Here is a 57,671-nt window from a genome sequence, read left to right on the forward strand (position 1 = left end):
AAACGGTAACTTGACTAAAGATTTGAACAAGAATATTAGTAATATTCGATATAATCTTATAAATTTGCCCAGTCAGATAACCTTTAGTGATGGTAATACCATTGATTATGAGTATGGATCGGATGGAAGAAAACTTCGTACTGTCCATCAAACAGGTAATACTATCTTAACGACTGATTATTGTGGTAATGCGATCTATGAGAACGGCTCTTTGAAGCTGCTTTTGACTGAGACAGGATATGTTAGTTTTCCTGATAAGAAGTTCCACTTTTATTTGAAGGACCATCAAGGTAATGTGCGTGTAGTTGCTGATAAGGATGGAAAGTTGGAGGAAACGAATGATTACTATCCTTTTGGTGGTACGTTTACAACATCTACGAGTGTTCAGTCTTATAAGTATAATGGTAAGGAATTGGATAGAGTGAGTGGATTAAACCTATATGACTACGGTGCGAGATATTACGATGCCACAATAGGAAGATGGTGTATGGTTGATTCGTTGTCTGAAAAGTATTATTCATTTAATTCTTATAATTATTGTGGGAATAATCCTGCTCGATACGTTGATCCTGATGGAAATGGGTGGAATGAAGCCTGGCCATTTTTGAAGAGTTCGCTTTCTTTTTCGTTTTCTATTGGCGGACAAGCAAATGCTAATGTTAAAATAATGGGAGTTAATGTTGGATTAGGAGTAAATGGTGGTAGTGTGAAAATTGGTGATGGTCCTTTGACCCTTGAAAAGGGAGTGTCCATTGGAGTGGGAATTTTTAATGCTGAAAATTATACAAGAGCTTATGAACTTGATTCTTGGACATCCGTTAGAGAAAGTGGTTACACTGTTGGAGTACCCGGTATAATAGAGGATCATAAGAAGACTGAAACTTTTGATTCTACTGGTAGATACTTTGAAAAAACGGGAGAATCAAATACAGTAGATACGGATTATACTCTTGGTGTTTCAGCCAGTATAATTTTGGGTGCTGAGATTTCAATTGATTTGTCAAAGATATTGAACTTTGTTAAAGAATTGTTTAAATAAAAAGTTAAGATGGAAGAAATGAAGAAAAAAAGATTCTATGCTATAACTATAGATTTTTTTATTGCTTGTTTTATGGCTTGGGTGGTAGACACTATCATTAGTTTGATTGTAACACCTTCTCCACCCTTCGTGATGTTTCCTACAGCATGTGCTATGCAACTTTTTATGTATTGGTTTTTTTGTAAGGATTGTTGTAAGGGAATGAGCCCGGGAAAACGTATTATGGGAATTCAGGTTATAAATCTTAAAACTCATAATATAGCAGGTCCTTTGAGATGTGTGGTACGTAATCTTTGTTATTGTATGAATTTTATCGAATTTATTATCTTTTTTGCTAGCCCTAAGGGAGAACGCATAGGTGATATTTTGACTTCTACGCGAGTAGTGGAAAAGGATTGTAATTTACGGCAAGAACTTAAATCGGTTGTTTTTACATTTATAGTCTTTTTATTTATTTGGATATTAGGAGTTGTAATTTCTTATGTAAAATTGAAATCTTTTGCTATGTAGTGGTGTAGATGTATTTTTTAGAACAATTCAAATTTGATATTTATGCCAACGAGTATGAAGGATATTCTGCATATTCGTTGGCTTTGGCTTTATTTGTTACGTGAAGATGCTGTTTATGATAATAATTTTGGTTTCTATGAAAATTAAGTTAAAGCATAAACTGGCTAAATGTTACTATATTATTATATATTAAACCTAGAGTTTATTTTATATTTCTAAAAACTTCCACCCATAATTCTCCTCTTTTTCTTTCTTTTTTCTCGTAGGAAAGAATATATTTGTATCCTAGTTTAAACGAAAACCAGTGTATGATATGATAACAACCCAGTTGCTTCGTCCCGAGAGTATAGTTGTAGTAGGGGCTTCGAATAATGTACATAAGCCGGGTGGCGCTATATTGAAGAATCTGATAAACGGAGGTTATCAGGGAGAACTCCGGGCTGTGAACCCGAAGGAGACAGAAGTGCAGGGAGTTCCTGCCTTTGCAGATGTAACAGAATTGCCTGATACCGATCTGGCTGTATTGGCTGTTCCGGCTGTGATGTGTCCGGATATAGTAGAGACACTGGCAAGCGAAAAGCAGACGCGGGCGTTTATCATACTCTCTGCCGGATTTGGTGAAGAGACGCGCGAAGGAGCACTGCTGGAAGAACGTATACTGGAAACTGTCAACAAATACGGTGCATCTTTGATTGGTCCGAACTGTATTGGGCTGATGAATACATGGCATCATAGCGTCTTCAGCCAACCTATTCCGAACTTGAACTCAAAAGGAGTCGATCTGATCTCCAGCTCCGGTGCCACGGCAGTCTTTATTCTTGAAAGTGCGGTGACAAAAGGATTGCAGTTCAATTCTGTCTGGTCGGTAGGAAATGCCAAGCAGATTGGTGTGGAAGATGTGTTGCAATTTATGGACGAGAACTTTGATCCGGAGAAAGATTCCCGTATCAAGCTACTCTATATTGAAAGTATTCATAATCCGGACAGATTGCTCTTCCATGCTTCTTCATTGATAAGGAAAGGCTGTAAGATTGCAGCGATAAAAGCAGGAAGTTCGGAAAGCGGAAGTCGGGCGGCTTCTTCACATACAGGAGCGATTGCCAGTTCCGATTCGGCTGTAGAAGCGCTGTTCCGTAAAGCCGGGATCGTGCGTTGCTTTTCGCGCGAAGAGCTGACTACCGTTGGTTGTATCTTCACCCTCCCCGAACTGAAAGGGAAAAACTTTGCTATCATTACTCATGCTGGAGGTCCGGGAGTAATGCTGACGGATGCTTTGAGTAAAGGCGGACTGAATGTCCCTAAGCTGGAAGGTGAACTAGCGGAAGAACTGAAAGCCCAACTCTTCCCCGGAGCTTCCGTAGGAAACCCGATTGACATCCTTGCCACCGGTACACCGGATCATTTGCGTATCTGCATCGATTATTGCGAAGAAAAATTAGACAATATAGATGCTATCCTGGCTATCTTCGGCACACCCGGACTGGTGACCATGTTTGAAATGTACGATGTCCTCCATGAAAAGATGCAGACCTGTCGCAAGCCTATATTCCCTGTTCTTCCCTCCATCAATACAGCAGGAGCGGAAGTGGCGGCATTCCTTGCCAAAGGACACGTGAACTTTTCCGACGAAGTGACTTTGGGAACTGCACTGTCCCGCATTGTCAACGCCCCGAAGCCGGCGGTGCCTGAGATTGAACTGTTCGGAGTCGATGTACCGAGAATCCGTCGTATCATTGATTCCATCCCGGAGAATGGATACATCGAACCTCATTATGTGCAGGCATTGCTGCACGCAGCCGGTATTTCATTGGTCGATGAATTTGTTTCCAATAAAAAGGAGGAAGTCGTGGATTTTGCCCGTCGATGTGGATTCCCGGTAGTAGCCAAAGTAGTAGGTCCTGTACATAAATCGGATGTCGGCGGCGTAGTACTGAACATTAAAGGGGAACAGCATCTGGCACTTGAATTTGACCGTATGATGCAGATTCCCGATGCAAAAGCGATCATGGTTCAACCTATGCTCAAAGGCACGGAACTTTTTATTGGTGCAAAATATGAAGAAAAGTTCGGGCACGTGGTACTTTGCGGTTTGGGGGGCATTTTTGTGGAAGTTTTGAAAGATGTATCTTCCGGTTTGGCGCCCCTTTCTTATGAAGAGGCTTATTCAATGATTCGCTCCTTGCGTGCCTATAAAATTATCCAGGGAACCCGTGGACAAAAAGGAGTAAACGAGGATAAATTTGCTGAGATTATCGTTCGTTTGTCTACCTTGCTCCGGTTTGCAACAGAAATTAAAGAAATGGATATAAACCCGCTCCTGGCCACTGAGAAGGCGGTTATAGCAGTAGATGCGCGCATCCGAATAGAAAAATAGGACTATTCTTTCATTCATTGAGACATATTTTCTATCTTTAGGCAGTAATTTTGCCTACATTTGATAACTCAAAACAAAAAGGTAGAAAATACGTATAGTATGAAGAAAGCTTTAGTACTCCTGGTAAGTTTTATATGCTATCAAATCGTCTGTCATGCACAAGTGATGGATGAGCATTATTATTTCAAAAACCTAAGTGTACAGAATGGATTATCCCAAAATACAGTAAACGCTATTTTGCAGGATAAACAGGGCTTTATGTGGTTTGGAACAAAGGACGGACTGAACCGGTATGATGGTTTGTCATTTCGTCAGTTCAAGCACGACGGTCGCAGTCAGAGAAGCATTGGCAATAATTTCATAACAGCGCTTTATGAGGATGCGGAAGGAAACATTTGGGTAGGTACGGATGTGGGACTCTATATCTATTATCCGGAGAATGACTCGTTCCGGCATTTTGAAGAACTGAGTGCGGAAGAAACCAAGATAGAACACACTGTGACAGCGATTGTGGGAGATGACCAGGGATGCGTCTGGATTGCGGTAGAGTCTCAGGGACTCTTTTGTTATGATTTGGAGAAAGAGAAACTTCAGAATTTTACCTTGAAAAACTTTCCTTTCATTTCCACTAATGTCCAGTCTTTTGTCTTTGATAACAGCGGAACTCTCTGGATAGGCTGCTATGGTGACGGACTCTTTTATTCAAAAGACCGTCTGAAAACACTTCAACCCTACATCTCTCCCGTCGACAATAAGGAAACTTTCGAGAACGATGTCGTAACTACTCTTGTAAAAGGTGCCTATAATTGTCTGTATATCGGCTCTTTGAGAGGTGGGGCAAAGGAGTTGAACCTAACTTCCAACAAATTACATGATTTGCTTTCCGTTGATGAAAATGAAGAACCGGTTCTTTGTCGTAACTTGCTGGTTGCTTCTGATAATGAATTATGGATAGGGGCGGAATCCGGAATTTATATTTATAACCTTCGAATGGGCAAATATGTCCATTTGCGCAGTTCAATCAATGATCCATATTCTCTCTCTGACAATGCGGTCTATTCACTATGTAAGGATCGTGAAGGAGGCATATGGATTGGTTCTTATTTCGGGGGAGTGAACTACTATCCCCGTTTCTATACTTACTTTGAAAAGTATTATCCGAAAGGGACAGATAATGGTTTGCATGGAAAAAGAGTACGTGAGTTCTGTCAGGACAATCAGGGGATCTTGTGGATCGGTACGGAAGATGGAGGATTGAACCGCTTTGATCCGAAAACAAAAACCTTCTCTTTCTTTACTCCAAGTAATGCGTTCACTAATGTTCATGGATTATGTCTGATTGGCGATCATCTTTGGGTAGGAACTTTTGCGAAAGGAGTGAAAGTTATTGATACACGTACGGGAGCGATTGTGAAAACATATCAGAAAACCGATTCGCCACGTTCATTGATAGATAATAGCGTTTTTTCTATTTGTCAGACAACAACGGGAGATATTTATTTGGGTACTTTGTTTGGTTTGCTGCGCTATAATAAGCAGACCGATGATTTTGACCGGATACCGGAACTGAACGGTAAGTTTGTATATGATATCAAAGAAGATTCCGGCAGTAATCTATGGCTGGCGACCTATGCTAATGGGGCCTATTGCTATAATGTCAATGAAAAGAAATGGACCAATTACTTGCACGATGAAAACAACCCTAGAAGTCTGCCGTATGATAAGGTATTGAGCATTTTCGAAGATTCTCACCGACAAATCTGGTTAACTACACAAGGTGGAGGTTTCTGCAAGTTTCATCCCGAAACAGAAACTTTTACTAGCTATGATTCCCGTAACGGATTGCCGAATGATGTTGTTTATCAGATTGTGGAAGATAAAGAAGGCCTTATGTGGCTGACAACCAATAATGGTCTGGTGTCTTTTCAGCCTGCCACGGGAGCGATGAAAGTATATACTACCGCCAACGGTCTGTTGGGCGAGCAGTTTAACTATCGTTCCAGCTTTGAGACGGAAGATGGAACGATTTATCTGGGCAGTATTGACGGCTTTGTCGCTTTTAATCCGAAAAACTTCTCTGAAAATAAGTCTCTTCCATCCATTGTGATTACGGACTTTTTGTTGTTCGGAAAAGAAGTATATCCTGGTGATCCTTCGTCTCCGCTGAAGAAAAGTATTAATTTCTTGGATGAGCTGGTTCTTCAGCCTGATCAGAATTCTTTTTCATTTCGTGTCGCTGCTTTGGATTTCCAGGCTCCGCGAATGAATCAGATCATGTATAAGTTGGATGGCTTTGATGATGAATGGCTGCCCGTTGGAGAGAGTCCTGTGGTATCCTATTCCAACTTGTGGTATGGCAATTATACCTTCCGTGTGAAAGCTTCTAACAGTGACGGAGTATGGAACGAAAATGAAGTATCTTTGATCGTTCGTATACTTCCTCCTTTTTATCTTACTATCTGGGCTTATTGCGTATATGTTTTGCTGATCATAGGCTGCTCCCTGTATGCTGTGTGGTATTTCAAGCAGCGAAGTAACTATAAGCATCGCAGGCAGATGGAGAAGTTCGAGCAGGAAAAGGAACGCGAGATCTATCATGCAAAGATCGACTTCTTTACGAATGTAGCTCACGAGATACGTACTCCGCTGACTTTGATTAAAGGTCCGCTAGAGAATATTATTCTTAAGAAAAAGGTTGATGCGGAGACGCGTGAGGATCTGAATATTATGAAGCAGAATACGGAACGTTTGCTGAATCTGACGAACCAATTACTAGACTTCCGCAAGACGGAAAGTCAGGGATTCCGTTTGAACTTTGCTAAATGCAACATCACGGAGGTGCTGAAAGAAACCCACCTGCGGTTTACTTCTCTTGCCAAACAGAAAGGACTGGAATTTACCCTGCAACTGCCCGAGACGGATTTTTATGCTCATGTCAATCAAGAGGCATTCACCAAGATTATCAGTAACTTGCTGAACAATGCCGTGAAATATTCGGAACATTATATACACGTATCTCTGGAGGTGACCGAGGGGGATGAAAGCAATGTATTCCGTATCCGTACGGTGAATGACGGAGTGATTATCCCTCGTGAGATGAGGGAAGAAATATTCCAGCCTTTTGTCCGTTTCAACGAGAGAGAAGACGGAAAAGTGACCACCGGAACGGGTATCGGACTGGCTCTTTCACGCTCATTGGCCGAACTGCATCAAGGAATGCTGGCTATGGGGGAAGAAGAAAATAGTAATACCTTCTGCCTGACATTGCCTATCGTTCAGGATATGACAATTACTTTGACTCCGGAAACAAAAGCGGAACCGGAACCTGTAAGTGAGGTTCCGGTGGAAGTGGCACAAGGAGAAAAAAAAGACAATCGCCCTACAGTACTGGTAGTGGAGGATAATCCGGATATGCGAGCCTTTGTTGTCCGCCAGTTGTCGAAAGAATATGCCGTACTGTCGGCAGTCAATGGGGCGGAAGCCTTGAAAATGCTGGATGGCAATTATGTGAATTTGGTAGTGAGTGATGTAGTCATGCCTGTGATGGATGGCTTTGAACTCTGTAAGACGATTAAATCGGACTTGAATTATAGTCATATCCCTGTTATTCTGCTGACTGCGAAACGAACATCCAGTCTAAGATAGAAGGCATGGAGCTGGGCGCAGATGCCTATATCGAGAAGCCTTTCTCTGTCGAATACTTACAAGCTTGTGCCTCTAACCTCATTCAGAACAGAGAAAAACTACGCCGGACTTTTGCGCAGTCACCTTTTGTGGCAGCCAACACCATGGCATTGACCAAGGCCGACGAAGACTTTATCAAGAGACTGAATGAAGTAATTTTGGCTAATCTTAATAATCCGGAGTTCAGCATGGATGATATAGCGGACAGTCTGAATATGAGTCGTTCTAACTTCTATCGTAAGATAAAGGGAGTACTGGATTTGAGCCCGAATGAGTATCTTCGTTTGGAACGCTTGAAAAAGGCTGCCCAGTTGCTGAAAGAAGGAGAAGGGCGAGTAACTGAAATCTGCTATATGGTAGGATTCAACTCTCCGTCCTATTTTGCCAAATGTTTTCAGAAGCAGTTTGGAGTGTTGCCGAAGGACTTTGTGGATTGAATAATCAGTTAGCCTTGATACGGAAACTGAAATAAAATACGAGAATTTAATAAATTAAATAATGAAAGATACACCTATTAGTAGACGAGATTTTCTGAAAAATATGGGAATAGCCGGGGCTGGAGCATTTCTTGCAGCGAGTCCCTGGCTTTCTGCATTTTCGGAGGTGACGAACACGTCTAGTGAAAAATGCCGTCTGGCAATTATCGGTCCCGGTTCGAGAGGACGATTTTTAATGAGTTTCCTTGTGAAAAATCCGAAGGTGGATATTGTAGCGTTGTGCGATATTTATCAGCCTTCGATTGATGAGGCTTTGAAACTTGCCCCTAAGGCAAAAGTATACGGTAACTATAAGGAGGTGTTGGAAGATAAGAATATAGATGCCGTCCTTGTGGCAACTCCTCTTAGTGCTCACTATAAAATAGTGATGGATGCTTTTGATGCCGGGAAACATGTATTCTGCGAAAAGTCAATCGGTTATACGATGGAAGAGTGTTACCATATATATCAAAAGCATCGCAGCACCGGAAAAATTTTCTTCACCGGACAGCAACGTCTCTTTGATCCGCGCTATATCAAGGCGATGGAAATGATCCATGCGGGTACGTTCGGCGAAATCAACGGAATTCATACTTTCTGGAACCGGAATGGCGACTGGAGACGTTCTGTTCCTTCACCAAGTTTGGAGCGTCTGATAAACTGGCGTCTCTATAAGGAATTCTCGAAGGGATTAATGACGGAACTTGCCTGCCATCAGCTTCAGATAGGTAGCTGGGCATTGCAAAAACTTCCTGAGAAGGTAATGGGGCACGGAGCCATCACTTATTGGAAGGACGGACGTGAAGTATATGATAATGTAAGTTGTATATATGTATTCGATGATGGCGTGAAGATGACATTCGATTCCATTATTTCCAATAAGTTCTATGGTCTGGAAGAGCAGATTATGGGTAATCTCGGAACGGTGGAACCGGAAAAGGGACGATACTACTTTGAAAGTGTGGCTCCTGCACCGGCATTCCTGCAGTTGGTCAATGACTGGGAGAACAAAATGTTTGATTCACTGCCTTTTGCAGGTACAAGCTGGGCACCGGAAACTGCCAATGCGAATACAGGAGAGTTTATTTTGGGCGAACGTCCGAAAGGTGACGGTACTTCCTTGTTGCTGGAAGCATTCGTAGAGGCTGTGATAACACAAAAACAACCGGAAAGAATTGCCGAAGAAGGCTACTATGCTAGTATGCTCTGTCTGTTGGGCCACCAGGCTATGGAGGAAGAAAAAACGCTTTACTTTCCTGATGAATACAAAATTGACTATCTGAACCATCAATCCAAAACACTCGAAACAGTATGAAAGATACAGTCCTGACCGCACGACGGAAGAAAATAGAAATAATCACTTTACTTGTATGTTTTGTGCTTGCCAATCTGGTGAATCTTTATGCAATCATCACATATCACAGATCCATGATGGAGATGATCACCTCTATTTTCTATATAATCATTTTTGCTTTTGTACTCTATGCCGCATGGGCGCTTCTGCGCCTCCTTTTCTATGGAGTGAAAGCGCTATTCACAAAGAAGAGAAACAGGCTGTGAGAACAGACCTGAACGAATATACTTAATCAATATCAATGAATAATTTATGACAACACGAAGAGATTTTCTAAAGACAATGTCACTGGCCTCTGCCGGATTAGCACTGGGATCCGGTGAACTGCTGAATGCTCAAACTATTTCATCGAAAAAAGGAAGAAATGAAAAGGTAAAAATAGCCTATATTGGCATTGGAAACCGTGGAGAGCAAATTATACAGGATTTTGCACGTACGGGTATGGTAGAGGTTGTGGCTCTGTGTGATGTAGACATGGGAGCTAAACATACACGAAAGGTGATGGGCATGTATCCTAAAGCGAAACAGTTCAGAGACTTCCGCCAGATGTTTGACAAGGCTGGTAACGAGTTTGATGCTGTAGCAATTGCTACTCCTGATCACTCTCACTTCCCTATCAGTATGCTGGCTCTGGCTTCCGGCAAACACGTGTATGTGGAAAAACCGCTGGCCCGTACTTTCTATGAGGCGGAACTGTTGATGCAGGCTGCCCTTAAACGTCCGAACCTGGCTACTCAGGTGGGAAATCAGGGACACTCGGAAGCAAATTACTTCCAATTTAAAGCTTGGATGGATGCAGGGATCATCAAGGATGTGACAGCTGTTACTGCTCACATGAATAATCCGCGTCGCTGGCATAAGTGGGATACGAACATTTATAAACTACCTTCAGGCCAGCAACTCCCGAAGGATTTGGATTGGAATACCTGGCTGGGAGCTGTTCCTTATCATGAATATTGCAATAAGTATGATCAGGGTGAATGGCGTTGCTGGTATGACTTCGGTATGGGAGCTTTGGGCGACTGGGGAGCACATATATTGGATACTGTTCACGAGTTTCTTGAACTAGGCTTGCCTTACGAAGTGACTCTGACACATCAGGAAGGACACAATGATTACTTTTTCCCATATTCTTCTACGATTCTTTTCCGTTTCCCGCAGCGCAAAGGAATGCCACCGGTAGATGTCACTTGGTATGACGGTCTGGATAATCTTCCTCCTATTCCTGCAGGTTACGGTGTTTCCGGACTGGATCCGAACATTCCCAAGACTAATCAGGGCGATGTTCCTCCTGCCAAACTGAATCCGGGAAAGATTATTTATTCAAAGGAACTGACTTTCAAGGGTGGTAGTCACGGAAGTACTTTGTCTATCATTCCAGAAGAAAAGGCAAAGGAAATGGCAGATAAGTTGCCGAAAGTGCCTAAAAGTCCGTCCAATCACTTCGAGAATTTCTTGCTGGCATGTAATGGCATTGAAAAGACGCGTTCACCGTTCGAGATTAACGGTGTCTTGAGCCAGGTATTCTCACTGGGAGTAATGGCGCAACGTCTCAATACCCAGTTATTCTTCGATCCCCGCACGAAGCAGATTACCAATAATGAATTTGCTAATTCAATGTTGGCCGGACTTCCGCCGCGTAAAGGCTGGGATGAGTTCTATAAGTTGTAAAGACCGGTAGGAAATATAAAACAGAATAAAGTTTGATTATAATAACAATATAAGTAATGAAGAAAAATATCGTATTGACTTTACTTTTGTTCTGTGCCGCTTCTTTGTCAGCACAGAATTGGGAACCGCTTTTCAATGGTAAAAACCTGAAAGGATGGAAAAAACTGAACGGCAAGGCTGAGTATAAAATCGTAGACGATGCCATTGTAGGTGTATCAAAAATGGGAACTCCTAATACCTTCCTGGCAACCACCAAGAATTACGGAGATTTTATCCTTGAGTTTGACTTTAAGATTGATGATGGCTTGAATTCAGGAGTACAGATTCGCAGTGAAAGCAAAAAAGAATATAACAAGGGCCGTGTACACGGTTATCAGTTCGAGATTGATCCCTCCAAACGTGCCTGGTCGGGTGGTATCTATGACGAAGCTCGCAGAAACTGGATTTATTCTTTGAACTGGAATCCTTCGGCACGTACGGCTTTCAAGAACAATGCATGGAATAAGGCCCGTATCGAAGCGATAGGCAACTCTATCCGTACATGGATCAACGGAGTGCCTTGTGCTAATATTTGGGACGATATGACTCCTGTCGGATTTATCGCTTTGCAGGTACACGCTATCGGCAACGCTGCTGACGAAGGCAAGACAGTAAGCTGGAAGAATATCCGTATCTGTACGACAGACGTAGAGCGTTATCAGACACCGGAGTCTCAGGCTGCACCGGAAAGAAATCTGATTCCTAACACACTGTCTCCGCGTGAGAAGAAAGATGGCTGGGCTTTGTTGTGGGATGGCAAGACTAATGAAGGCTGGAGAGGAGCGAAACTTTCTACTTTCCCTGCCAAAGGCTGGAAGATGGAAGACGGCATCCTTAAGGTAGTAAAAAGTGGCGGTGCAGAATCTGCCAACGGTGGTGACATCGTAACTACCCGTACCTATAAGGACTTTATCCTGACTGTAGATTTCAAGATCACTGAAGGTGCAAACAGCGGAATCAAGTATTTTGTTAATCCTGAAATGAATAAGGGTGCCGGTTCTGCTATCGGTTGCGAGTTTCAGATTCTGGACGATGACAAGCATCCGGATGCTAAACTTGGCGTGAAAGGCAACAGACAATTGGGTTCATTGTATGACCTGATTCCGGCTCCTAAGAATAAACCTTTCCATAAGAAAGAGTTCAATACTGCTATGATCATCGTCAAAGGCAACCATGTAGAGCACTGGCTGAATGGAGAGAAACTGATTGAGTATGACCGTAACAATGAAATGTGGAATGCACTGGTAGCTTATAGCAAGTATAAGAACTGGCCTAACTTTGGAAATATTATTGAAGGTAACATCCTTCTGCAAGACCACGGAGATGAAGTATGGTTCAAGAACGTGAAGATTAAAGAATTGAAATAAGAATATATTGTAGAAGAGGAGTTGTGCCGGAAATCTCATTTTGTTGATGAATGCTGCTTCGAGCACAGCTCCTTTCTTTTTTGATAGATGAAGACTGCCATTCAACATTTGTACAGACCATCCCATGAGGGCGATGGATTACTTTACGTCTGGTTCCCGTCTATGCATACACGCGTAGATATTCTTTTGTGCAGTCAGAAATCAGAAGAAGAACTGCTGTCTGTTGCTGAACGTATTCATGAAGCTTTAAGCTGCCTGGAGAAGACAGCCAACTATTATGATCCTGCCAGCGAACTGGCTGTCGTTAACCGGACCGCTTCTGTATCTCCGGTAGTTCTTAGCAGTCAACTTTATGCAATGGTTGATCTGTGTCTGGAATATCACGAGAAAACATCGGGATGCTTCGATGTGACAGTTCATTCGGAGAATTATAATCAGGATACTATTCATTCGGTATGTTTGTCGGCAGAAGAACAAAGTATTTTTTACCGGCAACCGGGGATAACGATCAACCTTTCAGGATTTCTGAAAGGATATGCCTTGGAGACAATCAGAGACATATTGCACTCCTGTTCTATAGAAAATGCGTTGATCAATATGGGAAACAGTTCTGTACTTGCTTTAGGCAACCATCCGGCCGGAACGGGATGGAAAGTTAACTTTGGCAACCAGTCGGAGACGGAAAAGACCGGGGAGTCTCAAAGTATACTCCTTTATAATGAATGCCTCACTACTTCCGGAAACGAGTCGGAGGGGCGCAGGCATATTATTTCTCCTCAAAATGGCAACTTTGTTGAAGGTCTCAGGCAGATAGCGGTTGTAACAAAGAACGGGGCTGTCGGAGAGATACTGTCTACCGCTCTGTTTGCCGCCGGTCCGGAACAGCGTGAAACGTTGCTTGCCAGTCTCCGCCCTTTACTTGTCAATCACTTCCTGATTGGTTATTAATCGACCGCATTATTTCTTCTTTCTGGCGATAAAACACGTCTGGAATGGTCTTTTGACCATATTATTCCATTTATCGGTCTATTTCTTTTATTACTTCTGTTGATTTTTGGTTTTCTTTGTAGCGTCGATTATCAATCTAACTTTTATATGAAAAATAAGATTTTATTAGTAGGGCTGTTTTGCTGTAGCCTTGTATCAACAGAAGCACAAGTATTATTGGATAAGAACGCTGGTAAAAACAGTTTTCCCATCGTTTCACCGGCTGCCAATGTCGTTGTTTGTTTTGATGGCAAGGATGAAACTGTCGTTCGTAAAAGTGTGACTTTATTTGCAGACGACGTTCGTCGTGTGACGGGACAGGACCTGAAAACACAAGCAAGTAATCCGGGTGATGTCTCGGCTCGTTATGCCATCATCGTGGGAACTGTCGGAAAAAGCGCATGGATCAATGCGTTGGTAGCCCAAAAGAAGATAGACACAACTCCCATCACCGGTGGATGGGAACGTTATATGATAGAAACGGTTGATAATCCTGCACCGGGTATTAAGAAAGCCATTGTCGTAGCTGGTAGTGACAGGCGTGGTACGGCTTACGGACTTCTCTCCATATCTAAAGCGATAGGTGTGTCTCCCTGGTACTGGTGGGCCGATGCTCCGATAAAACAACAGAAAAAACTGGCTGTCAACGTTCATAAATTCATTTCAAAAGAACCTGCTGTCAAGTTCAGAGGTATCTTTATCAATGACGAAGACTGGGGACTTTATCGCTGGTCAAAGAACAATTATGAGAAAGAACGTGGAAACTTCGGACCGAAAACATACGCGCAGATTTGTGAGTTACTGCTCCGTCTTCAGGCAAATTATCTGTGCCCGGCCATGCACGATGCGTCTATGGCATTTCATCGTATACCGGAGAATAGATTGGTAGCAGATAGTTTCGCCATCGTGATGGGGTCTTCTCACTGCGAACCGCTGTTGTTCAACACGGCAAGCGAGTGGAAACGTGACAAGATGGGCGAATGGGATTACATCAACAATAGAGCGGGAGTAGACAGTGTGCTGAGAGCACGTGCGAATGAATGTGCTCCTTTTGAGAATGTGTACACTCTGGCTCTGCGCGGATTGCATGACAGAGCGATGAATGCGAGCAATGATATGGCGGATAGAAAACAGATGCTCCAAGATGCATTGATGGCACAAAGAAAGATGCTGATTGATGCGACGGGTAAGCGTGGCGAAGATATTCCGCAAGCCTTTACTCCTTATAAAGAGGTGCTGGATGTATACGACGAGGGGCTGGAACTGCCGGATGATGTTACGATTATATGGCCGGACGACAACTATGGCTATATGAAGCGTCTGAGCAGTCCGAAAGAACAGAAGCGTTCGGGACGTTCGGGTGTTTATTATCATTCTTCCTATCTGGGCAAGCCTCACGATCATCTTTGGATGAACACCACTTCACCCACGCTGATGTACGAAGAACTTCGCAAGGCTTATGACATGACGGCAGACCGGATCTGGCTGCTCAATGCCGGTGATATCAAATCATGTGAGTTTGCTGTAGATTTCTTCCTGTCGATGGCTTATGATATCGATTCTTTCAATTTTGACGGAGCGGCTACTTATCGCACGGAATGGTTGTGTGGTATGCTGGGTGATGAATACCGCAATGAGTATCAGGATGTGATCAACTCATTCTACAAACTGGCTTTTGCCCGCAGACCGGAGTTTATGGGATGGGGCTATCAGTGGGCTACCGATAAGCATGGAAGAGAACGGAATACAGATACTGATTTCTCCTTGACGAATTACAGGGAAGTGGATTCACGCCTGAGTGAATACCGCCGGATCGGAAGCATTACAGAGAAGATTCTGAATAAGCTGCCGGAAGAGAAAAAGGCCTGCTTCTACCAGTCATTGTATTATCCGGTGAAAGGATGTGAGTTGCTGAACAGAATGATACTGGACGGACAGAGAAACCGTTGGTACTCCATTCAGCAAAGAGCGTCTACCGGCGAACTGGAGAAAAAAGTGAAGGCTTGTTATGATAGTCTACAAGTCATTACCAAAGGATATAATTCGCTGCTCGGTGGCAAATGGGATCATGTAATGACAATGAAACAGGGATTTGCTGCTGCTTACTTTGAACTTCCGGCATTAAGAAAGACTTCACTGGCATCTGATGCTACACTGGGCGTAATGGCAGAGGGAGAAGATGTGCTGAAAGGTCTGAAGAGTTTCCACTCCTTGCCTTGCTTCAATACTTACCTGCGTCAGTCATATTATGTGGATGTTTTCAATAAAGGGGCAAGCCCTTTGAAATGGAAGGCATCTGTTACGGAAAACTGGATTTTATTGAGCAAGAAGGCAGGCGAAACGGCTACGGAAGAACGTATTGAAGTATCGGTAGACTGGGCAAAAGTACCGGTTGGAGAGAAAGTTTTCGGGGTATTGGAAATTACTTCTGACCGGGGCGAGAAAGAGAATGTTTACATCTCTGTATTCAATCCTTCTTCTCCATCCCTTGCCGAAATGGATACTTTATTTGTGGAACATAACGGATATGTCTCTATCGATGCGGCAAGCTTCCACCGGAAAGTGGAAAATAAGGCGATCAAGATGAGAACCATTCCTAATCTGGGGATAGAGAATACGGCTATTCAGTTGGGTGATCCGACGGCTGCCCCGCAACGTACCGCAGGCCGTAGCACACCACGTTTGGAGTATGATTTCTATACTTTCGAGCAAGGTTCGGTTGATGTCTATACATATGTGTTGCCTACATTCGTGACAAGCAAGGACAGAGGCTATGCTGGACACGAAGCAACGAATATCGAAACCAAATATGGTGTATGTATTGACGAAGGGCCGGTTTTGAATCCGTCTACATCTTCTTTTGAATATGCGCAAATCTGGTATGAGAGTGTATTGAAGAACTGTAGAATCAATAAAACAACTTTGCATATCGACAAGCCGGGTAAGCATACCGTGAAAATAATCTGTGGAGATGCCGGAACTGTATTGCAAAAGATTGTATTGGACTTTGGAGGAATGAAACGTTCCTACTTTGGACCACAACCGACAAGAAAATAGAGTTGTTTGATGAATATGTAGTTAAAGATTGCCATGGTTGTATATGACCATGGGTGATAGGGTTAACCATGAAAAAACACTTTTTACTTTTAGTCTTCCTGTTCTTTGCTGCGATTGTTGAGGCTGCTAATCCGGTAAAGCAAATGTTGGAACGTCTTCAGGAAGGACTTTCCGACCGGTTTAAGATTGAGATCCGTTCTTCTTCTGATGAAGGCGACTACTTTGAACTGTATGGTGGCGGGCGCAAAGTCACAGTACGTGCCAACAATTATGTAAGTGCTGCCTTTGGCATTAACTGGTATTTGAAGTATTACTGTCATGCCCATGTCTCTTTCTGTGGAGACCAGTTACCTCAATTGCCTGTTGATCTGCCACAGGTGAAAGAACGTCATGCGACTAAACTATCCGATAATTTTTACATGAATTATTGCACATTTAGTTATACTACAGCCTTTTGGAACTGGAAACGTTGGGAACGTGAAATAGATCTGATGGCTTTGAGCGGTATCAATATGCCGATGGCTATGGTTGGGGTGGAGGCTGTATGGCGGAATACGTTGTTGAAATTCGGGTATACGCTTCCGGAAGTGAAGGAGTTCTTGTGTGGACCAGCTTATTTCGGTTGGTTGCTGATGGGTAATCTTGAGAATATCGGTGGCCCGTTGCCCGATGAATGGTTTAAGGAACAGATAGTCTTACAGAAGAAAATACTTGCCCGTATGCGTGAATATGGGATGAAGCCTGTTTTTCAGGGATTTTTTGGGATGGTTCCTTCCTTGTTGAAAGAAAAATATCCGGAAGCCCGCTTGGTGGAACAGGGACTGTGGAACTCGCTTCAACGTCCTCCTGTGCTCGATCCTGCCGATCCGTTGTTTGAAAGAATGGCAAAGGTGTGGTATGCTGAATATGAGAAGCTTTATGGGAAAGCGGACTTGTTTGGCGGTGATCTCTTTCACGAAGGTGGAAAGACCGGAGGCATTGACGTAACAGATGCCGCCCGTCGGGTACAGACAGCCATGAAACGATATAATCCGGATGCGACCTGGGTGATTCAGGCATGGTTGGGAAATCCGAAAAAGGAATTGCTGGCAGGACTCGACAGAAAGAATACGCTGATCGTTGATCTTGCTGCCGAGTTTTGGGATAACTGGCGGAAGCGCAAGGGCTTTGATGGCTTCCCGTGGTTATGGTCGCATATTTCCAATTATGGAGGTAACATTGGTCTGCACGGGCGTCTGGACGCTATAGCTACCGGTCCGGTAGATGGTCAGAAGGATTCGGCGGCATCACCGAGCATGAAAGGAACTAGTTCTACCCCGGAAGGCATCGAGGTGAATCCGGTAGTATTTGATTTGTTGAATGAAATGCGCTGGCGTTCGGAGCATTTGGATCTGGATGTCTGGTTGAAAGAGTATTCAGTGCGTCGTTATGGTGTGGAAGATGAAAATCTGAAAGAGGCGTGGACTATTTTCCACCGTACAGCTTATGGTACTTATACCGGTCATCGCCGTCCCTCAGAGTCGGTCTTTTGTGCCCCTCCCAGCTTGAAAAGAGATAAAATCACGGCTTCTGCCTGGAGTCAATGTCGGATTTTCTATGATCCGGAGCTCTTTGCCCAGGGAGTAGGATTATTCTTGCAAAGTGCAGACCGTCTGAAGCAGACGTCAACTTATCAGTATGATGCAGTCGATTTCGTCCGTCAGTATCTTGCGGATTTAGGACGGGAGACATATTACAATTTGGTGGATGCTTATCGGGCGAAAGATACGAAACAGTTTGATTACTGGTCGGAGAGGTTTCTACAGCTGATTAAGGATCAAAATGAGTTACTGTCCACCCACGAACGCTTCTTCGTGGGACGCTGGCTGGATATGGCCCGTTTGAAGTCAAAGCAGCCTGAATTGCAGGATTTGTATGAGCACAATGCCCGTATGCTGATCGGGACATGGACGGAGACACTTAGTCCGGTGCGCGACTATGCCCACAAGGAATGGGGCGGACTGTTGAAGGATTATTATCTGCCTCGCTGGACTAATTACATCGCTTATCTTAAAGGTACATTGGAAGGACGTTCACTTACTGTTCCGGACTCGTTTCAAGCGGAGAAGGCATGGGTGAATGCACATAATAAGTATGTACTTGAGGCTGGTGTTGATCCGGTGCAGACGGCTAAGAGAATGTATAGCAAATATCATATTTAATCATTACTCAAAAGATAAGACTATGAAAGGATTATTGAAAACAGCTGTATTGTTGGCTACTTTCTGCGCTACAGTCATGGCCTGTGGAGGTGGTGGAGAGGATACATTGGATCATAAGGGAGGTGATGGTGGCGGAACCGGCAATAAGGGCGATCAAGAAGAACCGGAACAACCATTTGTTGCTCATATTACTCCTGTCGACAAACTTAATCAAGGTGTCCCGGTGATTAATTCGCACGCTGATGTTACTTCGCGTTCGTCCTTGAAGATGAACTTTCGGACGTATTCACAACTAGGAGAGAGTGTACTAAAATCTGCCAAACCTAACTATGTACGGGTTAAGAAATTGGCTAATGATGGTTATATCATGTTCTATCACAACAATCAGATTGGTGCCAGTTGTTCTTATGCGGCCAGTACGGACTTTAAAACATGGAGTTATAAAGGCAAGGTGTTTACCAATTACAGTATTACCGACAGTAAAGGTGAAAAGAATGACCGGCGTTACTCGAATTGTGATGGGCTGGTACTTTCCAACGGAGATATTCTGACCGTAGCCTCCTATAGGGCTAATAATGGGTATAGAGACTTGCCTAAAGATGCAGGTATTGAAATGAGGCGTAGTACAGATAATGGCGTTACGTGGAGTGAACCGGTCTCAGTGTATCAAGGTGTCAACTGGGAGCCGTATTTGCTGGAATTGTCTTCGGGAGAAATCCATTGCTATTTCACGGACAGTAGCCGTACGGGTATTGAAGGCAAAGACACCGGAACTGCAATGGTCATATCCAGAGATGGCGGTCAAACGTGGACGCCTTCATTTGGAAGTATCCCTTACTATGTGATACGAATGAAGTGGGAACAAGACGGAAAAACATATTTCAATCATCAGATGCCGTCTGTTATTCAACTTAAAGGTAGCAATGAACTGGCGGCCGCTGTAGAGACTAATAACCGTGGAACATATTATATATCACTGGCTTATTCCGGCGAAGATGGTGAATGGGATCATCTTGATGTGGATCAGGAAGGGCCGGCTGATAGCGACAATCTGTCTTTTTTAGGTAGCGCTCCATATTTATCTCAGTTTCCATCGGGTGAGACTGTGCTTTCGTATAACAAATCTTCTACTTTCTATATGAAAATGGGGGATGCCAAAGCGCGTAATTTTGGAAGTGCTTATTCACCGTTTCCAGGTAAGGGGTATTGGGGAACGTTGAATTTGGTAAATTCGCATCAATTGGTAGGAGCGATGCCTGATACTTCTAATGGAACAATCATGTTATCACAATTTATTCTTAACCATCGTATCGATGCGGTACGCCGTAGCGTAAAGGTGGATGGCAACAATCAGGAATGGGCGAATACGGATCATGCGCTTTTTGTCGGAGAAAAATCGCAAGTACAGGGAACTCTCCGTTGTTCGTGTGATGACAAGAATGTATATTTTTTGGTAGAAGTACTTGACCGGAGCTTGCTGAGAGGTGATTATGCTACTGTTTATATTTCTCCGGATGATAGTAAAAGCTTAACGGACGGTGCTGCACGAATACAAGTGTCAATGGATGGATTGAAAAGTACCGAAACTTATGCCGGTAAATGGAACAATGCGGAGATGGGTGTAGAAGTGAAAACTTATGTATGCAATGACACCAATGAAGATCGTATTGATAACTATGGTTATATTGCCGAAATCTCTGTTCCCCGTTCCAGTCTGACTATTTCTTCGGGACAGGTATTGGTCAATTTCTCTATTACCGACAATAAAGAAGAGGAAGCAGTCAGTGATGTATCTTCTATAAGCTGCTGGATACCAGTGGCGGGATTGTAATCTGATAATAACGTGAATAATTAATTATATAGAAACAATTGTAATGATGAAAAAGAACTATTATTTAATTTGTGTATTGTTACTGGCTGCTTTCTGTACAACCAGTATTGCTACTGCTCAAAATTATTTTGGAGATTTTCCTGTAAAAGCAGATCCTAAGACTGTTGGAAATAAGCTAAGTAAGCGTTTAATGGAAACCAAACATCAGTTGTATGGTGATAAAGGAATCCATTATGCCGAGGTATGTACATGGTATGGAGCTCTCCGTTTTGCAGAATTGACGAATAACAAAGAGTTGATTAAGCAATTGAGAAACCGCTTTGAGTTGTTATTCCATTTGGAAAAAGATCTCCTACCTCCACCCATACACGTAGACCAGAATATGTTTGGTTGTTTGCCTCTTAGATTTTATAGTATCACAAAGGACCAGCGTTATTTGGACCTTGGATTGCCTTATGCCGATACCCAATGGCAGCTTCCAGCCAAAGCGAATGAAGAAGAACGTAAATGGGATAAGAAGGGATTCTCCTGGCAAACTCGTCTTTGGATTGACGATATGTATATGATTACCATTGTGCAATCGGAGGCTTATAAAGTAACTGGAGATACTAAATATATCAACCGGGCTGCCAAAGAAATGGTGATGTATTTGGATGAACTGCAACATCCGAATGGTCTTTTCTATCATGCGCCGGATGTACCTTACTATTGGGGACGCGGAGATGGCTGGATGGCTGTAGGTATGACGGAACTTCTGTTTAACCTGCCGGAGAATGACTCAAATAGAGCTCGGATTATGAAAGGCTATCTTTTAATGATGAACAACTTGAAAAAATACGTAAACAAAGACGGATTGTGGAATCAGTTGATAGACCAGCCCGACTTTTGGACTGAAACATCCGGATCGGCTATGTTTGCTTATGCCATGATTGTAGGTGTTCAGAACGGATGGTTGGATAAGGAAGAATTTGCTCCTGTTGCACGCAGAGCCTGGTTAGGTCTGTGCAATTATATAGACGATAAGAATGACCTTACCGAAGTTTGTATCGGAACGGGAAAGAAAAACAGTAAGCAATATTATATGGACCGTCCTCGCATTGCCGGAGATTATCATGGACAGGCACCTATTTTGTGGTGTGCTTATGCTTTGCTGAACAATAAGTAAAAGACAGATATATTCTGTTGTATAAAAGGAGAGGATGTCCCCACTGATTGGAGACATCCTCTTTCTCTAAATATAACGATATAAAATGATTCCTTATACTGTCGGGTCCGGTGCTTCATCACCGCCGTCATCACCTCCTTCGTTTCCTCCGCCTTCTTCTCCACCACCTGAAGGAGCAGAACTGCTGTTTCTAGTTACATCCAGTTTCTGAATGCTGACAGACTTTATCATATTTTTCAGCAAGTCTCCCGGAGTAAAGATGATTTTACGGTTTTTCAATGTTTCCGTAGTGACTTCCTCTGCGTTTTCCTGGCTCTTGCATCCGAAGGAGGGACGGAAAGTTCCAAATTCCCCCAAGTTGACGGATGCTCCGATTTCCATATACGTTATCAGAGAATCAATGAGTCCGTCAAGGACGGCTTTTACTGTACCGCGTGGAACGAATCCCACTTTGGTTACCTGATCGCACAGCATCTTAAAATCAACGTTGACTACATTGAACGGACGCGCTACATATTTTTCTGCTTTGGTATCGTCGAAACCAAAGGTCGTTTTTTTGACTACATATTTCAGTGCCATAATTTTAATTTTTAAATAGTTTATAAATCGAGTTTCTGTTTTGTGATCACGATGCAAAGATATGGCATCTGAAATTACTGTGCAAGTTATTTTTCGAAAGTGCGTTAAACAAATAATTAATAATGCATATGTTGTTGATAATGAACGCTTTTCGCTATAAGCTTGCCTTGTAGTGTGATAGTACTATTAGAAAAACTACTTCTTTAGATATACGACAGTTTTTCCTCCTCCATACTTCCGGATTATCTCTTCTTTCAAAAACTTATTGAGTAGTTCAATTGCTTTGTTGCGGCTGATTTCTGCCAGTCTCATGAAATCGGTACGGGTGATACAGCCATATTTGTCCAGATGTTGTATCAGGAGGGTGCGGCATCTTTCTTCGTTGGAATCGTTATTAGTACGATAGGGTGACTCTATGCGTTCCAGTTGCAATGGTTCCAGACTCTCACGAAACTTTTTGTTAATGCGCAGGTTCACCTTATTTAAATGGATGGAAGGAGAACGAATTTCTTTCTTCTCCATCACCGGACGGTCACATGTCAGTGATAGGGAGAAATGTCCGATTTCCCCGACTTCTACGGTCCAGCCTTGCGCGAGCCAGTGTTGTAGCTCATCACTGACGGCTTGCAGGCAACCTTCTATTGTGGCTGGACTGAAGCCGTTGGATTTGGATACTAGTTCAACGAACTTATCGGCATCAATGGTGCCTGATGGAATAACACGTGCATAAAGTGCCTGTTGTTCCTCCTTTTTTTGTGGATTACCACTCGTGTATAAATCGTAATAAATGCTCATAGTTACTTTATATTTTTTTTGTTCTACGGATAATTTCTTTCTCTTCATAAATTAATTCGTCCGCCTATAGCCGGACGCAAGTTTGCCTATAGGCGATGTTGCGTTTGCCTATAGGCGGACGAAAGAATGCCTATAGCCGGACGAATTAATTTATGCACTCAAAGGTATTACTTTTTTCGGAGAAGGGGCTTAGTTTTTTCAGTTGAACGCTGTTATTAATCAGGATTCTATTTTGTAAATGAACAAATCGTTGCTTTTATTGGACTATATGTTCTATCTTTTTCTGATCAGTATGCTTATTTTTGTACACAAGGCTCATATAGCCTTCCTTTTGTATTGGATCATAGTAGAACTTTTAATTTATATACTATAATGACACCTTTAATAAAGAAAATAGAAGCAGCTATTAAGAAAATCGATAATCTTGATAGACTTTATGCAGATATTGCTTTAGTTTACACAAACTCAATTTATAATAGCCGGGTCATCCAGTTGAATGACTATTTGTTGCACTGTTGTGAAAGTGGTGTTACAGATACACATTACTGTGATCATGAAATCATAGTCTCACTAACGACATATGAGCCACGCTTATATGAAACTTATTTGGCTATTGAATCGATAATGCAACAAATCGTAAAAGCAAATCGAATCATTTTATGGTTACCTGATTCACTTAAAACTACAACTCTGCCCAATACTTTACAACTGCAAATGAAGAGAGGACTGGAAGTAAGATACTGTAAGGATATTCGTTCATATAAGAAACTGATACCAGCACTGCGTAGCTACCCTGATGATGCAATAATTACAATTGATGATGATGCGATATATCATATTGACCTGATAGAAAAATTAGTCAATAGCTACATCAAAGATCCTCAATTTATTTATTTTAACCGAGGGCGTCGTATTAATTTGCAAGATGGAAAGTTTTTACCGTATCTGGGGTGGAAAAAATGTTTTGATATGGAGGCATCTGTTCTGAATTTCCCTACAGGTGTTGGTGGCATACTTTATCCGCCACATATTTTTTCTGATGAGGTTTTTAATGAATCGGTTTTTATGAATATATGTCCGTTTAGTGATGATATTTGGTTTAAAGCTATGGCACTTTATGATGATAAGTTATGTAAGAAAGTCTACACCCATAATAGATCGGGTAATGACTATCTGGAAAAATCTGAGTGTGCAAAACTGTGCTTTACATCATATTAATCATGGACAACAACAGAATGACATACAACTCAAAGATGTATTTGAGAAATACGATCTTTACGAAAAGTTAATTGTCATGTGATGTGACAGGAAAAAATAAATCTTTTAACTCAGTTTGTTTGCTAAAGTCGAACAGTGTATTTTTGCGTAGAACACAAAAACTATTCCAAGCGTTTTGTATGGCATTGTAATATCTTTGCATGGCGCTGTATTGTTCTTGCTGTGCAGAGGCTAAATCATAAACGGATACTTTGCCGGAGTGGAATTTATGTGCCAATAATACATATTGTTCCTGAGAGAGTTGATAACTTTTAGTTGCAACAAACCATAGATTCATATTGTGATTATAGTCTTCCACTATATCTTTTATGTTGTTATCAAAATTGACTTCTGCCTGATCTATTTCTATCATACTGTTTTGATAGTTGTTCTTTGCCATGCGAATCTTGTTACGGTTGATACCCCATTGAAAAATTGGAATCTGAACCCCTATCATGACTCCTTGAGTATAATCCGGCTTTTGGTATGCATCCAGAAAATGATCGGAATACTGGTTGAGTCCGTAGCTTATTTTAATGTTGCCATTGAAGCGGTTGTTTAGTTTGGCGGTAAATAGTGTTTGTTCGGCTTTTAGTCTTTTTTCTTCTTGCGATAAGGCAAACGGACTATTGTGACGGGCATAAACAATAGCTGACTTTTCGTCGATCTGCAAAGGTAAATTGAATTCCGGGGTTAATATCTCTACTTCTTCATCTATCCATTCAGGCCTGTTCAGGAATGTGCTAAGTTCTCTAAGTGCTTTCTGATAATTCTTAGTGGAATTCTCGAAAGCATATTTGTTATTCAGCTGTTGTAGCTCCATTTGATGATATTCATATTCGGTGAAATATCCATTGTCGAGTAAGGCTTTGCTGGCAATGAGAAGAGTATCCGATATGAGAAGATTCTTATGTGACAAATCAGCTGCGAGCTTACTTGAGAACAGAGTCATGAATAGGTTTACAGCTTTTGTTTGGATATCTGACATTTCCGAGCAATATTGTTTCAGTGAGTTATTATATACTGCATGCTGTATACCTCTTTGCCTCTTGTAATTATAGAAACCTCCGATGAAGGGTTGCGAATAGTTGATGTAAAGTGGATTAGTTCCAAAACGATTCCTGTTATTCGAAAATTCCCGGAGGTAGTTGAGGCGTGAACTGACACTGAACTCGCCTCCGATGATACCGACTTTTTGTCGGATAGCTATTTCTGTACTGCTATTGTTGGAGTAATCTTCTACATATGAATAATTTCCACTCTCAGAGTTCTGCATTAGCTTTTGTGAGCGGTTAAAGTTTACAGGGCTTAAAGAGAAAGCGACAGATGGTAGAAATTCTTTTTTGTAATTCTCAAACTCCAATATGGAATTCTCGTGTGACAACTTGATCTTTTGTGCCGATGGTGACACCAGACACCACTCGTTTAATACTTGTTCTAAAGAAATCTGATATGGTTGTCCCTGTAAAAGTGCAGGAAATAGCAGAAACCATATTGTTATCCATTTAAGATTCATATGAATGTCTCTATTTATGTTGAATATTAGTTTTTATATAGCTATGATTGGGAAGAGACCAGGTTAAAGTATTCACCTTTTCTGGCGATAAGATTTTCGTGATTGCCTACTTCTACAATTCTGCCTTTATTAAGAACAACAATCTGATCTGCGTTTCGTATGGTACTTAGCCGGTGAGCTACTACGATAACAGTCCTGTTTTTGAAAGCACTGTTCAGTGCTTCAACAATCTTCTTCTCATTGATGACGTCCAATGAGTTTGTAGCTTCGTCCAGAAAGAGAAAATCCGGATTACGGTATAGTGCCCGTGCTATCAGTAATCGCTGTTTCTGTCCTCCGCTTATTCCTCGTCCCTTCTCTCCAATTACTGTATCAAATCCTTTGGGCATACCATTGATTTCATCCTCTATCTGGGCCATCTGACACACTTTGTGCAGATGATCGTAATCAATATGTTCGTCATCCAATACAATGTTTGCTAATATTGTTTCACTGAATAGTTTGCCATCCTGCATGACTACCCCGCACATATTTCTCCAGGTACGCAGGTTGATACTCGATACATTCATGTTACCCATTTTTATTTCTCCAAAGGTCGGTTTATAAAGTCTGACTAATAGTTTGAGCAGAGTAGATTTTCCGCTACCGCTTCCTCCTACGATAGCCGTTACTTTATTTTGCGGAATAGTCAGGTATATGTTAGTCAATACTAGTGGAGAATTAGGGCTATATTGAAATATTATATTGTTTAAACTGATGTCTCTGTTTTCGGGCAGAATAGAGGTACTGCCAATAGAAAGCAATTCTTCTTCATCTTGTAGTTGTCTGATCTCATTCATGCGTAGAAAACTGATCTTGGCATATTGAGCAGATACAACGAAACTGATGAATTGAATAAGTGGACCATTAAGCATTCCGATTATAAATTGCGTAGAGATCATTACTCCGAAGGTGATATCACCTTTTATAACTGCACTGGCACAGAAAAATACGATCCCCATGTTTTTTATATTTTCAATGAATTGGGCTCCCAGGTTTTGTGCATTAGTGATGTTGAGCACTCTTTTATTGACTTTGTATAGTCTGGCTTGAATTCCTTCCCATTTCCATCTCCTGTGTTTCTCGTAATTATATATCTTGATATCCTGAATCGCGGATACGGTTTCTACCCAATAACTTTGGTCTTGGGATATGAGCTCAAAATATTCCCAATCCAGTTTCTTGCGGATACGGAGAAATAATAATACCCAGCCTGCGTATAATATTGAACCGGACAGGAAAATATAGAATATAATCGGGTTGTATACCAAAAGTATGATTCCGAATATGATAAATGTCAGGACAGAAAAGATCATTGATAGTGAGTTACGCATAATGAAGCTTCGGATACGTTCATGATCACGTGCGCGCTGGAGTATATCTCCTAAAAGCTTATTTTCGAAGAATGTCACCGGAAGCTTCATGAGTTTTATCAGATAGTCTGATATTAATGCAATATTGACTCGTGAAGTAATATGTAATAACACCCAGTCGCGTATGACATTAAATATGGTAATACTCAGCAGTATGCTGATATTGCCGATCAATACCATATTAATAAAATTGATGTCAGAGGTCTTTATGCCTACATCAATAACGGCTTTGGATATAAAAGGAAGTATTCCTTGTAGCAAGGTAACTACCAGCATAATGAAGAATATCGTTGCAAAGCTGTTCTTGTAAGGAACAAAATAACGCAGGATACTGATGAAGCTATTTTTCTCCAGTTTCTTTTCGACATCGCTTCTATTGAAATCTATAGTCGGTTCTATTGCCAGAAGTACGCCATTGGTTGCTCCTTTCTGATACCATCCTTTTTTGAATTCTTCGTGAGTGTATTTAATGCGTCCTTTAGCCGGATCAGATACCCATATGTATTTCTTATTGGCATGATAGACAACAATAAAATGAGAGTCTTTCCAGAAAAGAATTGCAGGGAAAGGGACTTGGTTGATGACATCTTCCAATGTGCATTTAATGGCAAGTGTACGTAAGCCGATACTTTCGGCTCCGGTACTTAGATCCAGTAAAGAGATGCCTTGATTGGTTATGCCACAACGGTCTCTGAGATATTGTAAAGAGTAATATCGTCCAAAATGTTTGGCTATGATTTTTAAACATGCCGGACCACAATCTTGTGAATCCATCTGGTAGTCGACTGGAAATCTATGAAATATCATTGTACTATAGAATTATAATGGGAAGTTTATTGTTCTGCGTTTGCCTTCAGGTTATCAAATAGTCTTTCTATGAGGCGTTTCGGCTTTGTGATAATCTCGGATGTGCCTTGAGATTCAAAATCCAGATCGAGCATTTTTCCGAAATTAGTCTGTAATCCATCAGGAAAAGTTATGATTATGCGATAAACATTGCTCTCTACTTGAGTAGCTGATGGCATTTGAACCTTGTTTGATAACCGTGAGATTGAACTGACTTTACCCTTGATTAGTCCATATTCCATATATGGATAATTGTTAACTTTTACATTGGCGGTTTGACCTATTTTAACTTTCCCGATGCCATAGGATGGAACTATCATTTCACCAACAATCTCATTCTGATCAGGAAGAATAGAGAATAGCTCCTGCCCGTTTTGTACAAAATAATTTTCTCTCCAGAATCCCAGGTATTCCATTTGGCCATTAATAGGACTGATTTGTAGATATTGCTTTTTCCAAGCATGAATAGTGTTGGTTAATTGGGATTTGCTGACGGATAATTCTTCTCTCAACTTATCCAGAGTTTCTTGCTCTTGTAATAAATATTGTTGTATTTGTTGCTCATTCTTTTTAATCTGTGCGGTATATGACAGTCTGCTGCTGTGCAGTTCTTTATATGCTGCCTGTAAATCGTAAAAAGTGCTCTGCTGACGTTGAAAATCTTGCTCACTGATAGCTTTTGCAAGATACAGGATGCTGTCTTTGGTCAATCGTTCTTTTTCGATACTTAGCTTTTTCCCTTTTAAAAGAAGCTCCTTATTCAAGTTTTCTATGATTTCAGAATTTATCTCATTCTGCTGTTGGAGACTATTGCACATCGTTTTATAGACATCAGAGTGCAATGTCCGATAATATTGGGAATGTGCAATACAAAAAGAATTGTACGGGGAGCTCGCTCCTCCTAATATAAGCCCGGATCTGATGGGGAAATCTTCAAGATCTTGATTGTTATACCTATTTAATAAGGAATCTAGAAGCAAGATATCCTTGTAGTTAGCTTCATTATCTATATAGGCGATTACTTGATCTTCACATACGGATGTTCTGTTCTCATGTAGTAAATGTAGCTTACCGGATGTATTTGCCACTAGTCTGACAGGGGCAATATGCGCTGTTATTGAGATCTGACCATCTACAGAGTCAGGATATTTAATAACAAATCCTAATATCAGAATTATAAGAATAAGTAGTGTTGTTAGTATTATTGCATAGGTTGCTCCTCTTGTAGGCATCCTGTCAATAATGGTCTGTACCTCTTCACTTCGTTGTACGACTTCTTCTTTTTTTGCTTCTTCTTCTATTTGTGCTTCCATAAAATAAGATTAAAACAACATTCGGTGTTTTTCCTCTGTAAAGTAAAACATTTTGAAGTGATGACGAGGGAAAAGTTGTTCAATAAATGAAAGAAATTGATCATAATAATCGATTTTGTTCTTTTGGTATACGTTTTCAAGTTTTTAGTTAATAAATGAATAGAAAATTTCATTTTTTGGGCCATAAATTTCATTGTTTTTACTTATTATACCCGTTCTTTGTCTTCGCATAACAACAAAACCTGAAATATTATGAATACACACTTTTCGGTTATAATGCCTACCTATAATCAGGCTTCTTTTATTAGAAGGGCTATTCTAAGCCTACAAAGACAGACTTATCCCAATTGGGAATTAATTATTATAAATGATGGTTGTACGGATGATACGGAGATGTTTATTTCCGACTTCCTGAATGATGAAAGAATCGTATATATTAAAAATGAAAGTAATAAAGGTCTGGGGTATGCTTTAAATCAAGGACTTAAAATTGCCCGAAACGAATTGATAGCCTATTTGCCTTCCGATGATTATTATTTTGAGGATCATTTGGAGTCGGTTTATAAGAAGTTTCAAGAATACGATGATTTGGTCCTTGTATATACAGGTATGAAATATGCCTCTCCGGATACCATGTACTATACATCTGATACCGAAAGTAAAGGATTAAAAAAAGGATGTTGTTTACAATTGGTTCAGACAGCGCATAAAAAAACGGATGAACGCTGGCTGGAAAGAAGCGAATGGGTGACTGAAGATCTGTTTGCTATGTTTTGGTGTAAATTGACAAAATCCGGTACTTTTGGTATGACTAATAAGGTATCTTGTTACTGGACATTGCATCCTGCGCAGCGGCATTGCATCATTGGTGAGAAATATGGAGGAGGAATCAATAAATATAGGAGTTACTATAAGATTCAGTCTCCTGTCAGGATGAAAGTTTCCAAATATAAGTTCATAGATGAAGAGAAACTATATGAGAGTTTTAGAAAAGAACAGAAGCCTTGTGAGAATCCTCTGAAAATTTTGATATTAGGAGAACTGGCTTATAATCCAGAGCGTATTTATGCTTTGGAGCAGGCCGGACATATATTATATGGGCTGTGGATACAAAATCCTACCTATAGTTTCTCTACAGTAGGACATTTACCTTTTGGACATATAGAGGATATTCCGTTTGAGAATTGGAAACAGGGTATCGAGGAGGTGAAACCAGACATCATTTATGGTTTGTTAAACTTTGGAGCAGTTCCTTTGGCATATGATGTGCTGAAGGCTTTTCCGGACATACCTTTTGTATGGCATTTCAAAGAAGGCCCATCTGTTTGCCTCCGCAATGGTATGTGGAACAGGCTGATATACCTGTATACACATGCCACAGGAAAGATTTTTCTGAATGAAGCGATTAAATTATGGTTTGAACAGTTCTTGCCACCAAACCATGGATTGTCTTTCATAATGGATGGAGATTTACCTAAGAAAGATTATTTTAAGGACAATTTCTCATCTAAATTATCATCACAAGATGGAGCCGTACATACTTTGATTGCCGGAAGGATGATTGGTATTTCTAATAATGATCTGTCTGTTCTGGTAAGAAATAATATTCATATTCATTTGTATACCGAAAATTATCATGCCTGCAAGGAAAAAGCAATGGTGCGCTATCTGCAGATAGCACCGAAGCATTTCCATATTCATTCCCATGTTTCTGCAGATAGTTGGACGAAAGAATTCTCGCAATATGATGCCGGATGGTTGCATTGCTTTAAAAGCCGTAATAATGGCGATTTGTTGAAAGCTACCTGGGATGATTTGAATATACCTGCTCGGATTAGCACTTATGCGGCGGCCGGGCTTCCGGTGATTTTTCCTGATAATAGTAAACATATTGCGGCCACTCAGGAACTAGCTGAAAGATTGGATGTCGGCATCTTCTTTCATGACTTTTATGAATTATCGAATAAGTTGAAAGAACAAGTAAGAATGAAACAATTGACAGATAATATGCATCGTAGTCGGAAGGTATTTAGTTTTGATTATTATGTTCCTCAATTAATTCAGCTTTTCAGAGATGCAATCAGAATAAAAAAACAGAATATATATGGATAAAATACTTCAGCAGATAGCCAATACGATTGTTGCTAATCTGAAAAATACAGAATCGATAGGGCTTTTCAATGGAAAAATCGGAATTGCTCTTTTCTTGTACAAATACGCTCATTATTCAGGAAGTACAGTTTATGAAGAGATCGCTTCAGAATTGCTAGATGATGTATTCAATCAATTAAAACCCAATATTTCTCCCAGCATAGTTGACGGATTAGGTGGTATTGGTCATGGATTGTCTGTACTCCTAGGGGAGCATTTAGTGGAAAGTGATCCCGAAGATAATGTGTTGAATGATATTGATAAGATTCTACTTTGTGATATTCGTTCTTCTTCTATGAAGGAACTACGTAGCCCTTATCCTCTATATTCTTCGGGGTTGTATTTGTTGTCTCGTCTTTATTATGATAAAGCTACTGTAGATCAGGCATGGGTTACTAATGTCATAGTGCAAGCCAATCTTGTATTATCGGATTGTATCAGGCAAAAGAAATATGGAATGCTTAGACTTCCATATTTAAACTCAATCTTGTATGTGTCTTTGAAATTATCAGAGATGAGGGAAATAGAAGTAGATACTTTGGAAAGTCTGTTCAGGGATATACTTTATTTGTCTCATCAAGTTATTCTCCAGGGGTGTTATCGTGAGACCGATATAGTGTTATTCCAAAGAATTTTCTCTCAATTGCCTCCAATATGGGAAGTGGAATGTAAACAGTTACGAAAATTGGTAGAAGAATTAGTCGTTACCGCACCTCAAAATAGTATGAATTTCTGGTATGATAACTTATGGTGGAGTATCATCTATGATATAGCTATAGTAGAAGACGTCTCGCTGGATAAGATAGAATATTTTGTTGATAAAAAGGTTGAAGAGTCGTATTTTGATGAGTCAATAGTAAATAGCAATCTTACAGCTGTTGGATTATGGCTTATGAAGAATCCTTCGCGGGAAATATAGTATTATAATAAAAAAGTAAGATGAAAAAGATTACAAAAACAAATTTGCAGGGATTACGCCAATTATTCCCTGTGTTAGGGAAGGAAGAAATGCGGTGTCATGTAGGAGGAAATTCAGATGGTTACTACGGTAATGATTGGTTTAATCATGGGTATGGAGGTTATGATCCTGATGGTAATTACCATTGGCATGGTGGATATACAAAAGATGAATTTGATAATTGGGAAGGTCCATGGTATGGGGGCTGGGTGTATGGATTGGGGTATGTTTATCCTGATGTTAATATTTATGGTTACCAAGGAGGGACTGGCTCGGGTTATTATGGCTTTGGTTACTATGGATACGGGTATGTTGATAATGGATACGGGGATAATGGAGGCTCTAATGATGGTAATAAAAGAGGTGACATCATTAAATCGGACTGGGCTTGTATGTTTAACTGCATGAATTATTTGGATTCCTCAAAAAGTGCTCAGGAGTATTACGAGTATTTTACCTCAATATTTGGAATTGATGCTTTTGAGGAGGGAGGTCTTCCTTATGAATATCATGTTACAGCTTTAAGGGCTTGTGGATTTTCTTGTGAAGAGACAAGTAGCATTACTGGTGGAGGATATCATTTTTTAGCTATTATTGATCCTGGAAATGGTCGCACACATGCTGTTATTATAACAGAAAAAAATGGGGATTTGGTTACTATATATGATCCTTCTATCATCTCCGATAAACCTGAAGATAAATCATATAAAGTCCATGTTGGCAGAATCAAAACAATGTATAAGGTTAAATAGCCTGATAGTCTTGATTGGACAAGAATGATAAGTTAAAATATAGAAATGTAAGTGATATGGAACAAATACGTAGACTATTATTTGTCTTTATAGTATTAATCTCACAGTTTGGTTATAGCTTATATGCTCAAACTATTGAAGATTATAATGAAATAGGATTGGGTTCAAGTTCTCTAACTTTAGCTCGAAATCAAGTAAAATACACTTTGCCTTCAAATTTTGTGTTGGAAACAATGGAAACTGAATATTTGGAGTGTTTACGCTCGAAAGATTATACGCGTCAACTTCCTTTTGCTCCATTTTTTAACAACAAATTTGTATCGAAAGATGGAAACTGTATTGTTTTTATAGATGTTGTTCCTGTTGCTTCCAAAGATTCTAAGTTTATCGACTTTCCGTATCTACAGGAACTGAAATTAGATATCAACACATATCACATTAGTAGGATCATGTATGATTTTAAGTTCAATACCGGCAAAAATGATATATCGTGGCAGGAGCTTCCCCTCCATTATGAATCTTCTAAGTATGCTAATATGGCATTTAATGCAGATACTGTCATTACTTATCCTTTAACAGTATGGAAGAAATACAAAAAAAGATACAGTTATTGTCATGTTGTCCTTATACAGAAAAATGGAAGATGCCCCATTCGTTTGTATTTTTTGTATAATAATAAAGCTAAAAAGAGTCTGAATAAATATATAAAGTCTTTAGAAGGAGTTTTTAGATATCGTGATCCAAAGGATTATATTCAATTAATAGAACCTCAGCAAGATTCTATAATTCATATTATTCCACGAAAGAAGAAAAACTTAATTCAGTAAATCGAGATTAATGATGAATACAATATAATGAAGCAGATTACAAAGAAAGACCTTAGAGGGCTAAAGCAATTGTTTCCAATGCTGGGAAAGGCTGAGATGCGGCATTATGTCGGTGGCTATTCTAATGGTTATTGGAATGGCAACTGGAATAATCCCTATTCCTATTTTGATTATGGTGGCTATACAGGCTATAATGGTTATTATTATGATGGCTCAGGATACCGTCTTCCTGAGGTGACGGTTTATGGATATTATCCAAATCATAATCAAGGTGGAGGAGATTTTTGGCCTATATTTCCTAATGGTCCTTTGGAAAATCCTAATGCTGGATATCCTTATTCTAATGGTCAACAGGGGTATAATGGAAATCCAGGGATTAATGGGAATTCAGGCTATGGCTATTATGGTTATTATGGCTATTATGATAATGGTTATTATGGAGGAGGTGGTAGTCTCGGAGATAGTACTGATACAACAGAATCTATAGTAAAAGACTTGTTAGACTATTTAAAGCAGTCTTTAGTAACTGTAGTTGCGGAAACAGCTGAATTAGCTCATGAAGTTTATAATAAAGTAGTTCCACTATTATTGGAACATCCTGATGCAATAAAAACGTTGCAAGAATATCTGGATGAATTAAAGGAACATATAAACCCAATGGTTGAATCAGATCCGAATAAGATGGATTGGGAGGATTTATTTACTATGTGGCTATTTGAGTTGGGCGCATCAAATATGGATATCAATATGGAAAATAATAATATAAATTTTGTATTTGGAGATGATGCTAAAACAACTAAAGATCTTCAAGTGCAAGAAGGGGTATTAGAGGCACGTAATGAAGCTATCATAAATATAAAAGACGGTTCATTCACAGATGTAGACCATACTTGGTCATATGATGTTAATGAGTTCCTTGATGGGGTTATAACAATGAATACAGCAACTTCGTTTTTAGGATCGTATTACACAGAAGTTAAGATACATGATAATCATGATGGTACATATAGACTTGATTATAGAGTTTCCAATATTAGCGGTTGGGAGTCCGCAACGCGTTTGCGTGTATCTCATGATCATAAATACCATGATGGTATTATTCCAAATTGTGATCGGGACTCGGGTGTTGGTTTAGGAGGAACAATAAGTGAAACGTGGACTTGGTCTGAAACTATTAGTTTATGATAAACATGGAACGAATGCTTTTTTGTTCAATATTATTAATGGTGTTGCTGTGTGGCTGCTTAAAACGTCAGTCTCCTCAAAAATATACGGCTCGTTATGGTATTGAATATAATTCAGTTAGAGATAGTTTAGGTATTGTGTTGTTGGATTCAAGTTGGGTAGCATTCAAAGTTTGGGATGGAGTAACAGCTTGGGGCCCTCAAGAAAAAAAACATATCCGTGTCATGTTAATAAACAAATAGCTTATTTTAATGATACTCTTTATTGTGAATTAGATGTATATGGTAATGGAGAAAAATATGAAACCCCTGATGGATTGAATTCTGTCAATTTAAAAGTGATGTATTTTTATCGCCCATCTCGTTCGGGGCCATGGGCGGGCTTGACTTATAGTGATAATGCGGTTGGATGGTATTGTGTTTACGAGGGTGGTCCAGGTGCTCCTGGCCGAATTAGTAAAGAAAAAGCTGATTCTATTATAAGATTATGGAGAATTAAAAATTAAAGTAGTACATAATTATGATATGTCTGTAGATTGTTTGTGGATATAAATCCTCAAAATAGCTCATGAGGCCTTTAATGAGGATACTGTAATCACTTATCCATTAAAAAAGTGTGGTAGAAGTATGAGAATCAATATAATCATTGCCAAGTAGTGGTAATTAAAAAAATAGTCGTGGACTCGTTTGTCTGTATTGTTTTTATAATGATAGGAGGAAATGTAAATTGAATCGTTATCTAAAAACATTAAAAGGTATGTTTTGGTATCGTGATCCTAAAGATTATATTGAAGTGATTGAACCTCCTAAATCAGATTCCATAATTCATATTATTCCACGAAAGAAGAAAAACTTAATTCAGTAAATCGAGATTAATGATAAATACAATATTATGAAGAAGATTACAAAGAAAGACCTTAGAGGGCTAAAACAATTGTTTCCAATGCTGGGAAAGGCTGAGATGCGGCATTATGTCGGTGGCTATTCTAATGGTTATTGGAATGGCAACTGGAATAATCCCTATTCCTATTTTGATTATGGTGGCTATACAGGCTATAATGGTTATTATTATGATGGCTCGGGATACCGTCTTCCTGAGGTGACAGTTTATGGATATTATCCAAATCATAATCAAGGTGGAGGAGATTTTTGGCCTATATTTCCTAATGGCCCTTTGGAAAATCCTAATGCCGGATATTCTTATTCTAGTGGTCAACAAGGTTATAATGGAAATCCAGGGATTAATGGGAATCCAGGCTATGGCTATTATGGTTATTACGGATACTATGGCTATTATGGAGAGGGTGGTAACGGAACCCCTAATTCTAATGTTCATTATTATACGCAGGAAGAATATGATACTATGGTTGCTAATGGAACATGGAATGGTGGATATGTAGAAGGTTGGGGATATATAGGTAATGATGTTAATGCGTTTTCAGGAGTCGGAGAGTATTGTACATTTCCTGAATACTTACGAAGTTCTTCAAATGATTTGTGGAATATATTTGTAGATAAGGTTGTTGCAATGGTACTGACAAAGATTCATAAGGGACTTCCTGTAGTTAAGGATTATACAGATTATCTTGAAAAGCAGATAAACCAAGTACATAATGATATGCAAGCTGATTTATTAATAAAAGGATATGACGCTTCTTCTAATTTATTTGTAGGGAGTAAGCCAATGCTAAATGGTGTTGATAGCAAAATTCGGTTTAGTGTATATGATGCCAATACAGGTCAGCTCATCCTTTATAAGGATATGGATGTTTTGGAAAATATCTACTATTAGGATTAGAGATTATCAGTTTGTAACCTATATGTCGTTGTTTATTGCTTTTCTGTTTATGGCGAGATATTGTATTAATAAGTTGAGTTCTTACAATCATATTTAAAAGTAGTGAGAATAAATTGATATTAGAAAAAAAGTAGTATTAATATTGTTTACATATGAAGAACATTGTTTGTTTTGTGATAGTGTTATGTACATGTACATATATACACTCTCAGACTTCAAGAAAAAAACTTTTGGATATGATGAACTTTTCAGAAAAAAGTGGTTGGTCAATAGCTCTGAAACGTTTTGATGCTCGTGTCCAAGTAGATAGTTCGTCTTTATATAAAGAAAAGTATCCACTGCAAATCAAACAATATAACATTGCAGGATTTTATCCAATTTTATGTGGAATGCTATATAATACTTTCATTCTTCCTGATGTAGATAGCGATAGTATGACTGTTTCTTTAACTTGTAAGAGTCAAAATTTGAAGAGTGCTAATTTAGTGATGTCTGGCATTAGCGAGAATGAAAAAGTTCTCTATTCGGACACTTTGTCTGTTAATGGATATAATGATTGGCATACTTATCAGAAAAATGTTTCTTTGGTAGATGTTGCTATGATGGAGCTGAATATTGTATTTGCAGGAAAAGATACATTGAGATTTTTGGAATCAAAGGAAGATAAAATAGAGAGTCAGCAGAATTTATGGCTGGATAGAATAAATATGAAGGTGGGCGATAAAAATATAGCAGACTGTCCTATTTTATCTTCTCCTGACATAGTGCTCTCTCAAAAAAATGTGGTCCATAGTGATTCTTTGTTGAATTCGGATTTTGATTATGCTTTTAAAAATAAGAAAATAGTTGCTTTTGGAGAATCGGTACATGGAAGTGCCACAATCAATGAAGAAGTGGTTCAACTACTTAAACATGGGATAGAATATGATGACCGTAGGCTAATATTAATGGAACTGCCTTTGGAAAAAATGCTTTATGTGAATCGTTTCGTACAGGGAGATAGTGCTTTTTATATCGATAGTATCAGACCTTATTTTGATCAGTCATTATATTCTGAAGAATGGGTTGATTTCTTTGTTTGGTTGAAAGAGTATAATGCGAAAATGAAAAATAAAGTTTGGCTTTTAGGAATAGATTATGAATATGAATATCGGTTTACTGAGTTAGACTTGTTTGAATATCTAGTAGCAGTAAATCATACTGCTTCCAATCCTTATATTGCTGAATTTTGTCGAATGTTATTATTACAAGAAAAAGATTCAAATCAAAAAAAAATATCTTTTCTTCAATCTCATAATTATTTTAAGGATGAGATTGGCTTATATGAATCAAAGATTCTAGAACATTGTTTGCAGACGATTATTCAAGCAAGAAAGCAGCCTGTTTTAAGCTTTTCGCTACGTGATAAAGTGATGTTTGAGAATTTGGATTTTTTGTTTGGTTTGTTTTCTAAAGATAAAGCCATGAAAACTGCTGTATATAGCCATTTTGGACATGCTAATTATTCTGCATTGGAAACAAGAATGGTTTCTGATCCTCCATTTGGTTCTTTCGCTAAACGGGTTTATGGCGATGACTTTTTTGTTGTTGGTATATTTGTGGGAGGTGGTGAAACTCTAAATGAGGGCAAAGGAAATAAATGGAATATCTCTTATTTAAAAGAAAATTCAAAGGATACATTTGAATATTGGTTAAGTCAAGTTTCGATGGATTTTTTTTATGTACCTAAAGTGTTCTTACCCTCTTGTCTAATGTGGTATCGAAATATAGGAATAGCTGCAAAGGAGTTTAGTAGTCTGATGAACCCTTCTTGTAGAATGGATGGTGCGTTGTTTATAAGGGAAACTAAACCTTTGAAGAAAGCTTCTTTGGATATAGTTACTGAGCATTTTGACTTTATAAATCGATTTAAAAAGTGTTTGGATAAAAGTCGGGAACTTGATTTCGGGAAGAAAAAAATATCCTTCTAAAAGTTACATATTATAATTAAGCTAATTATTTATTAAAAATCAATCTCTGAATGTTTTAATGATGAAAAAGATAATTTATCTATTACTAGTCTCACTTTTAATATTGTCCTGTGGGATGAGAAATAAAAAAGAAGTAATTCAGCAACTGTCAGTAAGAGAATTCACTAAATTGGAAAAACTTTACTTGCTGCCTTTTGATTCGGTAATGAATATATATGATTTGTCAAATGATAGTATTGTGGATTTTCCTGATTTATCTAGCTATACTATTAAGTCACTTAATTTGTCTGGCAATTTGTTGGATACAATTATTCCACGTCTTTTACCTAAAGGATTGGAACGTCTGAATCTTTCAAATAATAAATATAAAGGATTTGTAAATATAAGAAGATGCACTATCCCCTCTTTAAAAGAGGTAGACTTATCTTATAATACATTGGATAGCATAAGAATAACCGAACCATTATATCGGATAATATTATCACATAATAATTTAGTTTTTATTGGTTTAAATCAAAAAAATATACAATATCTTGACGTGTCTTATAATATTCATTTAAATAGGCTTGTTCGTTTTGAACCTTCACTTATAGATACAGTTATAAGTGAAGGAGTTGCAGGAGGAAAAACTTTAATAGGACCAATTAGTAAGAATGCTGGGTATCATTTTTAATGATCTTAAATAACAGATGCTATGAAATATTTAATTTATATATTATTATTTTCTCCCTTTTTGTTATCTTGTAGAATGGGGATTAGGAAGGAATCTAGTAAGCAACCTTTGACGAAAGAACTTACTAAATTGAAAAAGCCTTTTTTGCTGCCTTATGATTCAGTTATGGTCCATTATGATCTGTCAAATGATAATGTCGAGAATTTTCCGAATTTGTCTGCTTTCACTATTAAATCGCTTGACTTGTCTCATAATCTGTTAGATACAATTAATCCACTTTTTTTACCTAAAGGGTTGGAAAAATTAAATCTTTCTCATAATCTATACTGTGGTTTCATACTCATAAGGAAAAATACGATCCCCTATTTAAAAGAATTGGATATATCTCATAATGCATTAAATAGAATAGATATAGCTCCTCCTTTATACCGTATAAATGTATCATATAATGATCTAAATGTTATTGATCTGAATCATAAGAATATACAATATCTTGATATCTCTTATAATTCTGATATTTCAGAAAGGGTAAGCTTTGAGCCTCTTTGGATAGATACATTAGTACGAGATGGAGTTGCTGATGGGAAACGTCTATTAGGACCACTGACTGATATTGTTATTGAATAAGTGGTCTTGCATAATTATTAGGCTTGGTTTTAGAAGAAAATTAGGTGATTTTAAATGTTGAATAGTATGAAAAATATAATTTATATATTGTTAGTCTCATTCTTATTATTATCCTGCGGAATGATGAGCAAAAAAGAAGTAACTGATCAACCTCCTAGAAATGAGCTCACAAAATTGGAAACCCTTTTTTTGTTACCTTATGATTCTGTTATGGATTATTATGACTTGTCAAATGATAGCATTGTGAATTTTCCGGATTTGTCTGCTTTCACCATTAAATCGCTTGACTTGTCTTATAACTTATTAGAAACAATTAATCCGTTTTTCCTGCCTAAAGGGGTGGAGAGGCTTAATCTTTCTCATAATCTATATCGTGGAATTGTACGAATAAGAAAAAATACAATACCTAGTTTAAAAGAACTGGATATATCCTATAATGCAGTAAATAGAATAAATATATGCGAGCCTTTATTTCGGATTATATTGTCATATAATGATTTAACGTATGCCAATTTTAACCATAAGAATCTACAATATCTTGATATTTCTTATAACCCTTCTCTGTCTGAGAGAGTGAACTTTGAACCTCTTTGGATAGATACAATAGTGCGGGATGGGGTTGCTGATGGGAAACGTCTTTTGGGACCGATTAGTGTTTCTTATGATTACAGCCATTAAACTTAATATTGCGTGCATTGTCGATTCAGCGTTAGAAGAATATAGAAATGATTATAAATAGGGAATAATATGAAAAATGCAGGTCTTATATTTTTTGTACTTCTTTTTTTATTGTCTTGTCATGCAGGAAGTAAGAAAGGAACTTTGGAACATGTCTCAGTGAAGAAACTGACTAAATTAGAACATCTATTTTTATTACCTTCTGATTCGGTAATAAACGCATATGATTTATCGAATGATAGTATTGTGAGTTTCCCTGATTTATCTGCTTATACTATTAAAACACTTAATTTATCTGGTAATTTATTGGATACAATTATTCCACATTTTTTGCCTAAAAAGTTGGAGATACTAAATCTTTCACATAACAGGTACAGTGGGCAATTGAGAATTAAGGAGGGTACAATATGTGCTTTGAGAGAAATTGATTTATCCTATAATGCATTGAGTAGCATATATGTAGGTGGACCTCTTTATCGCATAATTGTATCACATAATGATTTGTCATCTGTTTGTCTAAATCATAAGAATATACAGTATCTGGATATTTCTTATAATTCTAATATGTCGGAAAGGGTTACATTTAATCCTGCGAAGATTGATACTATTGTACGGGAAGGTGTGGCTGATGGGAAACGCTTATTAGCCCCTAATGCTCCCCCTCTTCCTCATCCCACTTTTATATCAGAGTAATGAGTGATATAATTAAAATACTAAAATTGTTTATGTGAAAAATGCTATCAACTAAGCTACAAAGTAATGTGTTTTTGGCGGTAGATTGGCTGAATATAAATATTATAATATGGATCAGGTAGTAGAGCGTGCATTAAAGATGGTTATTCAATTGTGATAAATTTAATTAGATATTGATAATGAAACGATTAATTTCTGTTGTATTTTTATTGATACAAATATTGTTTGAGTTACATGCACAAAGTTATGAAGAACTAGGCGATATTTTTGTTCATAGTGCTTATACCTTAAGTCGAAATCAAGTGAAGTATACACAACCTGCTGATTTTGATTTAGTACGGTCTGGAAAAGACTATTTGGAATGTTTTCATTCGGAGAAGTATACTAGTTTCAATCCTGCTTCTTTGACTATTTTTGTAGATAAACTTATTTCAAAGGATAAGAATTTCGTTGTATTTATTGAAATACCTCCTGTTTTTAGTCGGGATTCTGTGTATATAGATGCAGACCTTTTACCTGATCTGAAACAGGAAATAAATACGAGTCATTGCAAGGATATACGATTTGATTTCCGTTGGAATACCGGTCAGAATCTTTCATTGGATCAGTGCCCAATCAGCTATAAATCTTCCGATTATGCCCGAAGTGCCTTTAATGCTGATACGGTACTTACTTATCCTCTGAAAATGTGGAAGAAATATGAAAATAAATATAACAACTGTCAGGTAATGGTTATACAGAAAAATACTCGGGGGTATATCTGTTTGTATCTTTTCTACAATGATAAAGGGAAGATGAATTTTGAACACTATATGAAATCTCTTAATGGAGTGTTTTGGTATCGTGATCCTAAGGATTATATTGAGTTTGTTGAACCGAAACAGGATTCTGTTATTTATATTGGTCATCGTAAGGAGGTTGATGCTCGGGTATATTATTCCGCTCACAATGAAATTACTTTAGAACTGATGAATTTCCGGTATAATGAAATAGTGTCTTTGTTGGATCAAGGGAGCTTTGTTAAGTTTTATAAAGCCGATGAACTATATAAATTGGATAAGCTAAGGAAATATGAATTAGTTGCAACTGACTCAATGAATGTGCTTGCTAAAATAGCTTCCGGTAAGGTTTATTTGCTAAAATACAAAGTAGATGTACCGGATTATCAGAAAGTATATCTGCAAATGGAGTATTCACGTAATTTTGTTTCTCCTCCAGCGGATTGCGATTGGAAGTGTTATACTGATACATTTAATATTTTACCCTATAGAAGCAGGAGAACACGATTAGATGAAAATATGATTGTTCGAAAAGAAAAATTGAGCGGTGAGCATGTTTATGATAAATTAGAGAGAATGCCCGAATTTCCAGGTGGAGAACAGGCATTGCTTCATTATTTAGCGGAACAGACAAGTGTATATGCCTCATCACATGAACAAGAATATTTATGTGTAAGAGTAATTGTAGAAAAAGACGGAGAAGTAACACATCCTTATTTTATTTTGGATAGGAATCCTTTAGGTAAGAATCCTTTTTTTCGGAAAGCAGTATTAGAAATTATTAAAAAGATGCCCAAATGGAAACCTGGATTAAGAAATGGTAAGGCAGTACGTTCTTATTATACTATACCTATTATGTTTAAATTGAAGTAAAGTATTTAAGGTTAGTGATTTTGAAAGAGAAATATGCAGTGATTTTCAACTAGGATTTGAATATGAGGACGATAAAAGAGATTGTTTGTTCTGTGATAGTGTTATTAGGTATAGATTTATCTGTATCATCCATTACTTCCGATCTAAAAAGTTATAAAGATAATAACATTAATAGATATGTGATAAGGGATGAGCTACTGGGAAATATTTTGGATGATTATTTTGATGTAATAATAGTAGGAGAAGTGTCTGAAATAACCAAATCTGTAGTTCTAGGTAAACCGTTTGTATGCGGTTGATAAAACAAGAGGATCAGGTGAGTAGTGTTTCATATCAGCAATTGCATGATGTTGTTGTCACAGGCGTAAAAAATAGCATAAATGGTTATTTTAAATATTATGATTCCGTGACAGGTGAAGTGGGGCATTTGACAAAAAGTGAACTGGAAAATAAAACAACTCGAAATTTTTATATTTTGAACCATAAATAGAACTTAAATATGAAGAAGATTACAAAAACAAATTTTCAGGGATTGCGACAGCTATTTCCTGTATTAGAAAAAGAAGAGATGCGTCATTATATAGGTGGCACCTTTGGTGGTTACTATTATACTGGTGGTTGGAATGGTGATGGTGGCTATTATGGTTCTTCTGGTTCTAGTGGTAGTTCTTATTATTCTCAATATGATTTTGATAATTGGGAAGGTCCTTGGTATGGTGGTTGGGTTGAAGGCATGGGTTGGGTTGCTCCGGATACATATATTTATGGGCATAAGCCTGGAGGCAATCCTTATGAGTATCCTTATTGGTGGTATTATGATGAACCTTTGGAACATCCTAATTGGGATGGAAATTATGGTGGATATTATCCCGGTTATACTGGAAATGGTTACTACTATGGATATGGTAACTATGGCGAAGGGTATTTAACTGGTGGTGGAGGTTCCGGTAGTGCTCCCGGAGATAGTTCCGGCAATGCTTTGACTGACGGCGTAGATATTGGCAATATAAGAAACTTTACTTTAAATCTAGATTCTCAGCCTGTATTTAACGAACAGATGGTGAATATTCTAAAAAGTAACTCTGTACTTAAAGCTTTGCTTAGTTATTTTAATAATGGAGTAATACATTTGACATTCGATTTGGCTGATATGAATAGTGTGGCTCAAACTACTTATCCGTCTCGTGATTCTTTCCATATTACTTTTAATGAACAATTTATGGATGATGAAGGGTGGAGTAAAATATTGAGACATGATAATATGAATTATGATTGGAGTAAAGTACATACAGCAGAAGAGGCATTGGTGGTTGTATTAGCACATGAGTCTCAACATGCTAATCATGTTGCGCGTTTTTTTGATGCTGCACAGCAAGCACATAATGATCCAACTGAAACAGCTAACTTATTAAAGGAATGGGGATATAATCAGGAATACGTAGATATATTTATTGAGAGTAGAAATGGCAAATATAGTTATGTTTCAGGTGATCAGCAGGTTGTTAATATGCATGATTATATGGATAAATATAATCAGGGGGTAATTGATGCTGCTTTAGAGGAATATAGGCAAGATTATAGTAAGTAAATGCAGGTTAAAATGAAAGGTTCTATTTATCTGACATTGTTCTCGTTATTTATAACGGCATGTACGTTTGGTAACAAAAAACATTCTTTAGAATTTTCTCAGGAAGAAAGGGCGTTGACCAAGTTAGAGAGTCTTTTTTCGCTTCCTCAAGATTCAGTGATACAGGTGTATGATTTATCAAATGATAGTATTAGCAATTTCCCGGATTTATCTGCTTATAATATCAAGTCACTTGATTTATCTTGTAATTTGTTGGATACTATTGTTATAGATAATTTGCCTAAAAAATTGGAACGACTAAATCTTTCTTTTAATCGATATAAAGGGGATTTGCAAATAAAGAAAAAGTCGATTCCTTATTTAAAAGAGCTAGATATGTCTCACAATGATCTGCAAGCAATTTATATTCATGAAGCATTATACCGGATTCTTTTATCTTATAATGATTTGACTATAGCTTGCTTTAACCATGAGAATTTACGCTATTTAGACATCTCTTATAATTTACATATGCCATCTGAAGTTTGTTTTGAGCCTACTCAAATTGACACTGTAATACGTGAAGGCGTTGCTGAAGGAGAGCGTTTGGTAGGACCTATTAGTGTGAGGTATTACAAACCGATAGAATAATATTGAATAGTATCAGTAATATAGGTGAACCTCTTTATCGGATTTCATTGTCACATAATGATTTGTCATCTGTTTGTCTAAATCATAAGAATATACAGTATCTGGATATTTCTTATAATTCTAATATGTCAGAAAGGGTTACATTTAATCCTGTGAAGATTGATACTATTGTACGGGAAGGTGTGGCTGATGGGAAACGCTTATTAGCCCCTAATGCTCCCCCTCTTCCTCATCCCACTTTTATATCAGAGTAATGAAGTGATAGAGCGATATAATTAAAATACTAAAATAGATTATGCATAACATCCCTAAAATAATACATCAAATTCAGGAGGAGACACAACCGCTGTTTTCGGATTTTTTTTCAAATCTATCCCAATCATGGGTAGAAAATCATCCTTTATGGCAATATAAACTTTGGAGTCTTCATGATATAAAAGAATTAATTCATTATGAATTTCCTCACTTTGCCACATTTTGTGACAATAATTTGAATAATAAACTACTATTAGAAATAAGTCGTTACTTTATATTATATCGTGAAGGGGGAATATTTGTAGATTCAGACATTGAATGTATAGAGCCTTTTGATGATATTGTAAAGGATAAGCAGTGTTGTTTCTCATATGTTCCACAACTATCTTCCAAGAAGATTATTTCAGATTCATTGATAATATCTAAAAGGGAAAGTTTATTTCTGAAATTTATTATTGAAAGATTAGATAGTAATTTAAATTGTTTGGTTGAGGAAGGAATATCCTTCTTAAATAAAACATATTCTTTGTATGATTGTAAAGATGAAGTGGAAATAATATCTTCTTCAATTATCAATCCTTGTTCTCCTATTGAAATAGAATTGTTGCTTAATGGAAAAATCTCAGAGAATTCTATAGATAATATTATATCTGAAGCTCATTCAATTTGCTACTATTTAAAGGAAAGAGCACAATCTAAAAGAAAGATGAATAGTATAGATGTACTGTATTTAAGTTCTATTGTAGGACAAGGAGGTGCATTTAGGGCTGCTCATAGGATACATTTAGGATTGAGAGCAATAGGAATTGATTCTAAAATGTTAGTCTTAAATTCAAATTTGGGAGAAAAGGGTAACTTATTGGACAATATTCATGTGGCTATTCCAAGCCCGCAAGAAAAAGTTGGCTATCATAATGATTTAGAGCCTTTAAAACAGTATCCTGCATATAATATGGCATCTCATACGTTTGCTCCTGCTATGGCAGGTACGGATGTGAATAGGTATATTGATATTTTTAATCCCAAAATAGTGCAAATTCATTGGATAAATGCCGGATATATAAAGATTGAAGACTTAGGTAAAATAAAAAAGAAAATTGTTTGGCGTTTGGCTGATTGTTGGCCATTGACAGGAGGATGTTATTATTACGGGGATTGTAAAAGATACTTGACCGGTTGTGGTAAATGTCCGAAACTTGGCTCAGAAGACATGGATGATTTGTCTCATGAAATTTGGAAACGTAAAGAGAAGGCATGGAAGGAGATGGATATGGTAATAGTTGTTCCAACTCTATGGATGAAACAGTGTGTTGAAAACAGTACTCTTTTAAAAGGGAGGGATGTTTTTGTTATTCCTAATGGGCTTGATCTTGATAAGTTTTACCCTGTTAGAAAAGAAGTAGCAAGAGAGGTTTTGAATATTCCATCAGATAAAAAGGTGATACTTTATGGGGCTACTAATGCTATAAATGATAGGAGAAAAGGTTTTTCATTATTATTGCAAGCGCTCCAGTCATTGTCAGACGCATATAAGAATGAATATTATCTTGTCATTTTTGGAGCCGAACGTCAGAGACTGGATTTGGATATTCCTTTTAGATTTATGGGGTATATACGTGATCATCAGATTCTGCAAGCTTTGTATTCTGCGGCTGATGTTATGGTTGTTCCTTCATTAGAAGAAGCTTTTGGACAGACAGTAACGGAAGCTATGGCATGCGCAACACCTGTTGTTTCATTCTTGGAAACCGGACCGGAAAGTATAATTGAACATAAGAGAACCGGTTACTTGGCCCGGTATGCTGACGAGAAAGATTTGGCGGCTGAAATTGAGTGGGTTCTCAGTAGTACAAAGCTAAATGATGAATTGTCGGTTAATGCAAGAGCCCGGATAGAAGAATCTTATGATATAAGGATTATAGCAAAACAATATGAAAAGCTATATCATCAATTATTGAATAGTTAGATTTACAGACTATGAAACATTATGATTATCTTATTGTGGGCTGCGGTCTTTTCGGCTCTGTCGTGGCAAGAGAATTGACTAGGAAGAGGAAAACTTGCCTTGTTATAGACAAGCGTAATCATATTGGTGGTAATATTTATACAGAAAAGGTGAATGATATTGTCGTTCATAAATATGGTGCTCATATATTTCATACAAACAATAAATATGTATGGGATTATATAAATTCGTTTGCAGAGTTTAATCGGTATACGAATTCTCCATTGGCAAATTATAAAGGCAAACTTTATAATTTACCTTTTAATATGAATACTTTTTATCAAATGTGGGGAGTGAGAACTCCAGCGGAGGCTTTGAGTATAATTGAGACTCAAAGGATTGAAGCAGGTATAAAGGAGCCACAGAATTTGGAAGAGCAAGCGATATCTCTTGTAGGGAGGGATATATATGAGAAATTGATAAAAGGGTATACTGAAAAACAATGGGGGAGGTCTGCTGTAGATTTACCCGCGTTTATAATTCAGCGCTTGCCTGTACGTTTTACTTTTGACAATAACTATTTTGATGCCAGATATCAAGGGATACCTGTTGGAGGTTATACTTTGATTATTGAGAAAATGTTGGCAAAAGTAGACTTACTATTGGAAGTAGATTATCTTTCAGATAAAGCATATTTAGATACTTTGGCAGATAACATCGTTTATACGGGTGAAATAGATCGTTATTTCGACTATTTTTATGGTACTTTGGAATACCGTACTTTAAGGTTTGAGACTACTTTACTTGAAGGTCAAGCAAATTTTCAGGGGAATGCAGTCGTAAATTATACTGATGCTGATATTCAATATACACGTATTGTCGAGCACAAACATTTTGAGTTTGGCTGTCAACCAGATACAGTTATCACTAAAGAGTTTCCGGCTATATTTGAAAAAGGAACAGCGCCCTATTATCCTATAAATAATAAAGAAAATAATCGTTTATATGAAAAATACTATCAACTGTCTCAGCAACAAATTAATGTGTTCTTTGGTGGTAGATTAGCTGAATATAAATATTATAATATGGATCAGGTAGTAGAACGTGCATTAAAAATGGTTGCTCTATTAGAATCATAAAACTAATAAATTATGAAAAAGATTACAAAAACAAATTTTCAGGGATTGCGTCAGCTATTCCCTGTGTTAGAAAAAGAAGAGATGCGCCGTTATGTCGGTGGAAACTCTGATGGCTATTATTATAATAGTGGTTGGAATGGCTGTGGAGACTACTACGGTTTTCCTGGCTCTGGTGATAGTTCTTATTACTCTCAATATGATTTTGATAATTGGGAAGGTCCTTGGTATGGTGGTTGGGTTTATGGTATGGGCTATGTCTATCCTGATGTTAATATTTACGGAACTTATGGGGGCCCAAAATACACATTGGATGATTTGTTCTATTGGGAGGGAACATGGAATGGTGGATATGTAGTAGGAGTAGGCTATGTGGGACCGGATAACAATGTGACGACTTATGATCCGAATAAATTGCCTCAAACGGGAGTAGAGATTTACGATATGATGTATTGTAGTGGTTTTGATTTAGGATATGAAGCTGGGCAATCTGGAAGTACATGGGCTAATGTTGGGGCCAAAGCTGCTGCATTTTTGGCTGCAGCATCAGCTGGAAGCGACTTTGGAGATGTAGATTACGAGATGATATATTTTTCTCAAGGCATCAGAGAAGGATATGCAAAAGGTAAGGCTTCAATGGGGTATTGAATATTTTTATAATATAATTCTTATGACTTTAATTTAAATGAGTCATAAGAATTATTCTAAATTACTCGTTTATGAATAAATATATATATTGTCTTTTTATATGCATTCTTGGACTATCGTCTTGTGTAGCTCAACCACTCCCTATAAATTATATAGATGCATATAATTTACATTTTTCTATGGAGGAGGATATGGTTATTGAATATCCATGGATGGAAAATGCAGCATATACTGGTTGTTCCATAAATGTTGAGATGAAAGAATCTAACAGGACTTTGTTTGCAAAAAAATATCTTAAAGGTTTTCCGTCTGATTGTCTTCGAACGGAACTTGAACAGAGAATTCTACTTCCTATTCATAAGGAAAAAGAAGGATTAGTAACATTTGAAGCTAAAGGAGAAAATATTAAAGCTGTTTCTATTTTAATAGATGGGATTGATGATAAGGAAAAATGTGTTTTTTCAGATACAATGACATTTGTTCCAGATAGTTTTCTTAGCAGTGTATCAAAAAAGATATCATTAGAGGGAGTAGAGATGATGAATATTCGTATTCGTGCAGATGGAGTTACTGATACGGAAGCGTATATCGCATTTTCCAAGTTGGATATAATGATTGGGAATAAGAATATCAATGAATATCCTGTTAGAGAATTTCCTAAACTGCTTTTACCGAAAGGTTTTAATTATATTCCTTATCAATCAAGTGCGGAAAATCTATGTGACAAAACTTGTGTAATGGAAGTTCGAAAAATCATAGCTTTAGGAGAATCTATACATGGGAATAGCTCTATTCGCCATCTTGCATGCCAACTGATGCTAGAGAGTGTGAAGAACAAAGATTGCAAGCTGATAATTTGGGAAATACCTATGGAAAAATCATTTGTTTATAACCGATATGTATTGGATGATGAATTTGCACTTGACTCCATAGAACTTAGTCTTCTTGATGAGCAAAGAATGGAATTTATAAATGAGCTAAAGCGTTATAACTCAGGAAAGGAAAGAGAGGCTAAGGTGAGATTGTTGGGTATGGACTATAATAGTGTCTGCAATTCAGCTCAAAACTCAGCAATAGATATTTTTGATTTTGTAGTGCATTTGAATCGTGAGTGGAAGATACCGGAAGTTGATCGGTTATCAGTTCTACTGATGGAGAAAGATTGGAAGGGAGCGGTTGAATATCTTCAAACACACAAAAGCAATCTCCAAAAGTTATTAACTGCAGATGAAATAGAGTGTATTGCTCATATTCTTTTTCTTTCTTATAATATTGGGAGTGACCGTGTAAAGCGATTTATAAACCGTGATTCTGTGATGTTTGTTAACACGAACTTTCTATTGGATCATTTTCCATCTTTCTCTAAAAATCAGGCTATTATTTATGCACATAGTGTGCATGTTAATCCGGTTTCAACCTACCCAGTTGTGCATTGTGAACCTTTTGGCAAGTATATGAAAGGTAAATATGCAGATGATTATTTACCATTACTGTTATTAACCGGCAATGGTAGTATGGCTATTTATGATCAAGAGTTTAATAGGAGAAGAGAAGAACTGCAGCGTCCACCTGCTGAAAGCATTGAATCTATTTTGAATCAAATAGAAAGTGATGTTCTTTATGTTCCTATGACATCTTATTTTGATACTATCATTTTATCTCGTTTTCAAGGTGATAGAAAAACTCCGCGAGAGTTCTATCCTTATAATTTATACCAACGATATGGGGGGATTTTCTTTATCAAGAATTCTTTTGAACCTAATGACAATAGAGAGAAAATGAGTACGTTTGATAAGGCTGAAAGAGTTTTGATGAGAAATAAACAAAGATTAAAAATTCTGGAAGATATAAAGAAACGTCTGAAGATAATTTCATAAGGATAATAATTTATATACTCATTGGTTGAATTAAATTTCTAATATTTATAAATGAGAAGGTTGCACATGTCACAGAATTCTAGTAAGTTAGTGGTAGATATATTGCTAACTGCTATTATTTTGCTTATGTATAATTTTATTTGGATATGATTATGATACCTATGTATAGCGAATTAAGCTCTCCTATTTATTATGAGAATGAATTAAGAGCATATGAACATGAAATAGAAGTTTGTCCTGATTCGTTGGTTACTCCGGAGTATGCTTTAGAGAGGAGGTATAAGGTGTGGAGATATGAACAGTTACTGCAAAAAGCGAGAGAAAATTCAGAACTTAATCCTTAAATTATTGAATTATGAAAATATTGTTTGCTTTTCTATTCTTTTTATTACTCTCATTAGAAACAAGTTATTCTTGCTTAAATAATGATTTTCCATTATTTAAGCGGGAAATGTATAATCAATGTACTGATATAATAATAGAGGCCGGTCAAATGTGTGATTCCATTGATTGGAAAATTTCTTCTTTCTTGAAGGCGGAGGAAATCTGCAGCGAGATAACCAGTCTCATGGACTTTTCTGTTGAAATGCGGTTGGTTTCAGATGCGGTGACAGGTGCAGGGAGTACTATTGATATATATACTTTCAATGGTGTACAATGGAAGTCTTTCAGGACAGGTAATCTGTTTCTTCAAAATGGACATATAAGAACCTATTTTTCTCCAGGAGAAACCAAGAAATTTTGTAGTGGGATCATTATTGGTAATAGTTGTTTAGAAGGAGTAGCATTTATTGAATATAGGATTTATTATATGACACCTTTGGGCAAAAGAATGCAGAAAAAAGAAATAGTACATTCCATAACACCTTTAAAAGGAGAAAATGGAAGTCGGGTGAATAAGGTTTATTGGTGTGTAGATAAGAAACCTGAATTCCCGGGAGGGGATGAAGCATTAGAGGCATTCTTTAAAAAAAAATCTGAAGAATCCTCAAAGGAGGAAGATCAGTGGAATAATAAAGGTTATAGTAGAAGAGGATGGTACCATAAGTTCTCCTTGTGTAATAGAGAGAAATATGTTCGGATTTGATGAAGAAATGATTCCAATCGTTTTACGGATGCCTAAATGGACCCCTGCATACATAGGTGATAAAGCTGTGAGAGCATTTCATGATATTGTGATAGATTATTAATAGAAAAATCGAAAGAGTAATTATTCGCGATGTGTCTTGTTGAAAATGAATCTTATTAATGTACTGATATTATTATGAGGAATTATATTTTCTGTTATTAGTACTCTATAGTATAAAATCATATTCCTGCTATCCATCTTAAAACAAGAAGTTTCTCAAATAATAGTGTTGGAGATAATTGGAGATAAGAGGGAAATTTGTATTTTTGTGTGTTGGTGTATAAAAACAGGAGAATATGAGCAATAAGATTTATCCCATTGGCATACAGAATTTTGAAAAGATTCGGAATGGCGGTTATTTCTATATTGATAAAACAGCATTGATTTATCAAATGGTAAAGACGGGTAGTTATTACTTCTTAAGCCGTCCTCGTCGCTTCGGAAAGAGTCTTCTCATATCCACTCTGGAAGCATACTTTCAAGGCAAAAAGGAATTATTTGTGGGATTGGCTATGGAAAAGTTGGAAAAGGATTGGAATAAACATCCTATTTTGCATCTGGACCTCAATATCGAGAAATATGATACTTTGGAGAGCCTTGACAACATACTTGAAAAGTCTCTGACAGCATGGGAAAAACTATATGGTGCCGAACCGTCTGAACGTTCCTTTTCCCTGCGTTTTGCAGGTATTATACAGCGTGCATACGAGAAAGCGGGGCAACGCGTTGCCATCCTGGTGGATGAATACGACAAACCCATGCTGCAATCCATCGGTAATGTGGAGCTTCAAAAGAAATTTAGGGACACCTTAAAACCCTTCTATGGAGCGCTTAAGACAATGGACGGTTGCATCAAGTTCGCCCTACTGACAGGGGTGACGAAGTTCGGTAAAGTCAGTGTATTCAGCGATCTGAACAATTTGGATGATATTTCTATGCGGAATCAGTACATTGACATTTGTGGTGTTAGCGAACAGGAGATTCATGATAATCTGGAAGCCGAACTTCATGATTTTGCCGATATACGGGGAGTGACCTATGATAAACTTTGTTCAGAGTTGAGAGAGCGTTACGATGGCTATCACTTTACACATAATTCTATTGGTATCTACAATCCGTTCAGTCTGCTCAATGCCTTTAAGTATAAGGAATTCGGTAGCTATTGGTTTGAAACCGGAACGCCTACCTATTTGGTGGAATTACTGAAAAAGCATCATTACGATCTGGAACGAATGGCGCACGAAGAGACTGATGCGCAAGTGTTGAACAGCATTGACTCCGAATCCACTAACCCCATTCCGGTGATTTATCAAAGCGGATATCTTACGATCAAGGGATATGACGAGGAATTTGGTATATATCGTTTGGGTTTTCCCAACCGGGAAGTGGAAGAGGGATTTATTCGCTTCTTGCTTCCTTATTATGCCAGCGTGAATAAAGTGGAATCTCCGTTTGAGATTCAGAAATTTGTCCGTGAGATACGCTCCGGTGATTATGATTCTTTCTTCCGTCGTTTACAAAGTTTTTTGCAGATACTACCTACGAGGTGATTTGTGATCAGGAGCTGCACTATGAAAACGTACTTTTTATCGTATTCAAATTGCTCGGCTTTTATACCCAAGTGGAGTATCACACGAATGACGAACGCATTGATCTCGTTCTGAAGACGGACAAATTTATCTATATCATAGAATTTAAGTTGGAAGGTACTGTCGAAGAGGCTTTACAGCAGATCAACGAGAAGCATTGTGCGCTCCCCTTCGAAATGGATGAACGGAAACTATTCAAAATAGGAGTGAACTTCAGTGCTAAAACTCGCAATATAGAGAAGTGGGTTGTAGAGATTCTTTAAAGAATTATGTATTTTCTATAGTGGTCTATAATTTTTTCCATCATAGAAAACCACAATTAGATGTTACTTTACAAGTTTTTATTCTACAAATATGAGTGTTTTGCCCATAAATCACAATAAGCCGTGACTTATATTGCTTTTGTCATATCCGAAATTCTATTTTTCAAATTTTCCAATTTATAAAGGAGAAAATTTAAATAAGAGTGCGATTATAACATATTTTTTTATCTTTATTCCTTTGCTTTGTAAATTTGGAACTTTTTTGTGTTTACGAACATTCCTTATAATTTGTATAAATGTTTATTTGTCTCTATATTTATAAATTGTTTAACTTTTAAATATAATTGCTATGAGACAGGAACTGTTTTTAGGATGGAGTATCCCTTTTGCGATGTTGTTTGCGTTTTATTCATGCAGCCATGAAATGGATAGCAATTTAGAAAGCGCTGTTGAAGAGGCTGTTGATTTGAGATTGGATCAAGACAGTGCTTTAACGAGAAGTGATCTATGGGAGGAAGAAGAAGAGTCTGCTTTAGAGTGGGCAGAGGATAGGGAAGGTAAGTGCCCTTATTCCCCATGTGGGTTGTGTGAATTTAAATTTGTTCCAGACTTAGATTCTGATACTGAAGATGGTTATAGTTATTATGCTGATTTTTGTTGGAATGCGGGATTTATTGAGGAAAGCACAGGACAGGATGTTTCTGATCAATATTTTTTGCAAATTCAGTGGAGCTATACTGGTTATATGAATGAGTGGGCTTATATAAATATGCGCGGTAGTAAATATGGCCTTGTCAAAATACTTGGTGATGGTGCTCTTGAAAAAATACCGGCATATGCTTTTCCTTATAGTACAACAAGACGATATATTTACATGAGAATGCGTACTATTCATGAAAGTTTTATAGGGGCTACGCCAGTACCAGAAGTAGAAACTCAATATAAATATGATCGTAGCTTATTTTCTATGTGGAGTTATCCAGAAGTGATTGGAGATCCTTATTGTAATTACTGGGGGTATAATAGACCACAACCAAGCGTAGATGACATTATTAATGGTGAGGTTGCAGTGGACGAAACAAGTTTTATTGTGAGAGTTTATTTGCCAATGAATACAGATAAATATAGTTACTCGTGTATTATGTATAATCATAATTCGGGTTATGAGCAATCCCTTGGAGGAACTACGAACAGTAATAACGAGGGAATGGCTATCGGTACAAATATAGGGAAAAGTGGTGGTCAAATTGAAGTAATTGCAAAAAGAACTAATAAGTTGACTGGTGATGTGACCTATGATACGACCTATAGGGATTACTCTGCTGGAGATAAAAATGTAGATATTTATATATCAGAATATGCTTTTGGTTATGAATAAAAGTATGTCTGAGCATTTATGATATGTAAGAAATGAAACCTTTTATTAGAGCAACTGCACCAACGGTTTTACCTGTATAATAACGAATAAAACTGTTGATGTGGTTACCCTGTATAAGGTTTATAATGTCAGACTGATGTAACTGTGAGTTTTCCCGATTTGTTTGTACTAGGCAATGTAATTTCTAATAATCCTTGATGATATGTTTTGCTTTCTACTACTTTCCCATTGAAAGTTACTTGGTAATCTTTCTCCGGATTCATGCAAACAAGAATTGTTCGCTGATGAGGAACTGTTGAATCATCAAAAGCTATTTCTGCCTGATACTGTGTATAATCATCATTGAAATGGCTGTTGGAAATCCACACTTCGAAGCCGGTTGAAACTTTCCCTATCCGATAGTATGCAGCAAACCAGTTGAGTATAGGAGATGATAAACCGGAGAATTGATGCCATCCGGCTCCACGTTGTGAGGAGATAATGAAGTGTTCGAAGGTGTAATAACTCTCCTTACATTCTTTTTCCCATGTATTTAATGCGGTAGTTGCTACTTGATAGGCTTTTTCTCCTTCTCCAAGATCCAGCAAGGCTTTCCACACCATCCATTGATGAGGAAACCAAACGGCTCCATTCCAATAACCGTCTGTACGATAATAAGGTGCAGACTGGTCTACTGTAGAAATTCCTACTTCTGTCCACATCTCGTCAGGAGAAAATACATGGTTTATCATCCTGCTTGTTTGCTCTTTGGAGGAGATGTTTGCAATAAGTGGGCTTACTCCGTCCAGTCCCTTATTAAAGTTAGAACCATCTTTATATCGATAGATGCCTTTAGGTTTGCCATCTTTGTCATGCATTACATATCCGAAATAACCGGTTTCCTCATCCCATGAATAGGTTTGTAATGCATTTGACAGTTGTTTGATGGTTTGCTCATACTCTTTTACATCTTTTTTAAGACCTAGTTCTTTTGCTGCTAAACGTAAAATTTTAGCAGCTCTGATATAATAAGCCGAAGATACCACTGGAGTAACAGAAGCCTTGTCACGTAAAGCATGTTGAGGCGGATAATCATCCCATCCTCCTGAATTATAGAAATAATCCCATGTTCGTAGCAGACCGGAACCTTTCATTCGGGTTGTGGAGTAGGGATTCTTACCTGTCATAAAATCAAAGAACTGCTTCAGTCGCGGGTATAGAAATTGCAATGCTTCTTTTGACTGTGTATTATTCCATAAATCGTAATAGGCATACATCTGTATGGGCAATGGAGTGCCATGATGAATAAATGCAGATTCACTGCCTACAGGAGTTGTATAAGCTCTGATACACTCAAAAGCCTTAGTAATATCCACATCTATTAATCCCAGAGCTATGAAACCGGAATCCCATGTATAAAGGCTATTCCAATTTTTGCCGGGCGTAAAATGCCGGATATATTGCCCTTGGGTATGGACGGGATAAACAATGTTGGATAATAATGCTGATTGCAGCAAGCGACGTCCGAATTCATACTTCTTGCCATCTGCTAATATTCTGTCTTCAGAGTTATTCGAATCCTTTTGTATTAATGAAGTCAGAGTTTCCGGTGTGGAATGAAACTTCTGAATCTGTTCATTGACTTGTTGGGGTGTTCCGGTGCAGACTAAGGCGTATATTGTCTGTTCGGAGTGAGGTGCCAAGACAATCGGACGTAGAAAAGCATTAGAATAATGCCACTCTCTGTTTCCTATTAGTCTCGATGATACATGGTCGTGAGTCTTTTTGCGGAAGAAAGATTCCAGATTGTTATCCAGA

General features: G+C 38.1%; 40 protein-coding genes and 2 pseudogenes (1 of these 42 cut by a window edge). 36 read left to right on the plus strand and 6 right to left on the minus strand.

The features are described 5' to 3' along the window. The 13 genes and pseudogenes from HMPREF9007_RS26260 to HMPREF9007_RS11360 all read left to right on the plus strand — a co-directional run. A partial coding sequence (locus HMPREF9007_RS26260) for an RHS repeat-associated core domain-containing protein (protein WP_129593467.1) occupies positions 1 to 1,039 on the plus strand: 1,039 nt, incomplete at its 5' end. Between the two features lie 9 nt (positions 1,040 to 1,048). Then, positions 1,049 to 1,549 (plus strand): RDD family protein, encoded by a 501-nt coding sequence (locus HMPREF9007_RS0125095; protein ID WP_032850426.1) that lies wholly within the window; start codon positions 1,049 to 1,051, stop codon positions 1,547 to 1,549. Between the two features lie 313 nt (positions 1,550 to 1,862). Next, complete coding sequence (locus tag HMPREF9007_RS11410; RefSeq protein ID WP_008761857.1) at positions 1,863 to 3,923, plus strand: acetate--CoA ligase; 2,061 nt, start codon at positions 1,863 to 1,865, stop codon at positions 3,921 to 3,923. A 99-nt stretch (positions 3,924 to 4,022) separates the two neighbouring features. Then, positions 4,023 to 8,044 (plus strand): annotated as a pseudogene (locus HMPREF9007_RS11405) (two-component regulator propeller domain-containing protein). Between the two features lie 61 nt (positions 8,045 to 8,105). Then, complete coding sequence (locus tag HMPREF9007_RS11400; protein WP_008761858.1) at positions 8,106 to 9,398, plus strand: Gfo/Idh/MocA family oxidoreductase; 1,293 nt, start codon at positions 8,106 to 8,108, stop codon at positions 9,396 to 9,398. After that, on the plus strand, positions 9,395 to 9,643 hold the full coding sequence (locus HMPREF9007_RS11395; RefSeq protein WP_008761859.1) for a hypothetical protein: 249 nt from the start codon (positions 9,395 to 9,397) through the stop codon (positions 9,641 to 9,643). Before HMPREF9007_RS11400 ends, HMPREF9007_RS11395 begins: the two co-directional genes overlap by 4 nt. A 46-nt stretch (positions 9,644 to 9,689) precedes the next feature. After that, positions 9,690 to 11,108: a Gfo/Idh/MocA family oxidoreductase gene (locus HMPREF9007_RS11390; RefSeq protein WP_008761860.1), complete on the plus strand. Its 1,419-nt coding sequence runs from the start codon at positions 9,690 to 9,692 to the stop codon at positions 11,106 to 11,108. Between the two features lie 56 nt (positions 11,109 to 11,164). Next, the gene (locus tag HMPREF9007_RS11385; RefSeq protein WP_008761861.1) at positions 11,165 to 12,514 is read left to right on the plus strand and encodes a DUF1080 domain-containing protein; all 1,350 of its coding nucleotides are present in this window, start codon (positions 11,165 to 11,167) and stop codon (positions 12,512 to 12,514) included. 87 nt (positions 12,515 to 12,601) lie between these two features. After that, on the plus strand, positions 12,602 to 13,462 hold the full coding sequence (locus HMPREF9007_RS11380; RefSeq protein WP_008761862.1) for an FAD:protein FMN transferase: 861 nt from the start codon (positions 12,602 to 12,604) through the stop codon (positions 13,460 to 13,462). A gap of 147 nt (positions 13,463 to 13,609) precedes the next feature. After that, complete coding sequence (locus HMPREF9007_RS11375; protein ID WP_008761863.1) at positions 13,610 to 16,558, plus strand: glycosyl hydrolase 115 family protein; 2,949 nt, start codon at positions 13,610 to 13,612, stop codon at positions 16,556 to 16,558. Between the two features lie 68 nt (positions 16,559 to 16,626). Then, on the plus strand, positions 16,627 to 18,759 hold the full coding sequence (locus HMPREF9007_RS11370; protein ID WP_032850468.1) for an alpha-N-acetylglucosaminidase: 2,133 nt from the start codon (positions 16,627 to 16,629) through the stop codon (positions 18,757 to 18,759). A gap of 22 nt (positions 18,760 to 18,781) precedes the next feature. Beyond that, on the plus strand, positions 18,782 to 20,590 hold the full coding sequence (locus HMPREF9007_RS11365; protein WP_032850428.1) for a hypothetical protein: 1,809 nt from the start codon (positions 18,782 to 18,784) through the stop codon (positions 20,588 to 20,590). 46 nt (positions 20,591 to 20,636) lie between these two features. Then, positions 20,637 to 21,755, plus strand: a complete 1,119-nt coding sequence (locus HMPREF9007_RS11360; protein ID WP_032850429.1) for a glycoside hydrolase family 88 protein — start codon at positions 20,637 to 20,639, stop codon at positions 21,753 to 21,755. Between the two features lie 93 nt (positions 21,756 to 21,848). On the opposite strand, the gene HMPREF9007_RS11355 is transcribed toward HMPREF9007_RS11360, so the two are convergent. Both HMPREF9007_RS11355 and HMPREF9007_RS11350 read right to left on the minus strand, forming a co-directional pair. Next, a complete protein-coding gene (locus tag HMPREF9007_RS11355) occupies positions 21,849 to 22,334 on the minus strand; it encodes an HU family DNA-binding protein (RefSeq protein WP_008761867.1) in 486 nt (161 codons plus the stop codon). A gap of 195 nt (positions 22,335 to 22,529) precedes the next feature. After that, complete coding sequence (locus tag HMPREF9007_RS11350; protein ID WP_008761868.1) at positions 22,530 to 23,129, minus strand: DsbA family protein; 600 nt, start codon at positions 23,127 to 23,129, stop codon at positions 22,530 to 22,532. A gap of 372 nt (positions 23,130 to 23,501) precedes the next feature. Here HMPREF9007_RS11350 and HMPREF9007_RS11345 point away from each other — a divergent pair, with 372 nt between their 5' ends. Further along, positions 23,502 to 24,347, plus strand: a complete 846-nt coding sequence (locus HMPREF9007_RS11345) for a hypothetical protein (protein ID WP_128567847.1) — start codon at positions 23,502 to 23,504, stop codon at positions 24,345 to 24,347. 67 nt (positions 24,348 to 24,414) lie between these two features. Here HMPREF9007_RS11345 and HMPREF9007_RS11340 read toward each other — a convergent pair whose 3' ends face one another. From HMPREF9007_RS11340 to HMPREF9007_RS11330, 3 genes are read right to left on the minus strand one after another with little or no spacing between them, the layout of a single operon-like run. Continuing rightward, complete coding sequence (locus HMPREF9007_RS11340; protein ID WP_008761869.1) at positions 24,415 to 25,902, minus strand: TolC family protein; 1,488 nt, start codon at positions 25,900 to 25,902, stop codon at positions 24,415 to 24,417. 41 nt (positions 25,903 to 25,943) lie between these two features. Then, positions 25,944 to 28,121, minus strand: a complete 2,178-nt coding sequence (locus HMPREF9007_RS11335; RefSeq protein ID WP_008761870.1) for a peptidase domain-containing ABC transporter — start codon at positions 28,119 to 28,121, stop codon at positions 25,944 to 25,946. Between the two features lie 26 nt (positions 28,122 to 28,147). Further along, positions 28,148 to 29,473 carry an HlyD family efflux transporter periplasmic adaptor subunit gene (locus HMPREF9007_RS11330; protein ID WP_008761871.1) on the minus strand — a complete coding sequence of 442 codons (1,326 nt, stop codon included), beginning with the start codon at positions 29,471 to 29,473 and terminating at the stop codon, positions 28,148 to 28,150. Between the two features lie 252 nt (positions 29,474 to 29,725). Here HMPREF9007_RS11330 and HMPREF9007_RS11325 point away from each other — a divergent pair, with 252 nt between their 5' ends. The 22 genes and pseudogenes from HMPREF9007_RS11325 (at position 29,726) to HMPREF9007_RS11240 (ending at position 55,874) form a co-directional block, all read left to right on the plus strand. Next, a complete protein-coding gene (locus HMPREF9007_RS11325; RefSeq protein ID WP_008761872.1) occupies positions 29,726 to 31,585 on the plus strand; it encodes a glycosyltransferase family A protein in 1,860 nt (619 codons plus the stop codon). Then, on the plus strand, positions 31,578 to 32,543 hold the full coding sequence (locus tag HMPREF9007_RS26265) for a lanthionine synthetase LanC family protein (protein WP_008761873.1): 966 nt from the start codon (positions 31,578 to 31,580) through the stop codon (positions 32,541 to 32,543). The genes HMPREF9007_RS11325 and HMPREF9007_RS26265 overlap by 8 nt, the downstream gene beginning before the upstream one ends. Before the next feature lie 20 nt (positions 32,544 to 32,563). Further along, the gene (locus HMPREF9007_RS26845) at positions 32,564 to 33,334 is read left to right on the plus strand and encodes an ATP-dependent RNA helicase Dbp2 (protein ID WP_008761874.1); all 771 of its coding nucleotides are present in this window, start codon (positions 32,564 to 32,566) and stop codon (positions 33,332 to 33,334) included. Between the two features lie 56 nt (positions 33,335 to 33,390). Then, complete coding sequence (locus tag HMPREF9007_RS11320; protein ID WP_032850473.1) at positions 33,391 to 34,161, plus strand: hypothetical protein; 771 nt, start codon at positions 33,391 to 33,393, stop codon at positions 34,159 to 34,161. A 27-nt stretch (positions 34,162 to 34,188) separates the two neighbouring features. Continuing rightward, entirely contained in the window at positions 34,189 to 35,346 is a 1,158-nt protein-coding gene (locus tag HMPREF9007_RS26850) for a hypothetical protein (protein ID WP_008761876.1), read from the plus strand. After that, positions 35,343 to 35,588: a hypothetical protein gene (locus HMPREF9007_RS27745; RefSeq protein WP_032850435.1), complete on the plus strand. Its 246-nt coding sequence runs from the start codon at positions 35,343 to 35,345 to the stop codon at positions 35,586 to 35,588. Before HMPREF9007_RS26850 ends, HMPREF9007_RS27745 begins: the two co-directional genes overlap by 4 nt. A 649-nt stretch (positions 35,589 to 36,237) precedes the next feature. After that, entirely contained in the window at positions 36,238 to 37,137 is a 900-nt protein-coding gene (locus HMPREF9007_RS27750; RefSeq protein ID WP_277754675.1) for a hypothetical protein, read from the plus strand. A 242-nt stretch (positions 37,138 to 37,379) separates the two neighbouring features. Next, positions 37,380 to 39,113: an erythromycin esterase family protein gene (locus tag HMPREF9007_RS11310; protein WP_008761880.1), complete on the plus strand. Its 1,734-nt coding sequence runs from the start codon at positions 37,380 to 37,382 to the stop codon at positions 39,111 to 39,113. A 115-nt stretch (positions 39,114 to 39,228) separates the two neighbouring features. After that, positions 39,229 to 39,786, plus strand: a complete 558-nt coding sequence (locus tag HMPREF9007_RS11305; RefSeq protein ID WP_022471920.1) for a hypothetical protein — start codon at positions 39,229 to 39,231, stop codon at positions 39,784 to 39,786. Positions 39,787 to 39,807: 21 nt separating this feature from the next. Beyond that, positions 39,808 to 40,413, plus strand: a complete 606-nt coding sequence (locus HMPREF9007_RS11300) for a hypothetical protein (RefSeq protein ID WP_008761882.1) — start codon at positions 39,808 to 39,810, stop codon at positions 40,411 to 40,413. Positions 40,414 to 40,479: 66 nt separating this feature from the next. Then, positions 40,480 to 41,091, plus strand: a complete 612-nt coding sequence (locus HMPREF9007_RS11295; RefSeq protein ID WP_022471922.1) for a hypothetical protein — start codon at positions 40,480 to 40,482, stop codon at positions 41,089 to 41,091. Positions 41,092 to 41,160: 69 nt separating this feature from the next. Continuing rightward, positions 41,161 to 41,784, plus strand: coding sequence for a hypothetical protein (locus HMPREF9007_RS11290; protein ID WP_008761884.1), 624 nt, complete (start codon positions 41,161 to 41,163; stop codon positions 41,782 to 41,784). A 179-nt stretch (positions 41,785 to 41,963) separates the two neighbouring features. Continuing rightward, entirely contained in the window at positions 41,964 to 43,436 is a 1,473-nt protein-coding gene (locus HMPREF9007_RS26280; RefSeq protein ID WP_128567848.1) for an energy transducer TonB, read from the plus strand. A gap of 499 nt (positions 43,437 to 43,935) precedes the next feature. Then, positions 43,936 to 45,024, plus strand: coding sequence for a TIGR04149 family rSAM-modified RiPP (locus tag HMPREF9007_RS11275; protein WP_008761888.1), 1,089 nt, complete (start codon positions 43,936 to 43,938; stop codon positions 45,022 to 45,024). Between the two features lie 12 nt (positions 45,025 to 45,036). Continuing rightward, positions 45,037 to 45,654, plus strand: a complete 618-nt coding sequence (locus HMPREF9007_RS11270; RefSeq protein WP_129593464.1) for a hypothetical protein — start codon at positions 45,037 to 45,039, stop codon at positions 45,652 to 45,654. 295 nt (positions 45,655 to 45,949) lie between these two features. Then, entirely contained in the window at positions 45,950 to 47,875 is a 1,926-nt protein-coding gene (locus HMPREF9007_RS26290) for a glycosyltransferase (protein WP_128567849.1), read from the plus strand. 11 nt (positions 47,876 to 47,886) lie between these two features. Next, the gene (glf, locus tag HMPREF9007_RS11260; protein ID WP_008761892.1) at positions 47,887 to 48,993 is read left to right on the plus strand and encodes a UDP-galactopyranose mutase; all 1,107 of its coding nucleotides are present in this window, start codon (positions 47,887 to 47,889) and stop codon (positions 48,991 to 48,993) included. 12 nt (positions 48,994 to 49,005) lie between these two features. Further along, positions 49,006 to 49,638: a TIGR04149 family rSAM-modified RiPP gene (locus HMPREF9007_RS26295; protein WP_128567850.1), complete on the plus strand. Its 633-nt coding sequence runs from the start codon at positions 49,006 to 49,008 to the stop codon at positions 49,636 to 49,638. Between the two features lie 71 nt (positions 49,639 to 49,709). Beyond that, positions 49,710 to 51,515 carry an erythromycin esterase family protein gene (locus HMPREF9007_RS11255; protein WP_008761894.1) on the plus strand — a complete coding sequence of 602 codons (1,806 nt, stop codon included), beginning with the start codon at positions 49,710 to 49,712 and terminating at the stop codon, positions 51,513 to 51,515. Positions 51,516 to 51,870: 355 nt separating this feature from the next. After that, positions 51,871 to 52,602: a hypothetical protein gene (locus HMPREF9007_RS11250; protein WP_008761896.1), complete on the plus strand. Its 732-nt coding sequence runs from the start codon at positions 51,871 to 51,873 to the stop codon at positions 52,600 to 52,602. A 338-nt stretch (positions 52,603 to 52,940) separates the two neighbouring features. Further along, positions 52,941 to 54,496 (plus strand): annotated as a pseudogene (locus HMPREF9007_RS11245) (ATP-binding protein). Between the two features lie 349 nt (positions 54,497 to 54,845). Beyond that, positions 54,846 to 55,874, plus strand: coding sequence for a hypothetical protein (locus HMPREF9007_RS11240; RefSeq protein WP_008761897.1), 1,029 nt, complete (start codon positions 54,846 to 54,848; stop codon positions 55,872 to 55,874). Positions 55,875 to 56,002: 128 nt separating this feature from the next. Here HMPREF9007_RS11240 and HMPREF9007_RS11235 read toward each other — a convergent pair whose 3' ends face one another. After that, a protein-coding gene (locus tag HMPREF9007_RS11235) for a trehalase family glycosidase (RefSeq protein ID WP_032850438.1) crosses the window boundary here: on the minus strand, positions 56,003 to 57,671 show its 3' portion. It continues 1,079 nt past the right edge of the window; the window shows 1,669 of its 2,748 coding nt (coding positions 1,080–2,748); its start codon lies beyond the right edge, outside the window — the gene reads right to left on this strand; the stop codon is at positions 56,003 to 56,005.

This window comes from Bacteroides sp. 1_1_14, assembly GCF_000162515.1.
GTDB classification, from domain to species: domain Bacteria; phylum Bacteroidota; class Bacteroidia; order Bacteroidales; family Bacteroidaceae; genus Bacteroides; species Bacteroides thetaiotaomicron.

Coding starts and splice junctions, on each gene's coding strand:
- HMPREF9007_RS11270 (WP_129593464.1), top strand. CDS start 45,037: ATGAAAGGTTCTATTTATCTGACATTGTTCTCGTTATTTATAACGGCA.
- HMPREF9007_RS11240 (WP_008761897.1), top strand. CDS start 54,846: ATGAGACAGGAACTGTTTTTAGGATGGAGTATCCCTTTTGCGATGTTG.
- HMPREF9007_RS11275 (WP_008761888.1), top strand. CDS start 43,936: ATGAAGAAGATTACAAAAACAAATTTTCAGGGATTGCGACAGCTATTT.
- HMPREF9007_RS11350 (WP_008761868.1), bottom strand. CDS start 23,129: ATGAGCATTTATTACGATTTATACACGAGTGGTAATCCACAAAAAAAG.
- HMPREF9007_RS26850 (WP_008761876.1), top strand. CDS start 34,189: ATGAAGCAGATTACAAAGAAAGACCTTAGAGGGCTAAAGCAATTGTTT.
- HMPREF9007_RS0125095 (WP_032850426.1), top strand. CDS start 1,049: ATGGAAGAAATGAAGAAAAAAAGATTCTATGCTATAACTATAGATTTT.
- HMPREF9007_RS26265 (WP_008761873.1), top strand. CDS start 31,578: ATGGATAAAATACTTCAGCAGATAGCCAATACGATTGTTGCTAATCTG.
- glf (WP_008761892.1), top strand. CDS start 47,887: ATGAAACATTATGATTATCTTATTGTGGGCTGCGGTCTTTTCGGCTCT.
- HMPREF9007_RS11305 (WP_022471920.1), top strand. CDS start 39,229: ATGAGAAATAAAAAAGAAGTAATTCAGCAACTGTCAGTAAGAGAATTC.
- HMPREF9007_RS11335 (WP_008761870.1), bottom strand. CDS start 28,121: ATGATATTTCATAGATTTCCAGTCGACTACCAGATGGATTCACAAGAT.
- HMPREF9007_RS27750 (WP_277754675.1), top strand. CDS start 36,238: ATGAAGAAGATTACAAAGAAAGACCTTAGAGGGCTAAAACAATTGTTT.
- HMPREF9007_RS27745 (WP_032850435.1), top strand. CDS start 35,343: ATGATAAACATGGAACGAATGCTTTTTTGTTCAATATTATTAATGGTG.
- HMPREF9007_RS11340 (WP_008761869.1), bottom strand. CDS start 25,902: ATGAATCTTAAATGGATAACAATATGGTTTCTGCTATTTCCTGCACTT.
- HMPREF9007_RS11400 (WP_008761858.1), top strand. CDS start 8,106: ATGAAAGATACACCTATTAGTAGACGAGATTTTCTGAAAAATATGGGA.
- HMPREF9007_RS11395 (WP_008761859.1), top strand. CDS start 9,395: ATGAAAGATACAGTCCTGACCGCACGACGGAAGAAAATAGAAATAATC.
- HMPREF9007_RS11385 (WP_008761861.1), top strand. CDS start 11,165: ATGAAGAAAAATATCGTATTGACTTTACTTTTGTTCTGTGCCGCTTCT.
- HMPREF9007_RS26295 (WP_128567850.1), top strand. CDS start 49,006: ATGAAAAAGATTACAAAAACAAATTTTCAGGGATTGCGTCAGCTATTC.
- HMPREF9007_RS11370 (WP_032850468.1), top strand. CDS start 16,627: ATGAAAAAACACTTTTTACTTTTAGTCTTCCTGTTCTTTGCTGCGATT.
- HMPREF9007_RS11345 (WP_128567847.1), top strand. CDS start 23,502: ATGACACCTTTAATAAAGAAAATAGAAGCAGCTATTAAGAAAATCGAT.
- HMPREF9007_RS11390 (WP_008761860.1), top strand. CDS start 9,690: ATGACAACACGAAGAGATTTTCTAAAGACAATGTCACTGGCCTCTGCC.
- HMPREF9007_RS11255 (WP_008761894.1), top strand. CDS start 49,710: ATGAATAAATATATATATTGTCTTTTTATATGCATTCTTGGACTATCG.
- HMPREF9007_RS11295 (WP_022471922.1), top strand. CDS start 40,480: ATGAAAAATATAATTTATATATTGTTAGTCTCATTCTTATTATTATCC.
- HMPREF9007_RS11300 (WP_008761882.1), top strand. CDS start 39,808: ATGAAATATTTAATTTATATATTATTATTTTCTCCCTTTTTGTTATCT.
- HMPREF9007_RS11355 (WP_008761867.1), bottom strand. CDS start 22,334: ATGGCACTGAAATATGTAGTCAAAAAAACGACCTTTGGTTTCGACGAT.
- HMPREF9007_RS11360 (WP_032850429.1), top strand. CDS start 20,637: ATGAAAAAGAACTATTATTTAATTTGTGTATTGTTACTGGCTGCTTTC.
- HMPREF9007_RS26290 (WP_128567849.1), top strand. CDS start 45,950: ATGCATAACATCCCTAAAATAATACATCAAATTCAGGAGGAGACACAA.
- HMPREF9007_RS11250 (WP_008761896.1), top strand. CDS start 51,871: ATGAAAATATTGTTTGCTTTTCTATTCTTTTTATTACTCTCATTAGAA.
- HMPREF9007_RS11290 (WP_008761884.1), top strand. CDS start 41,161: ATGAAAAATGCAGGTCTTATATTTTTTGTACTTCTTTTTTTATTGTCT.
- HMPREF9007_RS11380 (WP_008761862.1), top strand. CDS start 12,602: ATGAAGACTGCCATTCAACATTTGTACAGACCATCCCATGAGGGCGAT.
- HMPREF9007_RS11410 (WP_008761857.1), top strand. CDS start 1,863: ATGATAACAACCCAGTTGCTTCGTCCCGAGAGTATAGTTGTAGTAGGG.
- HMPREF9007_RS11365 (WP_032850428.1), top strand. CDS start 18,782: ATGAAAGGATTATTGAAAACAGCTGTATTGTTGGCTACTTTCTGCGCT.
- HMPREF9007_RS11325 (WP_008761872.1), top strand. CDS start 29,726: ATGAATACACACTTTTCGGTTATAATGCCTACCTATAATCAGGCTTCT.
- HMPREF9007_RS26280 (WP_128567848.1), top strand. CDS start 41,964: ATGAAACGATTAATTTCTGTTGTATTTTTATTGATACAAATATTGTTT.
- HMPREF9007_RS26845 (WP_008761874.1), top strand. CDS start 32,564: ATGAAAAAGATTACAAAAACAAATTTGCAGGGATTACGCCAATTATTC.
- HMPREF9007_RS11375 (WP_008761863.1), top strand. CDS start 13,610: ATGAAAAATAAGATTTTATTAGTAGGGCTGTTTTGCTGTAGCCTTGTA.
- HMPREF9007_RS11320 (WP_032850473.1), top strand. CDS start 33,391: ATGGAACAAATACGTAGACTATTATTTGTCTTTATAGTATTAATCTCA.
- HMPREF9007_RS11310 (WP_008761880.1), top strand. CDS start 37,380: ATGATGAACTTTTCAGAAAAAAGTGGTTGGTCAATAGCTCTGAAACGT.
- HMPREF9007_RS11330 (WP_008761871.1), bottom strand. CDS start 29,473: ATGGAAGCACAAATAGAAGAAGAAGCAAAAAAAGAAGAAGTCGTACAA.